The sequence below is a fragment of the Leptolyngbya sp. FACHB-261 genome, from assembly GCF_014696065.1.
GTDB lineage: Bacteria > Cyanobacteriota > Cyanobacteriia > FACHB-261 > FACHB-261 > FACHB-261.
On the sequence record NZ_JACJPL010000030.1, the window covers coordinates 1 to 49,771 of the forward strand.

General features: G+C 49.5%; 39 protein-coding genes and 2 pseudogenes. 19 read left to right on the plus strand and 22 right to left on the minus strand.

What is annotated here, in order from left to right; translation table 11 throughout:
* Positions 1 to 722: SDR family NAD(P)-dependent oxidoreductase (locus H6F94_RS24960; RefSeq protein ID WP_190804998.1), on the minus strand; the 722-nt coding region annotated here is incomplete at its 3' end.
* 111 nt (positions 723 to 833) lie between these two features.
* On the opposite strand from H6F94_RS24960, the gene H6F94_RS24965 reads away from it, so the two are divergent.
* Positions 834 to 1,382 (plus strand): PadR family transcriptional regulator, encoded by a 549-nt coding sequence (locus tag H6F94_RS24965; RefSeq protein ID WP_190804999.1) that lies wholly within the window; start codon positions 834 to 836, stop codon positions 1,380 to 1,382.
* 232 nt (positions 1,383 to 1,614) lie between these two features.
* Here H6F94_RS24965 and H6F94_RS24970 read toward each other — a convergent pair whose 3' ends face one another.
* On the minus strand, positions 1,615 to 1,887 hold the full coding sequence (locus H6F94_RS24970; protein WP_190805000.1) for a hypothetical protein: 273 nt from the start codon (positions 1,885 to 1,887) through the stop codon (positions 1,615 to 1,617).
* A 422-nt stretch (positions 1,888 to 2,309) separates the two neighbouring features.
* Positions 2,310 to 3,158, minus strand: a complete 849-nt coding sequence (locus tag H6F94_RS24975; RefSeq protein ID WP_190805001.1) for a thermonuclease family protein — start codon at positions 3,156 to 3,158, stop codon at positions 2,310 to 2,312.
* 729 nt (positions 3,159 to 3,887) lie between these two features.
* On the opposite strand from H6F94_RS24975, the gene H6F94_RS33650 reads away from it, so the two are divergent.
* Positions 3,888 to 4,073: an IS1 family transposase gene (locus tag H6F94_RS33650; RefSeq protein ID WP_396426458.1), complete on the plus strand. Its 186-nt coding sequence runs from the start codon at positions 3,888 to 3,890 to the stop codon at positions 4,071 to 4,073.
* A 114-nt stretch (positions 4,074 to 4,187) separates the two neighbouring features.
* Here H6F94_RS33650 and H6F94_RS24985 read toward each other — a convergent pair whose 3' ends face one another.
* On the minus strand, positions 4,188 to 6,656 hold the full coding sequence (locus H6F94_RS24985) for a beta strand repeat-containing protein (RefSeq protein WP_190805003.1): 2,469 nt from the start codon (positions 6,654 to 6,656) through the stop codon (positions 4,188 to 4,190).
* A 423-nt stretch (positions 6,657 to 7,079) separates the two neighbouring features.
* Positions 7,080 to 7,520: an ATP-binding protein gene (locus tag H6F94_RS24990; protein WP_190805004.1), complete on the minus strand. Its 441-nt coding sequence runs from the start codon at positions 7,518 to 7,520 to the stop codon at positions 7,080 to 7,082.
* Between the two features lie 44 nt (positions 7,521 to 7,564).
* Between H6F94_RS24990 and H6F94_RS32620 the strand changes: the two are divergent.
* From H6F94_RS32620 to H6F94_RS25025, 7 genes and pseudogenes are all read left to right on the plus strand, one after another.
* Positions 7,565 to 7,792 (plus strand): annotated as a pseudogene (locus H6F94_RS32620) (IS1 family transposase); the annotation flags it as partial.
* Between the two features lie 525 nt (positions 7,793 to 8,317).
* Positions 8,318 to 9,682 carry a trypsin-like serine peptidase gene (locus tag H6F94_RS25000; protein WP_199320655.1) on the plus strand — a complete coding sequence of 455 codons (1,365 nt, stop codon included), beginning with the start codon at positions 8,318 to 8,320 and terminating at the stop codon, positions 9,680 to 9,682.
* 110 nt (positions 9,683 to 9,792) lie between these two features.
* Positions 9,793 to 10,095, plus strand: coding sequence for a carboxypeptidase-like regulatory domain-containing protein (locus tag H6F94_RS25005; protein WP_190805005.1), 303 nt, complete (start codon positions 9,793 to 9,795; stop codon positions 10,093 to 10,095).
* Between the two features lie 237 nt (positions 10,096 to 10,332).
* Positions 10,333 to 10,710 carry a helix-turn-helix domain-containing protein gene (locus H6F94_RS33655; RefSeq protein ID WP_396426459.1) on the plus strand — a complete coding sequence of 126 codons (378 nt, stop codon included), beginning with the start codon at positions 10,333 to 10,335 and terminating at the stop codon, positions 10,708 to 10,710.
* A gap of 541 nt (positions 10,711 to 11,251) precedes the next feature.
* Positions 11,252 to 11,518 carry a helix-turn-helix domain-containing protein gene (locus H6F94_RS25015; RefSeq protein WP_190805007.1) on the plus strand — a complete coding sequence of 89 codons (267 nt, stop codon included), beginning with the start codon at positions 11,252 to 11,254 and terminating at the stop codon, positions 11,516 to 11,518.
* A complete protein-coding gene (locus H6F94_RS25020; protein ID WP_190805008.1) occupies positions 11,515 to 16,869 on the plus strand; it encodes a PAS domain S-box protein in 5,355 nt (1,784 codons plus the stop codon). The genes H6F94_RS25015 and H6F94_RS25020 overlap by 4 nt, the downstream gene beginning before the upstream one ends.
* 65 nt (positions 16,870 to 16,934) lie before the next feature.
* Positions 16,935 to 20,741 carry a GAF domain-containing protein gene (locus H6F94_RS25025; RefSeq protein WP_190805009.1) on the plus strand — a complete coding sequence of 1,269 codons (3,807 nt, stop codon included), beginning with the start codon at positions 16,935 to 16,937 and terminating at the stop codon, positions 20,739 to 20,741.
* Positions 20,742 to 20,979: 238 nt separating this feature from the next.
* Here H6F94_RS25025 and H6F94_RS25030 read toward each other — a convergent pair whose 3' ends face one another.
* The gene (locus H6F94_RS25030; protein ID WP_190805010.1) at positions 20,980 to 21,126 is read right to left on the minus strand and encodes a hypothetical protein; all 147 of its coding nucleotides are present in this window, start codon (positions 21,124 to 21,126) and stop codon (positions 20,980 to 20,982) included.
* A 355-nt stretch (positions 21,127 to 21,481) separates the two neighbouring features.
* On the opposite strand from H6F94_RS25030, the gene H6F94_RS25035 reads away from it, so the two are divergent.
* On the plus strand, positions 21,482 to 21,874 hold the full coding sequence (locus tag H6F94_RS25035; protein ID WP_190805011.1) for a response regulator: 393 nt from the start codon (positions 21,482 to 21,484) through the stop codon (positions 21,872 to 21,874).
* A 559-nt stretch (positions 21,875 to 22,433) separates the two neighbouring features.
* Here H6F94_RS25035 and H6F94_RS25040 read toward each other — a convergent pair.
* The 3 genes from H6F94_RS25040 to H6F94_RS25050 form a co-directional block, all read right to left on the minus strand.
* Positions 22,434 to 22,898: a hypothetical protein gene (locus H6F94_RS25040; protein WP_190805012.1), complete on the minus strand. Its 465-nt coding sequence runs from the start codon at positions 22,896 to 22,898 to the stop codon at positions 22,434 to 22,436.
* A gap of 385 nt (positions 22,899 to 23,283) precedes the next feature.
* Complete coding sequence (locus H6F94_RS25045; protein WP_190805013.1) at positions 23,284 to 23,673, minus strand: nuclear transport factor 2 family protein; 390 nt, start codon at positions 23,671 to 23,673, stop codon at positions 23,284 to 23,286.
* Positions 23,674 to 24,113: 440 nt separating this feature from the next.
* Positions 24,114 to 24,758, minus strand: coding sequence for an NAD(P)H-dependent oxidoreductase (locus H6F94_RS25050; RefSeq protein WP_190805014.1), 645 nt, complete (start codon positions 24,756 to 24,758; stop codon positions 24,114 to 24,116).
* Positions 24,759 to 24,877: 119 nt separating this feature from the next.
* On the opposite strand from H6F94_RS25050, the gene H6F94_RS25055 reads away from it, so the two are divergent.
* On the plus strand, positions 24,878 to 25,309 hold the full coding sequence (locus tag H6F94_RS25055) for a winged helix-turn-helix transcriptional regulator (protein WP_190805015.1): 432 nt from the start codon (positions 24,878 to 24,880) through the stop codon (positions 25,307 to 25,309).
* Between the two features lie 888 nt (positions 25,310 to 26,197).
* On the opposite strand, the gene H6F94_RS25060 is transcribed toward H6F94_RS25055, so the two are convergent.
* Positions 26,198 to 26,944, minus strand: coding sequence for an SDR family oxidoreductase (locus H6F94_RS25060; protein WP_190805016.1), 747 nt, complete (start codon positions 26,942 to 26,944; stop codon positions 26,198 to 26,200).
* Between the two features lie 134 nt (positions 26,945 to 27,078).
* Here H6F94_RS25060 and H6F94_RS25065 point away from each other — a divergent pair, with 134 nt between their 5' ends.
* The gene (locus H6F94_RS25065) at positions 27,079 to 27,477 is read left to right on the plus strand and encodes a winged helix-turn-helix transcriptional regulator (RefSeq protein WP_190805017.1); all 399 of its coding nucleotides are present in this window, start codon (positions 27,079 to 27,081) and stop codon (positions 27,475 to 27,477) included.
* A gap of 574 nt (positions 27,478 to 28,051) precedes the next feature.
* Here the strand turns inward: H6F94_RS25065 and H6F94_RS25070 are convergent.
* Together H6F94_RS25070 and H6F94_RS25075 are read right to left on the minus strand one after the other, a co-directional pair.
* A complete protein-coding gene (locus H6F94_RS25070; RefSeq protein WP_190805018.1) occupies positions 28,052 to 28,486 on the minus strand; it encodes a DUF6713 family protein in 435 nt (144 codons plus the stop codon).
* 642 nt (positions 28,487 to 29,128) lie between these two features.
* Positions 29,129 to 29,820, minus strand: a protein-coding gene (locus H6F94_RS25075; protein ID WP_190805019.1) for an IS1 family transposase whose coding sequence is annotated in 2 segments (ribosomal slippage) — positions 29,129 to 29,490 and positions 29,490 to 29,820 — 693 coding nt in all. Because the reading frame shifts where the segments join, the coding sequence is not laid out codon by codon here.
* 418 nt (positions 29,821 to 30,238) lie between these two features.
* Here H6F94_RS25075 and H6F94_RS25080 point away from each other — a divergent pair.
* Positions 30,239 to 30,376, plus strand: coding sequence for a hypothetical protein (locus H6F94_RS25080; RefSeq protein WP_190805020.1), 138 nt, complete (start codon positions 30,239 to 30,241; stop codon positions 30,374 to 30,376).
* 236 nt (positions 30,377 to 30,612) lie between these two features.
* Positions 30,613 to 31,098 carry a response regulator gene (locus H6F94_RS25085; protein WP_190805021.1) on the plus strand — a complete coding sequence of 162 codons (486 nt, stop codon included), beginning with the start codon at positions 30,613 to 30,615 and terminating at the stop codon, positions 31,096 to 31,098.
* A gap of 250 nt (positions 31,099 to 31,348) precedes the next feature.
* Here the strand turns inward: H6F94_RS25085 and H6F94_RS25090 are convergent, their stop codons facing one another.
* On the minus strand, positions 31,349 to 31,621 hold the full coding sequence (locus tag H6F94_RS25090) for an OmpH/Skp family outer membrane protein (RefSeq protein ID WP_190805022.1): 273 nt from the start codon (positions 31,619 to 31,621) through the stop codon (positions 31,349 to 31,351).
* A gap of 1,899 nt (positions 31,622 to 33,520) precedes the next feature.
* Here H6F94_RS25090 and H6F94_RS25095 point away from each other — a divergent pair.
* Entirely contained in the window at positions 33,521 to 34,252 is a 732-nt protein-coding gene (locus H6F94_RS25095) for a Crp/Fnr family transcriptional regulator (protein ID WP_190805023.1), read from the plus strand.
* A 593-nt stretch (positions 34,253 to 34,845) separates the two neighbouring features.
* Here H6F94_RS25095 and H6F94_RS25100 read toward each other — a convergent pair.
* The 4 genes from H6F94_RS25100 to H6F94_RS25115 all read right to left on the minus strand — a co-directional run bounded on the left by H6F94_RS25100 (position 34,846) and on the right by H6F94_RS25115 (position 38,471).
* Positions 34,846 to 35,049, minus strand: coding sequence for a hypothetical protein (locus H6F94_RS25100; protein WP_190805024.1), 204 nt, complete (start codon positions 35,047 to 35,049; stop codon positions 34,846 to 34,848).
* Between the two features lie 586 nt (positions 35,050 to 35,635).
* Positions 35,636 to 36,994, minus strand: coding sequence for a hypothetical protein (locus H6F94_RS25105; protein WP_190805025.1), 1,359 nt, complete (start codon positions 36,992 to 36,994; stop codon positions 35,636 to 35,638).
* 192 nt (positions 36,995 to 37,186) lie between these two features.
* The gene (locus H6F94_RS25110; RefSeq protein ID WP_190805026.1) at positions 37,187 to 37,744 is read right to left on the minus strand and encodes a hypothetical protein; all 558 of its coding nucleotides are present in this window, start codon (positions 37,742 to 37,744) and stop codon (positions 37,187 to 37,189) included.
* Positions 37,745 to 37,865: 121 nt separating this feature from the next.
* On the minus strand, positions 37,866 to 38,471 hold the full coding sequence (locus H6F94_RS25115; RefSeq protein ID WP_190805027.1) for a hypothetical protein: 606 nt from the start codon (positions 38,469 to 38,471) through the stop codon (positions 37,866 to 37,868).
* Between the two features lie 103 nt (positions 38,472 to 38,574).
* Between H6F94_RS25115 and H6F94_RS25120 the strand changes: the two genes are divergently transcribed.
* Complete coding sequence (locus tag H6F94_RS25120) at positions 38,575 to 39,222, plus strand: hypothetical protein (RefSeq protein ID WP_190805028.1); 648 nt, start codon at positions 38,575 to 38,577, stop codon at positions 39,220 to 39,222.
* A gap of 174 nt (positions 39,223 to 39,396) precedes the next feature.
* Here the strand turns inward: H6F94_RS25120 and H6F94_RS25125 are convergent, their stop codons facing one another.
* The 4 genes from H6F94_RS25125 to H6F94_RS25140 all read right to left on the minus strand — a co-directional run bounded on the left by H6F94_RS25125 (position 39,397) and on the right by H6F94_RS25140 (position 46,053).
* Complete coding sequence (locus tag H6F94_RS25125; protein ID WP_190805029.1) at positions 39,397 to 39,591, minus strand: hypothetical protein; 195 nt, start codon at positions 39,589 to 39,591, stop codon at positions 39,397 to 39,399.
* Positions 39,592 to 39,598: 7 nt separating this feature from the next.
* Positions 39,599 to 43,366, minus strand: a complete 3,768-nt coding sequence (locus H6F94_RS25130; RefSeq protein ID WP_190805030.1) for a hypothetical protein — start codon at positions 43,364 to 43,366, stop codon at positions 39,599 to 39,601.
* Between the two features lie 633 nt (positions 43,367 to 43,999).
* A complete protein-coding gene (locus H6F94_RS25135; protein ID WP_199320656.1) occupies positions 44,000 to 45,664 on the minus strand; it encodes a helix-turn-helix transcriptional regulator in 1,665 nt (554 codons plus the stop codon).
* Positions 45,665 to 45,828: 164 nt separating this feature from the next.
* On the minus strand, positions 45,829 to 46,053 hold the full coding sequence (locus tag H6F94_RS25140; protein WP_190805031.1) for a hypothetical protein: 225 nt from the start codon (positions 46,051 to 46,053) through the stop codon (positions 45,829 to 45,831).
* 276 nt (positions 46,054 to 46,329) lie between these two features.
* Between H6F94_RS25140 and H6F94_RS25145 the strand changes: the two genes are divergently transcribed.
* Genes H6F94_RS25145 through H6F94_RS25155 form a run of 3 tightly spaced genes read left to right on the plus strand, consistent with a single transcriptional unit; the run spans position 46,330 to position 49,431 of the window.
* Complete coding sequence (locus H6F94_RS25145; protein ID WP_190805032.1) at positions 46,330 to 46,770, plus strand: hypothetical protein; 441 nt, start codon at positions 46,330 to 46,332, stop codon at positions 46,768 to 46,770.
* A 3-nt stretch (positions 46,771 to 46,773) separates the two neighbouring features.
* Complete coding sequence (locus tag H6F94_RS25150) at positions 46,774 to 49,203, plus strand: tetratricopeptide repeat protein (protein WP_190805033.1); 2,430 nt, start codon at positions 46,774 to 46,776, stop codon at positions 49,201 to 49,203.
* Between the two features lie 3 nt (positions 49,204 to 49,206).
* Complete coding sequence (locus H6F94_RS25155) at positions 49,207 to 49,431, plus strand: hypothetical protein (protein WP_190805034.1); 225 nt, start codon at positions 49,207 to 49,209, stop codon at positions 49,429 to 49,431.
* Positions 49,432 to 49,665: 234 nt separating this feature from the next.
* Here the strand turns inward: H6F94_RS25155 and H6F94_RS25160 are convergent.
* Positions 49,666 to 49,771: pseudogene (locus H6F94_RS25160) on the minus strand (IS630 family transposase); the annotation flags it as partial.

The window sequence follows — 49,771 nt, forward strand, 5'->3', positions numbered from 1 at the left end:
GAGTAGGTCAGCAGTTTTGATAGAAATCCTGGCAGCACGGTGGGCTTTCGACCCAATGCTTTCAAAGTTCCTTGAGCCACTTCTCCTGCGCTCAAGACCTTGCCCATCTTCATCCCCGCGCGATCGCCGAAACCACTGTTAGTGGGACCTGGTGCAGAGGCAATCACATCAACACCCTTGGATGCAAGTTCTACATGCAGGGCTTCCGCTAAGGTCTGCACATACGCTTTGCTCGCTGCATAGTTGGCAGCAAATGGCATCCCTTGAAACCCCACGAGCGAACTCATCAACACGATGCCGCCCCGCCGCTGCTGGGCAAACCGCTGCGAGAAGTGCCAAGTTAGCCCCAAGAGCGCTCGACAATTAACAGCCAGCATCTCCATCTCTTGTTCCAATCGGGAATTGAGAAACGCTCCTGATGTCCCAAACCCTGCCGCCGCTACCAGTAACCCCACATCCAAATCGTCGGTCTGCGCCACAAGGGTGCCCACGCTCATCTCCACTGCCAAACCCCTGACTACCAGGCGCACCTCAGTCCCATAGCGATCGCGTAAATCCTTCGCCATCTGCTCTAGAACAGCTTGGCTTCGCGCCACTAAGACGAGATTTAACCCTGCCTCAGCCAACCTCACAGCCATCTCACGCCCGATGCCAGATGATGCACCTGTGACGACAGCCCAAGACCCATATCGGGTTTTTAATCGATTTTGCAAATTCCCCATATAAATACTCTGGTCATTTTATTCAAAAAATTGAATACAACGACCAAGGTACACTTAGATCATGGACTCGTCAAGAATTATTCAGTCCTGAATCGCTGAACCCTTACTGTTATGGCTCTCAAGCACACAATCCTGGCTTTTTTATCGCATCAACCTCTGAGTGGCTATGAAGTAGCCAAAGAATTTACCGAAGGATTTGGAGGTTGTTTTTGGAAAGCGAGCCAACAGCAGGTGTACGCTGAACTCGCCAAGCTAGAGCAACAAGGTTGCGTCATCTACGAGGCAATTCCCCAAGCTGGACGTTTGGATAAGAAAATTTATTCCATCACTCCCGAAGGACACCAATCACTGATCGACTGGTTAACCCAACCCACAGAACCCACTGTCATCCGTGAGGATCTAGGTGTGATGGGATTAGCAGGACATCTCGTTCCAAATCAGGTGGTTTATCACGAAATCAAGCGCCGCCAAAAACTCCACAGGGAAATGGCACAACATTTAAAAAAAATGGATGAACATTTTGCCAAACATCTAGATTCGCTCGAACTCAAAGATCTCTATATGCACCTGATCATGCGTCGGGCGATTCGCTATCAAGAAGACTGGGTGGCATGGTGTGATGAATCACTTGCGGCAATCGATCGGGTTGTAAATCGTTAGAGGCTTAGAAAGCAGAACAAAAGGGCGATCGCTTCATCGGAGATCTCGAAAGGCGTTCCTAAAAGAGACTCTCAGGAAACCTGGCTCTGAGGACTGACAGATAAGTTTTCAACTACTGTCTCCGACCCAACTATGAAGTAGCCTAACGACCAAGTTGAGCGGCGACAGACAACACCGAAACAAAGCGAGAAGGTTCTAATTGCCGCTTCAACAACTCGTTAGCTGGCTGGCACTACCAACCGACAACTAACTCTTGAATTCTAGATTGGGCTTGACTAAGTCTCCGTTTCTGCGCGTCATCTCCCATATCTAAACCGTTTGCATGAATGAATTGGACATCAGTAACACCCACGACGACTTGGCAATCTTGGTGACTAACCAGTTCCGTTATGCGTTGCGGCGAATATTCGCCAATGACGTACTTAGCCATTGCATCACCAATGCCAGAGGTTGCATAGGTAATGCAGCCAAACCTGAATGGACAACGCAGAAAGTTTGAATGCATCTTCTTGACTAGCACTTCTCGTACTTAGTTCAATCGATATAACAACTTATTTTACAGAGTTTAGCTGTAGATCTCCGGGGTTCAGGTGGATCAACAAACGCTCTGCTGTAGATTTAACTCCATACTAGCGACTATACAGCAAGGCTGCTGTTAATCTCCCTCAATTCGAGTACATCTACAGCAAGATTTCGCAGATGCGCTCAGGTTATCTCAGTAGAACGCCCTTGTGTGAAAATGTGTTTTATATAAGGGTGCTATGAGTATGTTAATGAGTCGTATACTTAATCACTTCAGATCCATGCTTTTTGCTGACTATCTGCCCTGCCGATTTGAAACCTAACAGTCTTGAGCAGCAATTTCTATAACTTCGCACCGACAAACTAGCCCCTGGCAGAACGCTAGGGGCTGTTGAAAAAAGATGTTTATGCAAAGATAGAGGACGTAGTGATACTAGCAGCCAGACGCTCTAAGCGGACATCCGACTCAAACACCATCTCCTCGGGTCTATACAACATTGTTATCTTGTCTCCATCCACTTCCAGCGTGGTGGAAAACTTAATCGAACGTTGATCAGGAATGGTGAAAAGCCGATCTTTTCCTCTCGATAATTCTCGAATAAATACCTCAATTCCTTTATTGCGGTTAGATCGACGTTGATAAAACGATTGCAGCCGCCGCCAGAGTTTAGGAAAGATAGGTGGTATCTCTGAAAGATCAGGAGGGATATCTACTTGAAATCCATCGGTTGAGCGATCAGCAGACCAGATTTCTCGCTTGGCTGCTCGTGCCTCCTTAGTTGCAAACACCATTTCATCGCGCAACTCCTTATAAAGGGTTTCATAAAACATTGGGTAGACATGCCCCTCTAGAAGCAACCTGTAGTTGACGCTTTGACGCAGAAGGTCGGCTTGAAGTTCATCCCCTTTTCCATTGTTGTCCCAATCTGGTGGATCGCCAGTAAAGACAAAGCAAACAGGACGTCCATTACCGTCAGCATGGCTAGATAGGATATATCCGGGCAAGTTGGGGCGCTTGCCCCCGAGTAATTCAATATTCCGTTCAGTCGCGTTTGAGGAGAATGGTTGAACCGCCGCTTTCTCAAGAGCATCGATGCCTTCGTAGCGAAGCTGAACTTGTCCACCGCTCTTAAATTCAATTCGCCCCTCTAACTTATCAAACAGTTCATCATCCTCTGCCTGAAACCGAACTGAATCTCCATCAGGCTCTCCAGTGATTGGTTCAAAGGTCCCTTGAATCAGCACAAACGGCATAATCTTGTCCTTAATGTTGAAAAGTCCAATAGATCAACCAGCGATACAACTGGAACGCATCTAATCTAGTGCTACATTGACTGAAATACCTTGATTTTTCGTAAAATCTTGGTTAATTTCACGTTAAAGCAGCTACTTCTCAAAGTTTTGGAGTGTAGATGATTCAAGGTTTGGCAGTACTGTTTTGCGTCTATCTTGATTACTTTCCTAATATGTATAAAGGAACCTAATCTCACCAGTACCCTTGTGGGTACTCTTCCTGACCGACAATTCAGTAGATTAACCGCAAAAGCTAGAGGTGGATGGGAACACGAAACGAAGCAGGATGAAACACGCTCTACCTCATCTTTCAGTTTTAGCAAGGCGATGTTATAAGCCAGCTCTCGCACTTTTACCTTGACTTTCTTGACTTTTCCAGAACAATTTCTGACCGTTTTAACTGACCAACCTGTTCAGGGGCTATTGCTATTGACCGGCTGTTACTGGAACGGATTTTCCTGGCTGGCTTCTAAGCAAGTGCAACAATTGGACCCTTTCTTTGCCAGATGCTGTTTTTGGTGTCTCAGCAATTGCTTAAGGTCATCCTCACTCTCTTGAATTTCTAGTTTTTAAACCCCTGTCATACTCCATAGATGAACTCACTACCAGTCTTATAGCATCTGTTGCTTAATTTTGGAGAATTGGTATAAGCCATGACTGCAAACCTACGTCAACCATAGATAGGATCAGGTGGCTCGCCAAGTTCAGCTCACCCCCAAAAAAAGGAAACTAATACTGCAATGTGACGAGTTGTGGTCGTTCGTGGACAACCAGGGCAATCAACAATGGGTCTGGTTAGCTTTCGACGTGCACACCCGCAAGATCGTTGGGGTTTGTATTGGCACAGGCGATGAAAGGGCGGCCCGTCAGTTGTGAAATGCTTTACCTGCGGTCTACCACCAATGTGCTGTTGCCTACGCTGGCTTCTGGACAGTTTACTGCCTGCTTTTGCAAACCACCGACTGACTCAATGGATTCTGCACCGTTGGCTCAGGGGTAGTAGCAACCACCAGTCGGACTCACCTGCCAGCCCGTTGCTTCGGTGATGGGCCTGTCACTAGCTGGGTGTAGGGTCTGAGTGCTGCCATCCAACCTTTGGCTTCTGACTTCTCTAGCCGGATTGGTCTGTTGAGCAACAGTTAGCCTGCGCCGGTCTTGCCACTCGGCATTATCGTCTAACTGTTGCTCAGGGGTGGGAGGTAAGCCACCTCGACCCGTGATGGTGAAAGAGTTGCCCTGGTTGGCAGGACAGCCCTGCGCAACCAGGCGAGATACATCAACCACAGCCGTGGGCAGTTCGACTAAGCCAGAAGTGGGGTTAGTTGCTTCGACGTTGAGTTGGACAGTGCCATTTAAGGCTGAGTTAGCTCCTGTAGCGGTGATGTCGCTCAAAGCAGTGCCTTGGGAGCGAAACTGAATGCCAAACATGCCAGCCACACTAGTAATGACATTGCCGCCACGAGCGTTCACAGAATTGGCACGAATGTCACTATTTTCGTTAGGAATGGCGACAAGTGAGGACGTATTAATCGTGATGTTGCCACCATTTCCACTGCCACTAGCCGAGGCAGTGATTTGACTGTTGTTTCGCAGGAGCAAAAGATCTCGAACGTTGAGGTTGATGTTGCCACCTTCACCAGAGATGGTTTCTGCAGTGATGCTCCCTTGACTTTCTAGAACAATAGAGTTCACATTAACCCTCAGTGTCCCGCCATTGCCCGGTCCATCGTTCCGCACATCAATTACAGCACCATCTGTAACACTCAACCTTCCAGTGTTAATCGTCACGTCTCCAGAGCCTCCAGTTGGAACTGGAGGTAGTCCAAACAACTGCTGAAGGATTACATCTGTAAGCCTGGCAAAGGAGCCTATAGAACTAAGTCTATTCAATGAACCGCGTACTTGACCGCTTACTTCCACGGAAGAGGCATTCACAATCAAATTTCCAGCCCTACCGTCTGCTAAGGTCGCAGTATTAACGCTTCCTCCACTCCTCACTACTAATCTAGACGTGTTGATTGTCAAGCTAGCACCGGCACCAGCGTTCCCAGCGCCAGCACTCAAAATGCTGGGCTGACGAAAGATTGGTTCGACTCCGCTTACTTCTACAATTTCAGAAGCGTTTACCGTCACATTTCCTGAGTTGCCGGTTCCAGAGGGTCCAAAGCTTGTGGACACGAAGACTCCTCCATTCAGAATGGTCAACTGTCTCGTTGACACTGTAACGTTTCCGGCATTTCCAGAATTATAAGTGACAGCTGCGATATTGCTGGTAGCAAGAGGATTGACGGGTGAAACTCCAATTAATCGAACGGATTGAGAAGCATCTAAAGTCAAATCCCCTCCATTCCCGGAACTGAAAGTGTTAGCCATTATCTGTCCTCCATCCCGGACAGCCACCCTTTCAGCTGAAATGGTAATGCCCCCTCCGTTACCATTTCCCAAAGTTTGGCTAATCAAGTTGCTAGTAATCCTTGCATTTGGAGTAGTTCCACTCACTTCCAGAGATTCTGATGCATTCACACGAATCTCTCCCCCTGATTGGCTGCTCTGATTTTGAAGCAAAATGACTGAGCCATCCCGTAATGAGATGTAATTGCCTTGCAAGAAAATAGATCCAGGAGGCATGCCACTAGCATCAACTAAGGACCCTTGGAATAGCTGAATATCCTTGAAAGAGGGTACATTCCTGTAGTCTAGAATCCAACCGAAGGGCGCCGAACTGAGGCTAACGTAACCTTGCTCAACGCTACCTAACTCAATCCTTCCGCCCTCTGCCATTAGAGTACCGCCTTCTAAGGCAACATCACCTCCAACTAAGGCTAGCGTCTTACCAGAAGGTACCTGTAGACCCTGTGTTGTGCCCCTGATCAGGGGTGCGAAGACTGGATCTTGAGCAGTTAAACTGTGACCCTCGCCAACAACACGAATTCCTTTGGAATTCTGTCCAAATTGCAAACCAATAGGAACACTGATGGTTAAGAGTGGTACAGATTGGGGATTGGTGGCGCTGTACTGAAAATTATCAGCAAAATTGATGCTGTTAGCGGTACTGGCCATAAAGGAACCGCCAATGTTGAGCGACGCATTGGGACCAAACAGAATGCCATTCGGGTTGAGCAAAAACAGATTGGCAGTGCCATTTGCCCGAATCAAACCGTCAATATTTGAGATTGCTCTACCTGTGACGCGGCTGAAAATGTTTTGCACATCGGCTGCATTGTTGAAGTAGGCAGAGCCGCCAGTAGAAACAGAAAACTGCTGAAAGCTATGGAACAGATTGCCCCCCCGCCTTGCCCCACCATCAATCTGAAAATTGGGATTGCCTGAAACCTGTGATCGCTCTCTCGCAGACAGCGTGCTATCAGGCACGACTTGTGCAGCGATTGATTGAGCGCAAAGCAACGCACTCAGGGTGCTACCAGTCAAAAACCATGCGCTCAAATACCACTGGTTCATTTTGCTATCTCAGCCCCTGGAGTGATACAGACAGGATAATTCCTTTGGGCTTAGTTAGAAGAGAAACTGCAAGTTAATTCGATTCGCCTTCCTAAAACTTCTATAGACCCAGCGTTAATGTCTAGGTCTATACAGCATCAAAATAATAAACCTTTTACGGAATAGGAGTAAGTGAGTAGACTGAAATCTGAGTAGTCGTGGTAGGTAGAGTGCCTTAACTCCACGACTGGCCTCGACAGAGCTTTGTCATCGAACCGCTTGATGAAGCCCTCAGCGGACTCTCCACTTGCTGCCTCGCTTCGAGAGCTGCCTGCAAGCAGCTAGCCTCTTTCCAGCCATCGGCGTAACGAGCACCAGGGGCAGGATGCAAGCACAACCTCGCTGACGTCAATGGCAAACTCTTCTTCTCCGACAGGCAGCATTCTATTGAGGATTGAGGTCGAACTTTCCTCCTTGTTCGTTAGAAAACTCAGTTTTCAGAGGCAACCAAACTAAGAATGTACTGCCTCGACCCGGCACTGAAGTGAACAAGACACCCCCTCCATGCAGCTCCGCTAATGACCGGGTTAAAGCCAATCCCAAGCCGGTACCACCATACACGCGGCTTATTTCTCCATTAACTTGCTGAAAGGTTTGAAATAGCAAATGGTGTTTTTCAGTAGGGATGCCAATACCTGTATCACTAACTGATAGCACTAGGAAGTAGGGAGTTTGCTTGACCATTGTTTCAGGAATTGCCTGAACTTCCAATTCTTGCAGTGACGCTCGTCGTGAACTTAGTGTAATGGTGCTCCTCTTAGGCGAAAATTTCACCGCGTTGGACAGATAATTTAATAACATCTGTACCACACGCTGTCGGTCCATTTCCAGGGTTTTCTCTTCTGCAACATTGCCCAAAACTAGATGACTACCCTAACTTCTGGGCGGCTTATGCGGCAATTTTTCGAAGCAAGCGACATCGGGTAGTGGGCAAAGAGATCGGCAAGACCCGCTACATTGAGCGATCCAACAACACACTCAGACAACGAGTATCTCATTTAGTGCGGAAAGCCTTATCGTTTTCTAAGTCCCTGGAGAATCACATCAGTGCCATCTGGTATTTCATCCACCACTACAATTCATCGCTACCTCTTTAGCACTACCTCAGTTTTTAACAGAAAAATATCAATTACTAATAGAATTATTTCTCAAGATTCTCATCAAACTAAATGGCTATCCTTAACATCTAAATTCCACTAAACAATTCTAATTCAGGGAATGAAATGCAGAGGGAATTTCTAAGTTTTTGTAATTATAGGCAACCCATTCAGATACCTGTTTTAGGGGAACTGGATTGAGCCGATAGAGCCGCTGCCGTCCCGACTTCTGCCGACTAACGAGCCCTGCGCTGCACAGAATTTGCAGATGCTGAGAAATGGGCAGGCGGCAACATCTCAAAGGGCTCGGCAAGTTGTACTTTGCTTCGAAATGCCAACATAATCCCCAGCGGGGTGGCTGAGCCATCAGTGAGAGATAGAGATTCCTAGGTTCTACTGGCGTTCAATCTCAAGTCATATTCTTTGGAAAGAAGAAGGTACCCGTATAGGGTACTGCCATGGAGTAATGCTTCTTTATAGAGTGAAGGCGGTTCGGTTAAATCCACCTCACAAAGGAGATCAAACGTGGCTACTAAATTTAGAGTCGCCCAACTGGACGATGAATCTAATTTCATGCAGTCCTCATTAGGTAATGGCTTTACGAATCAATCCTCTGAAGTTCGAACTGGTAACGATTCGAGTCCTAACGATGAAGTTGCCGATGAGGTTATCGATGAGGTTATCGGCAGTGGTCTTGCTGAAGCGGAGCCTCTTGGTGCTGGTGAGGAGTTAAGTGAGACAGAATTAGACGATCACAAATCTGTCAGTAATCCCCCCGTCTCCCGTGCCCCTGGTACCAAAGGCAAAGGTGGGGAAGTAGATGAAACTGACGATACCGAGTCCCAGTATGAGTTAGTAGAAGGTTGGGACGAAAGCCAACTCATTGAGACGATAGAGGAAGGCGAACCTCTGATTGAAGCCTTCTATGCTGATACGGAAGCTGAGGAATTCTTTCCAGCTTTTGGGGCAGCTTTAGTGCCGTTGGCGAAGGCCGTTCTGCCAGCCTTGGCAGCTGCTGTAGTCAAACAGGGGGCTGGCAGTCTCAACCCTAGGCTTCGGAAGCTCCTAGCGCAATTCAGCAAATTGGGCATTAAACCCATGAAGCGGATGAAGCGTCAGGAGTCCGACATTGAGTCGGATGACTTAGTAGAACTCGATGAAACTGCACTCACCGTGCTTGAACAGCAACTAGAAGCGCTGGAGGTTGTAATTGGTCGGGACGATCGAATTCGCATCCCCAACACTAAGGCAGCTCCGTGGAACAAAATCTGCCATTTGAAGATTCAAAGCGCTACTGGCAGCTCCTTGCTCGGCACAGGCTTCTTTATTGGTCCGCGCACCATCGTAACGGCTGGGCACTGTGTCTTTATTCACAATCAGGGTGGCTGGGCACGTCAGATCACCGTTACGCCGGGGCGTAATGGCACAGAAGCACCTTTTAAGTCGTACACAGCGACATCCTTCAGCTCCGTGAGAGGTTGGACGGAGAAGAAATCGAGGAACCATGACTACGGAGTGATTCAGCTGCCGAAAAACGCAGCGGTTCCTGTGGAAATCGGTGCTTTCGGCTTTGCCAACTACCCCAACAAAATCTTGCTGAACAAGCGGCTCAACCTGGCAGGGTACCCCGGGGACAAACCGGCTGGGACCCTGTGGTTCCACGGCAGTAAAGCCAAAGCAGTTCGCACTCGCGTGATCGAGTATCTCACCGACACCGTGGGAGGGCAGAGCGGCTCGCCTGTCTGGATTCGGGGTCAGGGAACGAATGGCCAACGGATCGCTGTCGGTATCCACACGAACGGGGCACGGACTGGCAACTCGGCCACTCGGATCACGAAGCCAGTGTTCGATAATCTCAAGCGCTGGCGCGCGGAGGGTAGTAAGCCCTAAGTCTAACGGCTAGCAGTAGAGGGGAGCCGAGGGTACTTGCTGCTCTTCGGCTTCCTTTCCTGGTTAAATGCAAACGTTAGAGCTTGTTACTAATCCTAGGAGTACATCACATGAGTTTTACAGGAGCTATCAAAGGACGGGTTAGGAATGCTAATGATGTTCCGATGGAAGATGTCAACATCGTGATTGTGGCTGGTCCAAACCACCCAGATATTGCTGCAGTTACGGGGTGGGATGGGATCTTTGTTTTCAGCGGGCTTCAACCAGGCAACTACGTGATTAGAGCTTATTCCAGTAATAGGATAAGCGATGACATCCCGGTTCGCATTGTTGCTTGGAAGACTGCTTTTGTTGACATCTGGTTGGAAACAGATATCGTTGACGAAGAGGCTAATGTGGTCGATGAGATATAAGAAAGTAGGACAGGTTGGAGCTGCAAGCACAATAAACCTATTGCGGAATAGGAGTAAGTAAGTAGAGTGAAATCTGAGTAGTCGTGGTAGGATGCCCCAACTCCATGATTGACCTCGACAGAGCCTTGTCCTCGAACCTCTTGATGAAGGCTCTCACTGAACTCTCACCCACCGAGTGCCAACACTTGCTGCCTCGCTTCGAAACCTGCCTATAAGCAGCTCGTCTCTCTCCAGACCATCAGCGTCAACGAGCGCCAGGGGGCAGGATGCAAGCACACCCTCGCTGACGCCAATGGCAAACTCTTCTTCAGCTTGTTCTACCTCAAGGGCTATCTCACCTTCAACTTGGCTGGCTTTTTCTTAGGCGTCAACCGTTCTCAATGCCATCGCTGGCAGCATCAACTGCTGCCCATCCTCGAACAAGCCTTAGGCCAAGAACTGGTACTGCCTCAGCGTAAGATTAGGAGCGTTGCGGAGTTCGTGCAGCTGCTCCCAGAAGTCAAAGATAGGCGGTGGATGGCACAGAATGCCCTATCCAGCACCCCAAGCATCAAGACCGACAACAGGTCAACTATTCAGGCAACAAGAAGTGATACACGAAGAAGAACCTGGTGATCAGGGATGGGCAAAAGGTGCTGATGCTGAGCGCAACAGAAGCGGGAAGCGGCACGACTACCAAGTGTTTAGGTACTCAGGCTTAGGTCATTGTCTTGCGGATGAGGTTTACCTGTGGGTGGGCTTAGGCTTTCAAGGGATATGCGACCACTACCCCCAGTTACAAGTGGTCATTCCTCACAAGAAGTTGATTGCCTGCAGCTTGTGGAACTACCACCTGAAGTTGGCAAGGTAGATCAATTTGAACCAATGCGTTTTAAAGCTCCACTCAACAATTTCCTACTATTTTGCAATCCCTCTATTATTTATCTGTAGTTTTGTAGGCGTATAAGCTATAGCAACCAAACAGCTTTCGCTAGGATTTAGCCAAAGCTGTTTGGTTGCTATAACAGGCAAGAAGTTATCGTAAAACTCGGTAGAAAAGCTTAATCTTGCTCGGCCCACCGCTGTGAATGGATAACGTCTATCTCTAGAGAGATAGACGTCCCGTCATATCTAGCCAAAAGTGGTAGATATAAAGCTCTTTATACCTGTCGTCGCAATGACCCTTAAGGTAAAACGGCTAAATGCAGAACAACCCAAGATCGGCAAGCTTGTTCGAGAACTGAGGCAAGCGATGAACCTATCTCAGGAGAAGTTTGCCGATGCCATCGGAATGACTTTTCCTAGCATTAATCGTTGGGAGAATGGACACGCGATTCCCTCCCCTCTGGCACTTCAGCAGATTGACACCTTACTGAAGCAGTTGGGCGAGCGCGGTGAAGCCCTGCGCACCAAGTATTTTCCAGAAGGTGAGCCAAAATCATGACCTCAGCGCAACCAAGGGCGATCGCTAGAGACTTTTTTGTTGGGGGCGGCGAAATGGCGGCGTTGATGGGTTCGCTGGACTGGTCAAAAACTCCGTTGGGTCTAATTGAAACCTGGTCTCCCAGCCTACGAACTGCCCTCAGCATTTGCCTCAACTCCCGCTTTCCAATGGTGATTTGGTGGGGGAAGGAATTGGTGTTGCTTTACAACGATGCTTGGCGACCGATCCTGGGAAGCAAACACCCTAACTCATTGGGAAAGCCTGGTCAGCAGGTTTGGGCGGAGATCTGGGACATCATTGGTGCACAGCTTAACAGTGTCCTTGAGACAGGCGAAGCAACCTGGTCAGAGGATATGTTGCTGCTGGTGGACCGCTTTGGTTATACAGAAGAAGCATACTTCACCTATTCTTATAGCCCTATCTTCTTAGAAACAGGAGCGATAGGAGGCGCGTTTACGGCAGTTACTGAAACAACCCAGCGAGTCATTGGGGAGCGACAGCTCCGTAGCCTACGAGAACTGGCAGCAAAGACCGCAGAGGTAAAGGCAGTTAAAGAGACCTGTCGCATTGCCTGTGAAACGCTGACCAGTAATCCTTACGACATTCCCTTTGCACTTCTGTACTTGATTGAGGATGAAGGGAAACATGCCCGCCTGGTTGGAACCACGGGTATCAAAGCTGAAACATCCGCCAGTCCTGCACAGGTTGATTTAACTCAGGACACTGATCACTGGGAACTATCTCAAGTCCAGAAAACAGCCGAAGCGGTGTTGATCAACGACTTAACGACCCGATTCGGAGGGTTGCCGGGTGGCACTTGGCAGGAACCCGCCCGCAGCGCGATTGTTCTACCCATTGCTCAATCGGGGCAAAAACAACAGTTAGCCGGATTCCTGGTACTCGGCATTAGCCCTCGACGCGAATTTGATGATAAATATCGAGGCTTTTTTGACTTGGTGACCAGCCATGTGGCAACAGCGATTGCCGATGCCTCTGCTTATGAAGAGGAGCGAAAGCGAGCCGACGCTCTGGCAGAACTGGATCGTGCCAAAACAGTTTTCTTTAGCAATGTCAGCCATGAATTCCGCACCCCACTCACCTTAATGCTGGGGCCGTTAGAAGACTTGTTGAGCCAGCACTTAGAATTTCTGACAACTAATGAGCGAGAACAGCTACAAACGGTGCACCGCAATTCATTGCGTCTACTGAAGCTGGTTAATACCCTGCTTGATTTCTCTCGCATTGAAGCTGGGCGTAGCCAGGCAGTTTACGAGCCGACTGATTTAGGCAGATTTACTGAAGAGCTCGCCAGTGTATTTCGCTCTGCAATCGAGCGGGCAGGTATGCAGCTGGTGGTGAACTGTCCTCCCCTCGCAGAGCCTGTCTATATTGACCGGGAAATGTGGGAGAAGATCGTGTTGAATCTTCTCTCTAATGCCTTCAAATTTACCTTTGAGGGTGAAATCACCGTGGCATTACACTGGGCGGAAGCTCAGGTTGAACTAGTGGTAAAAGATACAGGCACGGGTATTTCAGTAGATGAGATTCCCCATCTATTTAAACGGTTTCACCGAGTACCTGGAGCACGCGGACGCATCTACGAGGGATCTGGTATTGGTCTATCCCTTGTACAGGAATTAGTCAAACTGCACGGCGGTGAGATTAAGGTTACGAGCGTTGTAGGCCAGGGCACCTGCTTTACCGTGTCTATTGCAACCGGAACTGAACATCTTCCGCCGGAGCGCATTAGTGCAACTCCAACCCTTGCTTCTACACCAACTGGCGTGGCTTCTTATCTTGAAGAAGTGCTGCGCTGGTTTCCAGAAGGTAGGAGTGGGGAATTGGAAGTGCAGAGTGAAGCACTAGGACCTGATCCCAAAAACAATTCTCCCCGTTCTTTGCCTTCTGCCCGTATTCTCTTGGCAGACGACAATGTTGACATGCGGGGCTATGTAAAACGTCTGTTGAGCCAACAGTATCAAGTAGAAGCAGTTGGAGATGGTGCTGCGGCTTTAGCAGCAGCTCAACAGCAACGCCCCGACCTCATTCTGACAGACGTGATGATGCCCCAACTGGACGGCTTTGGTTTGTTGCGTGAACTACGCAATCAGCCGTCAACCAGGGACATTCCTATTATTCTGCTTTCTGCTCGTGCAGGTGAGGAAGCTCGGATCGAAGGATTGACAGCTGGAGCCGACGATTATTTGATCAAACCCTTTTCTGCTCGTGAGTTGTTGGCAAGAGTGGAAGCAAGCTTGAAGCTTGCTTCCTTACGACGAGAAACAACCCAACAAGAGCAGGCGCTACGGCTAGAAGCAGAAGTTGCCCAACAGAGTGTAGAAACGATTCTGTCGAGCATTAATGATGGTTTCTTGGTCCTCGATCACAACTGGTGTTACACCTACACCAATGATCGCAACTGCGAAATTATCGGAATGCCACGCAGTGAGGTGCTAGGCAAGAATATTTGGGAGTTATTTCCTGATCTAGTTGGCACTGAAGCTTATGTGAATTTTCAGCAGTCAATGGCAGAACAAACCGCAGTTCAGTTTGAGTATTTCTATCCCACTTGGAATCGTTGGTTTGAGAATCGTGTCTACCCTTCTCCCAATGCACTAACGGTTTTTGTTGCTGATATCACGGATCGTAAGCAAATTGAAGAGAATCTCCAACAAACCAACCAAACTCTAAGAACGCTGATCGAAGCATCGCCTTTAGCGATCGTTGTCATCCAACCTGCCTGTATTGTGCAGCTCTGGAACCCTGCAGCTGAGCAGCTATTTGGCTGGAGTGAAGCGGAGGTTTTAGGTTTGCCCATCCCTATCGTTCCGGAAGAGAAACGAGAGGAGTGTCAACAGGTGCGGGAAGCGGTTGCCAAGGGAGAAACCTTTTTTGGCGTCGAAACCTACCGTAAAAAACGGGATGGCTCAGCTGTCATTGTCAATATTTCAGCAGCACCACTTTATGGTGACGACGGCAGCGTCAACCAAATCCTGCTCATTTTTCAGGACATCACAGAGCAGCAGCAGGCACAGGAAATTGTACGGCAGCAAAGAGAGCAGTTGCAGCTTTTTGTGCAGCATGTTCCAGTAGAAGTTGCCATGTTTGATCAAGATATGCGCTACCTCTACGTCAGCAATCGCTGGCTTACAAGTTATGGTTTCAGCGGGCAGAATATCATCGGTCGATCACACTACGATGTGTTCCCGAATATGCCGCAGCAATGGAAAGACGTTCATCAACGCTGTTTAGCAGGAGCGGTGGAGGAGTGCAGCGAAGCTCCATTCTCCCATGCCAGTGGATTTGACTGGATACATTGGGAGATTCGCCCCTGGTACACAAGCACCAACCAGATCGGTGGCATCATCATCTTTTCCGAGGTGATTACCCAGCGCAAACAGGCAGAAGAAGCCTTGCGCCGGAGTGAAGAGCAGTTCCGCAACATGGCAGATAATGCCCCCTTCATGGTCTGGGTGACAGATCCTACCGGCTGCTGCACCTACCTCAGCCAAAGCTGGTACGACTTTACAGGGCAGACCGAAGAATCAGGTCTAGGCTTTGGGTGGTTAGATCTCACCCATCCAGACGATCGTGAGCATGCTGAGCGTACATTCTTAGCAGCAAATGAGCGTAAGGAGGCTTTCCGTCTAGAGTATCGCTTACGGCGCAAAGACGGCGAGTACATTTGGGCAATCGATGCTGCTAGCCCCTGGTTTGGAGGAGATGGTCAATTCAAAGGCTATGTCGGTTCCGTTGTTGACATTAGCGAGCGCAAATGTGCAGAAGAGGCATTGCGTTATGCTAATGAACGCTTCGAGTATGCGGCAGCAGCTGTTAATTGCCTGATTTATGACTGGGATATTGAGCAGGATTTCGTTGAACGAACTGAAGGTTTAACTCGAATCCTGGGTTATATCTTCGAGGAAGCCGAACCCACTGGAGCTTGGTGGTGTGAGCGAGTGCATCCAGAGGATTTGCCGCGTGTGCAGGCTGAGGCAGCAGTCGTCTTAGCAACCAGAGATCGCTACACCGCCGAGTACCGAGTTCTCAATAAAGACAATCAGTATATCCATGTTGTGGACCACGGAATTGTCGTTTCGCGAGCTGCGAATGGCAGTCCCACTCGTGTCATTGGTAGCACGGTTGATGTCGATGATCGTAAACGAGCAGAAGCCGAACGCGAACAACTTCTTGCTCGTGAACAAGCTGCCCGTGAACAAGCTGAGAGGTCAAACCGCATCAAGGATGAGTTCTTAGCGGTGCTGTCGCATGAGTTGCGTTCGCCCCTGAATCCGATTCTCGGCTGGTCAAAGTTGCTCCAGGACAACAAGCTTGATGAGGCAAAAACAAAGTATGCCTTAAAAACCATTGAGCGAAATGCCAAGCTGCAATCTGAACTGATTGAAGACCTCCTGGATGTTTCTCGCATTCTGCAAGGGAAACTCAACCTGAACGTTAGCTCGGTTAATTTGGCATCGACCATCAAAGCCGCAATCGAAACGGTGCGTTTAGCAGCAGAGGCCAAGTCAATCAAGGTCGAGGCCAACTTTGCGCCGCAAGAAGTACAAGTTTTGGGAGATTCAACCCGCTTACAGCAAGTGATGTGGAATCTACTTTCCAATGCAGTTAAATTCACTCCAGCCAACGGGCAAGTTGCAGTGCGCTTAGAGCAAGTTAGCAACGAGGCTCAGATTACTGTTAGTGACACGGGTAAGGGCATTCACTCTGACTTCCTACCCCATGTGTTTGACTACTTTCAGCAGGAAGATGGGAAGACCACGCGCAAGTTTGGCGGCTTGGGATTAGGACTGGCAATCGTGCGTCACTTGGTCGAATTGCATGGGGGTACAGTTTGGGCAGAGAGCCAAGGGGAAGGGTTGGGAGCGACCTTTACCGTCAGACTGCCACTCATGCCCATTCAGTTAACCGGAAGCCGAGACTACGAATCATCCAAATTACCCCTTGATTTGGCCGGTATTCAAGTTTTAGTGGTGGATGATGAAACGGATTCACGAGAGTTCGTTGCTTTTGTATTGGAGCAGGCTGGGGCAAATGTGGTTACAGCCAGTTCGGCAGGGGAAGCATTTGCAGCATTAACTCGGTTGCAACCAGACATCCTATTAAGCGACATTGGCATGCCGGAAATAGATGGTTACACACTGATGCAGCAGGTCAGAGCCTTGCCATTAGAACAGGGAGGGCAACTCCCAGCGATCGCTCTGACTGCCTACGCGGGAGATTTTAATCAGCAGCAAGCGATTGCATCAGGGTTTCAGATGCATATTGCCAAGCCTGTGGAACCAGACGAACTGGTTAGGGCAGTCACTAATCTGATTCAGGGTACTGGGTAAAGCTTCCATTAACCATCTACCACTCCATTTCCAAGCCCACTGTAGCCACTGCCCTACCAATTGATATGTCTGACGTGCTGCCTCAAAATCCCTTGACCATACCCGTGCCCCTCAACGAAAGCGAACGGTTAGCAGCACTTTATCGCTACAACATTCTCGACACACCACCCGAAGCAGCATTCGACCGCATCACCGCCTTAGCTGCCCGTCTGTTTGGAATGCCAATCGCCCTAGTTTCCCTGATTGATGAGTCGCGCGGTTGGTTCAAATCGGCTTATGGCATTGACCTAAAAGAAGTGCAGCGGGATGCCACCATTTGCAGCTTAGCGCTGTTGTCCAGTGAGGTTTTAGTCATTCCCGATACCCGCCAAGACTATCGCCTCACCTGTAACCCATTTGTGCAAAATGAACCAGGTCTACGATTTTATGCAGGTGCACCATTGCTGACCCGAGATGGCTTTAATCTGGGCACCCTTTGTCTGCTTGATACAAAACCACGCGATGCGCTGACCGATGAGCAACAGGAAGTTTTGTCAGATCTTGCAGCAATGGTGGTGGATGAACTAGAGCTACGATTGGCAGCCCGCAGAGTTGCTCAGATTGATAGAGCTTTACTACAGGTAACCCAAGGTGTTGCTGCAGCAATAGGTGAAGCCTTTTTTTCTGCCCTAGTGCAACACTTCACCCAAACCTTAGGAGTTGACTACACATACATTGGTTTGGTGAGCGGGGACCATCAAGAGTCGATTAGAACGATTGCCGCCTGTGCTAAAGGGCAAATCATCGACAACTTTGAATACCTATTGCAGGATACTCCGTGTCGGGAGATCATCCAAAACCGAAAACTGTGTTCTTATCCCAAGGGAGTCCAGGCGCAATTTCCCAATGCACCACTGCTAGAGCCTCTGAATGTGGAAAGCTATGTAGCGATTCCGTTTTTTGACTCAATAGGTACACCCCTCGGTTTGTTGGGGGTCATGGATGGCAAACCCTTAGAAAATATCCAGCTTGCAGAGTCTTTACTGACCATCTTTGCCCTGCGGATTGCCACCGAACTAGAGCGCCAGCAAACTGAAGCCGCACGGCAACAAGCGCAGCATGAGTTGGAGCGTCTGGTGCAACAACGAACGGCTGAATTATCCCGAGCAAACGAACTCCTTCACTTAGAAATTGCTGAACGCCAGCAAACCGAAGTCACCCTACAAAGAGAACAGGAGACGCTGAAGGTATTGCTAGATAACGTGCAAGCAGGGATTGTCGCCTGTAACGCTGAAGGAACCTTAACTCTATTCAACCAAGCGGCACGAGAATTTCATGGATTACCGGAGCAACCGCCACCCACAGAGCAGTGGGCAACCCACTATGACCTATATCTGCCTGATGGTAAAACACGAATGCCGAAGGAGGAGATCCCCCTGTTTCGAGCATTACAGGGAGAGACGGTTGACAACGTTGAGATGGTGATTGTTCCCAAGCAGGGCACAGCGCAAACTCTGCTCGCAAGTGGACAGACGATCCTTGATGCTCAGGGCAAAAAACAGGGCGCAGTCATCGTGATGCATGACATCACCGAACGCAAACGGGCTGAGGAGGAACGGGCGCAATTGGTGCGCGAGCAAGCTGCTCGGGCCATGGCTGAAGTATCCCAGCAACAGGCAGCCTTTTTGGCAGAGGTCAGTTCTGTGCTGGCTTCTTCACTGGAGTATGAGCAAACCCTGCAAAGCGTTGCCAATTTAGCCGTTCCCTATTTTGCAGACTGGTGCTCTGTAGATTTGCTCAATGATGATTGCAGCATCAGTCGGGTTGCTGTGGGGCATTCGGACCCCGAAAAAGTGAAGCTGGGGTGGGAAGTTGCTCAACGCTATCCCAGGCATCTGAGTGACGGGGATGGGATCTCGAAGGTGATGCAAACCGGGCAGAGTGAAATTGTCCCTGAAATTACCGATGAGCAGTTAGTGGCATCTGTTCCAGATCCTGGATACTTACAAATCCTACGAGGGTTAGGCTTAAAGTCTTGCATTGTGGCTCCTTTAAAGGCACGGGGACGAGTGCTAGGCAGTATCTCCTTTGTCTTTTCGGAATCTAATCGTCACTACAGCTTGGTTAACCTGGATTTGGCTGAGGAGCTGGCACGTTGTGCTGCGGTCGCCATTGACAATGCCCGCCTCTATCACATGGCTCAACAGGCAAAGCAAGCTGCCGAAACAGCCGCTGAGCGCACGGCTCGTTTACAAACAGTGACAGCTGCCCTTTCAGAATCCCTTACCCCTAAGCAAGTTGCAGGTGTAATCGTGGAACAGAGCATGGCAGCTTTAGAGGCTACGGCTGCCCTAGTGGTTTTAGTGAGTGCAGATAGGACGGAACTAGAAATTGTCAAATCGATCGGTTATCAAGCAGACCTAGTAGAGTCTTGGCGCAGGTTTTCGATCAATGTTGATGTCCCACTGGCAGAAGCTGTCCGAACGGGGGAGCCTCAGTGGATGGAAACATTGGCAAACCGAATTGCTTGCTATCCTCATCTCGCTCATATCTACAGCCGATACGATTTCGACTCCTGGATGTCGCTTCCTTTAGTTGTGGAAGGCAAATCTGTGGGCGGCATGCTGCTCAGTTTTAAGGAGTTCAAGCAACTGAGCCAGGATGAGCGCGAGTTTATTCTTGCCCTTAGCCGCCAGTGCGCTCAGGCAATTTCCCGGGCCCAATCCTATGAGGCAGAACGCAATGCAAGAGCCGAGGCAGAACAGGCCAACCGGGTGAAGGATGAATTTTTAGCGGTGCTGTCCCATGAGTTGCGCACGCCGCTCAACCCCATCTTGGGCTGGTCAAAGCTCCTGCAAAACCAGAAGCACGATAATGCTACCTTGACTCGTGGTTTGCAAACGATCGAGCGCAACGCCAAATTGCAAACTCAACTGATTGAAGATTTATTGGATGTCTCCCGAATTCTGCGGGGCAAACTCAGTCTCAATGTGGCTCCCGTAGATCTAAAGCCCACCCTTGAAGCCGCAATGGAAACAGTGCGTCTGGCAGCAGAAGCGAAGGCAATTCAGATTCAAACCCAACTAAACCCAACTGTGGGGTGCGTCTCAGGGGATGCCGATCGCTTACAGCAAGTTGTTTGGAATCTACTCTCCAATGCTGTCAAGTTCACACCACGGGGTGGACAAGTGCAAATTACCTTAGAGCAGATTGATTCTCAAGCGCAGATTCAAGTTAGTGATACCGGAAAGGGCATTACACCAGAATTTCTTCCTTATATCTTTGAGCGCTTTCGCCAAGCCGATAGTAAAACCACCCGTGAGTTTGGTGGCTTAGGGTTAGGATTAGCGATCGTGCGGCAACTGGTTGAACTGCATGGCGGTACAGTTCAGGTCGACAGCGCTGGTGAAGGACAGGGCACAACGTTCACAGTCAGACTACCGCTACTCCCGGGTAAGGTCAAAAACGTGAAGGATGAAAAAGATAATCTTCAGTCTCTCGCCTCCAGGGCGAATCCTTTACAAGGTGTTCGAATTTTGGTTGTGGATGATGAAACGGATGCTCGTGAATTGCTGGTTTTTGTACTGGAACAGGCTGGAGCAATCGTCGCTGAAGTTACCTCTGTAGCCGAAGCACTCCAAACGTTTGAGCAGACAAACTTTGATCTGCTAATCAGTGACATCGGGATGCCAGAGATGGATGGTTACATGCTGATGAAACAGGTGCGGGCTTTAGAAGCAGAAGCTAAGAAAATTCCAGCCATTGCACTGACAGCCTACGCTGGAGACTTCAACCAACAACAAGCCTTGCAAGCAGGATTTCAGAAGCATATTTCTAAACCTGTAGAGCCTTCTGTACTAATTACTAACATTACAGCTCTGATTAATCGGTGACTGTAGCAAGCTAATCTGAGCACTACAAACCTGGTGACTAAAGCCGTGTCGCCCCTGTAGACTCAGAGACCCTGCAGGTGAGTTTAGATCTGGTCTGCGTGAGCAGAATGCTCAGATTCAGGTGCTTGAACTTAGCCGGAGCCACGAGCGCCGTCTGTAAAACCTAGAACAGGACCAAGGCTGATGAAGTTGTAGGCAGAGTGAAAAAGTGGAACGGCAGTGGCTGACGTCTCGACAATCAATTGTGGTGGCTGCGGGAATCGCTCAGTCTCTTCAGCATTTTGCTATATTCTTGCCGAGCTGCCTGAAGTTCCTTACGGGTCTGTTGAAGCTCTAAACGCAGGTCCACCAATTCCTCCCGGGCGTGCAGAAGCTCCTGATGCATGTCTTGGATCTCCTGGCTGACCTCACTGTATTCAGATTGAAGCAGCCTGACCAGTTCTGGTTGCACCCCCTTTTCTTTATAGCTTCTCTCCAACGTTTTTCTGGATCCAACCGCTTCTGTCAATTCCACCTGTAACCAGCCTTTCCACTTGATACCCTCACCTATAAAATGAGAGGCATCTTCGCCTTAAGCATCCACCTCTAGGGCGAGACGCACAGGAAGCAGGCAAACCTCGCTAGGCTTGCAAAAGACCAAAGAATCAGGAACAATCACCCATCAGAGGTTAAGCATTTACCCTTAGGGAGGCAAACCAGGTGATTTCAAGACAGTTCTCCCCTCGCAGGAGTAGCAATTAGTGGAGGAGCGCCCGCTCATATTGTTGGTTGAAGATCAGGAGGACAACCAACAGCTGCTCGCATTCATCTTGGAAAGCTTAGGATTCTCCTACGTTATTGCTGCTAACGGCGCTATAGCCCTAGAGCTAGCTCAGCAGCAGCCACTAGACCTAATTCTGCTTGATATTGCCATTCCGGAAATAGATGGGTTGGAGGTTGTGCGACAGCTCAAGGCGGATTCGAAAACCTCTACTATTCCAGTAGTCGCGGTTACAGCAATGGCAATGGTGGGAGATAGAGACCGTATACTTGCCGCTGGCTTTGACGCCTATGTGAGCAAGCCCTACATACTGGACGACATAGAGGAAATCACCACACGCTATTTGGGTATACCTGATGCCATTAAATACTGACCACTCTCCAGCAAAGCGTTAATTCTTGTAAAGGTGCAATTAAGAACCCCCTAGCTGTGCTGCTAGGGGAAAGACAAAGTTCCTTATAGAGGATACATTAACCCTGGCTCCTTTTGGCAAAATACTAGGAACCATCATAAAGCGCAACTTATGGGTGCTACCTCAGGACTTATCAAGCCCGGCACTCTCGAGGTTTTTAGCTCCCTTTCCAATTTGTGCAAAAATTCGTGAAGCAATTGAACAAACAAAACATTAGGTGCAATAGAAGCACCCTTCAATAGCTTGTAAAAGCCTTGATGAAGCTAGTGGCATAATACTGAAAGACTGCCTATATTACTCCGGAAGAATGTGCATTCTATGCCTTGACCAGCGGAATTCCCAATAAAAAGCTCCCCGCAATGCCTCGGAGAGCCGAAAGGAGCCAACTAAATGTCTCGCTCATCCCAGCGTTCCCCGTTCCTACAAGGAAACCCCTACCGTTGTGGCAGGGGCTTAGATGTCTGAGGAAATCGTCAAGGTCGTGGCAGACGCGGCGATGGCGATTGCCTATCAATGATGCCTAGGCTTGCTGAATCGGACCCGTGTAGTAACCGTTGTCTTCAGGACTTGCTGAAGCCGTCAGCAGGTGGTCTCGGACTTGGGTCGGAATCGCAGCAGTCTCAAACCGTTCCCGTAACTTGTCAGGAATTGCGGCTTGCAGGTTGCGCACGTCGTATTGGCTGTCAGAGGGGCTGATCACACCAGCAGAGGCGGTCAGAAGGCGGTCCCGCAGTTGTTGGGGAATCTCAGCAGTCAGCATGTGGTTCCGCACGTCAGTCGGAATTGCTCCGATTGTGAACTGAAGGCGCTGGTCTTCAATACCAACAGAGCCGTCAGCGGTCAGCAGGTGGTCTCGCACTTGAGTGGAAATGGCGGCGGTCTCGAAGTGCTCGCGAATCTTCTCAGGGATGGCGGCTTGAGCAGTAGAAGCTAGACCAAGGGTGAAGAGGGTGGCTAGAGCAGCGTTGCGAAGAGTGGTTTTCATTTCCTTTACCTCAGACTGTTTGGGCTCGAACTCTCGATGTCTTTAATGTAGACCCTAATTGTTTGAGTGTCAACAGTTTGACTAGAGGATTTTAGACAAGTCCTGACAAACGTTGGAAAAGCAAGCTCGGCAGGGGCTGATTTGCTACTGGTTTCCCAACCCATCTCTGTTCCCTGTTCACTAGTGCTTAGCAGTAAGCAGGCTGTGGGGCGGCTGTAGGCTGAAATGGGGGTCTCATTCCAACACTCCTAAGCATCCTCAAGCAGCAGGCGCACGGGTCTCAATCGAACCGTTGTAGCTCTCATTTATGGGCTTGTGGCTCCGACGAGATTACTCGTCGTCAAAGCCAATCGAAAATTCCAAAGACCCTGCTCTGCTTATATCATCAAGATATTATTGCATCCCAGATTGTTTTTGTGTCCGCATACATGCGAAAGCGACAAATTTTCCCGGCGCGTAAATCGTAAATGTGTGCAGCAGATGCAGACATTAATTTGCTCGAAACACGGTGATGTCCGACATATTGCCCAAGGACAACGATCGAATCACCTGCATCAAGAAACTGTTCGATTTGATAGGCAAACCCTTCCCATTTACTATCGTTAGCTTTAAAGACCCCTTCAATCACCTCAGTAACACCTTTGCGAGTAGTACCATCTGGAAACCCCTTGTTCTGAATCCATTCAAGATCATCGGTGCAAATGTGCAGGAAAGCATCGTAGTCCTTTTCGCGAAAGGCACGGTAAAGTTCTTGAACAGTCTCAAAGTTGCTCATTGTCCCTTGTCATTCCTATCTATAGATCAACACTGTCCGCAGCAACACAATCGATATTGCAAATTTGTCCTGTCTGGGACACTCTCGTAGTAGAACGATTGCTTTAATCTCAACCAAAAGCTCTGGAAATGCTAATCTGGATACTTGCAGCCCAGCGGACGAAGTAGGCAGTGTATGCCCCTGGTAGAACTCTGCCCGTTCGGGCATTACTCAGCTTTAAAACGATCCATATCGGTTGTAAAGATGGATTCTTTGATGACATCAATAAACGTCGTACTGTGCGCTTCCAAAATTCACTATGTTTCCAACTGGGACAGCTTGAGCATAACCAAGGAATTTGGTGAAGTCTCTACCGTGAAAGAAGACTTCTTTCCGAATTGCTTACTTTATAGGTATGTGTTTCTGGATGTATTGATAAGGCTGTTGTATAACAGGAAATCTCAACCTGAAAGCCGCACTGATCCTTGATGGATACATTTACTCGTCCGATCGGGACTGGTAAATGCTCGTCCTAGGTTTTCTGCGGTTTTCAAGTAGAGATGGCGACGCTCTGCATTTGCTTCACCCTCCACATCAAGAAAGTAATGGCTCTCAACATCTGTGAGTCCGCAATAAGCAAAGGTACCCACCTCAAGCTGCGCCTTCATAGCATTGTCGTAGCCATACTTTTCATAGGTTGCTTTCCTTGAGCCACCTGTAGCAAGAATCAGGGTTGGGCGATTTTTCAGCAACCCTCGGCTGGTTGCTTGGGGATCAACAGACCAGGCCCAGCCTCCAGTAAGGACGCGATCAAGCCAACCTTTCATCAGGGCAGGCATCCCCCACCAGTAAACTGGAAAGATGAAGACTAGTGCATCTGATCGATCGACACGAGCGTGTTCTACTGCTATCTCAGTTGGCAGAGGTTCACCCCAAAAGTGAGCGTGATCGGCTTGGGTAAATCGAGGGTCAAACCCCTCTTGATGCAGATCAACAATCTCAGCTGTGGTTCCAGGGTTATCTTCAATGCCCCTGACAAAAGCTTGTAAAACAGCATGAGGAAAGGTTCCCTCAACAGGGTGTGCAAAGATGATCAGAGTATGCATTTCCTTCACTGATTCCTTTTCATGCACAATGGCGTTGATGTACTCCAATTCTTACAGCTATGCAATAAGGTTCACAAGTAGGCAGTTTTCAGACAGATACTTACCAAAGGGATACCTTTATGCAAGCACAGGACTTTCAGCCAACGGCGATCGCCAATCGCGACATAACTGGAATTGATGCCTGGGATACCTGTGACAATCGTCATTCAACGATAGCTTGTCCAACAAGCGAAGTACTTGATTTAATCGCACATAAATGGACGGTGCAGATTATTTACTACCTACACCAGCAAAGAGTGCTTCGCTTCCGTCAACTGCATCGTCTTGTTGCACCGATCACTCAAAAAGAATTGACAAAACGGCTGCGGAAGCTAGAATCTGTGGGACTAATCAACCGTACGGCGTATGCAGAAGTTCCGCCTCGCGTTGAGTATCAATTAACCGAGTTGGGGCTAACTTTAGTGCAACCATTGGCTGTCTTAGCTCAATGGGCTGAGGACAATCTTGATACGATTAAAGCTCACCAATCTCAAAATCAGAATATTGATTAAATGAACTGGACGATCGCCTCCACGAAATCGATTGTGTCGCAAAAACTTTTAGAAATCCTATCCGTGGAGTTGAAGCAGACATATTACAACGCTGCCAATAGTGCTTCAGGAATCTCTTGTGACACTGGCATTATTACTCCTAGCTCGATTGCAGCAGCTAGACATTCTTCTAAAAGCTCTTGCTTATTTTGGGGTTCAGTGACTCGGCTCATGAGCTGATAGTTAACATAACGGTTATAACATTAATGATTAACATAGTCGGATAGAAGAATATAGCTCATATGCTCCAAGAAAAAAGCCGCTCAATTTGTCGTTCGTGATTTTCGGCATCGCGCTTTGGTCTGAAGCATTTCTATCTATTCGGTTTGGCAGAGAGACGTTGTTTGTCAGTGGTAATCCTTGGCTCCTGTTGCTATTTTCGTGATCTTATACTTACAGCATAGGCTTTAGTCAGAGCGAGTTCAGTGATCGGCAAAGTTAGTGGGGAGAATTTGCTGAGTGTTATGGTATTGATGGCTTTGACGGCTCTGTTATTGGATGGTGTTACATTAACTTGGTTTCAGCGTTGGTGTGGTCTTGGGCAAACAGATTTGTTACTCGCAGATGCCTGGCTGCTATTAGGTGTTGTGTTGGGGTGAGTTTGACCGTTGGATATTGGGAATCCCACCGCTATGTTGACTAAAAATTCTGAGCATGCCGCAAGCTAACCAGCCGCTGGAGCAGCGATTTGAATACTTTGCACTTCGTTTTAGTTCTCTCATCACCGCTTAACTTGGCTGCTAGCCTGCTTTGCTCATTGGTTAGCGCGGTAGTCGCAGGGTTATCTGTGAGCGTTCAAGTCTACTGAGTGACGGTTATCTGTGGATAGTTTTGAAGTTGTTGATTAGATTAGAGCTGACTGATACCACCATCAACGGCAATCTCAGTGCCTAAAACATAAGTAGAATCTGAGGTGCTGAGAAACAAGACTGCTTTTGCAATCTCCTCAGATGTGCCAAATCGCTTCATGGGGACTTGATCAACAATGTTTTCTGCCAGTGCTTCAACCGCTTCTTGAGGCATATCCAACTTGCCATAAATAGGTGTTGTGATTGCACCTGGACTGACCGCATTGACTCGAATACCACGGCTCACCAGTTCCGCCGAAAACGTTCTTACCATTGATCGTACCGCTGCTTTACTTGCCGATAAAGCACTCGTGCCAGGAATACCAATCTCGCCTAGAAAAGAGGTATTGAGAACGATTGCAGCATTGTCATTCAAATGGGATGCCGCTTTTTGAACGGTGAAGTATAGTCCCTTTACGTTGATGTTGAACAACTGGTCATACACTGTCTCAGTCATTGCTTCTAGTGTTGCAAATTTTGCAATGCCAGCGTTGGCAAAGAGAACATCAATCTTGCCAAACTCCTTCGTGATCTCAGAGTAAAGCTGCTCAATTTGTCTCAAATCCACAACATCAGCTTGAAGTGCCAACACATCGCCACCGATTGCTAAAGCTGCTTCATTCAAGGTGTTGCGGTCGCGGCCAGAAATAACAACCTTGGCTCCTTCTTGCCTGAACAGCTTAGCTGTTGCTAATCCAATCCCACTGCCACCGCCTGTCACAAGGGCAACTTTTCCAGCTAATTTCACGATATTTGCCCTCTCATTTGGAGTGACTGAATACTTTTTTATAGAAGCACAAGCCACTATCGATCCGGAAGTGTTTACTAAAAAGTGATATACTTACTAACTAGTAAAAATAGCGCTAGAACAAGACTTCGCTGATGAATAATCAAACGAACAAACAGGCAAGAGCATACCTTGCTGAAGCACAGGTGTTTGATACCACCTGTGCTGCTCCTCAAGCGCTCGAACATATTGCAAGCAAATGGGTGATTTTGATCATCTATGCACTCTCTCAAGGCACAAAGCGATATAGTCAACTACAACAGCAAATTAAGGGTGTCTCACCAAAAATGCTGATTCAAAATTTGCGAAAGCTGGAAGCTTGTGGGCTGGTTCATCGGGTCGTGCATCCAGTTGTGCCACCACAGGTAGATTACTCACTCACACCGCTTGGCCAAACACTTGTTGATCCATTAACAGTTCTCTGTGAATGGGCAATAAACCATGTTCACGAATTGAAACCCGGTCAAAAGAATCGAGAACGTAGGTCTTCTTGACAGAATAAAGTCTTTATGATGCCTTTGTAGCATAGATGCCGACGCTCAGTTTAGCCGATTTGGGTAGTGGTTGGCATTTGAAGCGGATCAGTTAGTATCTGAGCCCAAATTGTTTTGAGGCTATTGAGGAGACAAAGTTTTTAGATTATTGGAAAGCAATCCTAGAGTCATTGCTTTCCCACCAGCACTCTACGCTAAGACATTATTCAGTTTCGTTTTCCCAATCAGCCCGACATGGTTTACGGAAGCTTGGTGTGATAACTTCGCGTGAATAACAACCTCATCGTTGTTGGGTCGAGCAAGAGAAATGTTCACTGGGTTGCTCTAAGTGACATGGGCCGTTGGATCTCAAACGTCCTCATGAGGTTCAATACGATCAGCGTCATGACACTAACTGCTCAGGGACGAGACGCTCTGAGCTTGGCTGAGCGAGCACGGCTGAGGCACAACGAGCTTACGTCCTAGACAAAGAACTCAGACAGAGCCAGGTAATGGACTGAAATAGATTAAGCGGGAGTCTAACGTTGCTGTTGAGCAGCTACAAGTAGCTTCTGCATCTGTAGTAATACTTGATTCAGTCCGCTTCAACAGCAACGTTAGGCGGCATCTTAATTACAGGCGTAGCGTAGAATAATACAATCGCTTGCGCTAGCGAAAGGAAAAAGGTGGCAGCAAGTAATCCGAGTGAGACGGGTAGGCGGAAGGACTCGTCGCCATGCAGAAGGAAATACGAGTGAATACTAACTGCAATTACTCCTCCAGCCACGAGCAGCCAAGAAAAAACAATACCAGCGGTACGACCTTGAGTTAAACATCGCTGACCGAAAAGGATCAGCATGACCAGTGGAATGTTAAGTAGCAAGTTTAGTTGAATTCCCCCCGGCATCCCAAACAAATTCCACTCATGCCAATATGCAGCGTCGATTTGGTGCGTAATAAGGATGGTTGCATTCACAAGATAGAGCCAAGAAAGCATAGGCTTGGCTACCACTGTCTCTTTAATCAACATACCGTTTTGTAGAAGAAAGCAGATCTGATCTGAATCTATATCAAATACTTACCATTAGCAATTACTTCATAGGTAATGTAGCCCAGGACCAAGCTCACCGGACACAGTTGACCTCCGCAACTCGCCAATCTCCCTGACAGTTCCGGTGCAGCGACTTGTTAGCTGGCTGGTGCTACTCGTTAAAACTAATTTAACCCAGTTTATCCAAAGCAAAAAATAGGGATGATGTACAATCAGAATCAATCAACTTAGTAGAAATGATTCAATATCATCCAATCTGGGACAGTATCCATCACCCATATCAACTTCAAGTGTAGGAATGGGTAAAAGCGGCGGATCGTATTTCCTAACGGTATTTCGATTCCTTCTTGAGCAGCACGTACTCCCCAGTCCCCATGAAATTTGAGCCGATTTGGAGCAGATAAGCTGCGTTGAACAAAACGTGCTCTCGCTAAATGCGGGTCAACCGTGCAAACGATTATCTTGATTTGTGATGATCGGGAGAGCCATTCCAACAGTGATACCCAGAGATGATGTTGAAATGCCGCTTCAGCGATCAGCGTGATTTGCTTTGTTAGCAGAAAGTCTAAAACTTCAAAAAATATGCTGTAAATACCGGCATTGCTGAATAAGGGTATGAAGCTAGGCTAGAACAGGCAGCTCCCGAAACTTGAGATAGTGCAGTAGCAATCGAATAGAGTGTGCCAGTATTTCTACGGTCTTGGAATAACACAAAGTCTTGCGATGCAAACGAGCCAGGTAGTGCCGCAGTCGTGTGTTTTCATTTTCAACCAGAGGCATGTATGTCTTGCTGACAATTTGGTCACCTGGTGGAATGAAGCAAGGATAGACCTTCCAACCATCTGTGACATAAAAATAACAGTGCCAGGGTTCGACCAGATCCCACAACGTCTTGAAGGTCTTGCCGCTACGGTCACCTAAAACCCAGCCCAGAATCCCTTGCTTGAAATGGTCTACGACTGTCCAGAGCCAGATTTTGTTTTTTTCGAGCCAACAAACGTTTCCAGCTCATCGAGTTCACCGACCTGGGGACCTGTGTCTGGATCATAGACATCGGGCAAGCGAGTAGCCACTTGCTTAACCCAGTGAATGACTGTGGTATGGTCGACGCCTTTGCCCCGTTCAATCGCGCGAAAGCCGGAGCCACTGACGTACATCTTGAGGCATTCGGCTTTGACCTCATCGCTGTAACCACGGGTGCTTTTGTAAGCATCGATAAACTGGCGACCATAGGCAGCGCAGATGTGATTCTGCTTACCTTTCTTCTTGCCGTTCTTACGGATATGAGTATCGCCACACTCGGGACAGTGCATTGTCGTCTGACCTCAACTCATACCTCTATTCTGCAACGCCACTCCGCGCCAGTTTTTGTCGATGACCGATTCGGCTCAGCGTTGTCTGCCACTTGGTAGCTGACGCCTCGGGTTAAACAGAAGGTGCGGCCCTGCGAGATCGGTGTCCAATTCCCCTTTCAGGCAAAGCAAGATATACCCCTTCACACACCAGTGGTTTACAACATAGCCTGCCGTATACTCAACCATTCAGACCTGGAGCCTACCAAAGTGGCGTGTATGCCAATACGCATTTCCGGTTTCGCCAGGATGCTCGGTACACTCAACGTCCTTCCAAGCGGTGCTACCGAACGGGATTTCAGCAATATCCATAGCACCTACCTTTCCGCAGGTGCACGAATGATGGCCTACAGTCGTGGTCGGAAACTGCACAAGGACGGTGGGACTCTACCACGAGCTGGCCGACCTCGATCTGGAGGTGGAGGCGTGTCTGATTGCGAGCAGCGGAGCAGAGACAATTGCCTATCGTCAGCACCTGAGGACAGCCGGAGAGGAAACCGAGTTGCATCACGGCTAGCAGATCGGTACAGGCCTGATTGGGCTGTCGCTAGACGACCTGGTGCAGCGGACGGTTGTTAGTTGCTGGTGCTGAGTTCAGTCTCATTTGCCGCCGACTACAACCGTTGTGCCGCATTGGTGAGCGAAGAGCAGGGCGACTTAGCTTTCAGCGATCGCGAAGATAAATGCCTTATAAAAAGTTAACGTTAGGCTATGAGATCTATGTCAAAAGGCTGATTATTTTCAAGTACTGTTATGATTTCCGTATTGAACGAGGGTACAAGAGTCGAGATGCTAGACATTGACCCTGATCAGTTTGGTCTTGAGCAAAAACTGCTGGTTCTCGTCGTTGAAGATGATGAGGACAACCTGTTTCTAGCGACGCAAATCTTGAGCTATTTAGGCTGTGTTTGTGCAAGCACAAACAACGTTCAGATAGCCGTCGAACTCAGTCAACGTCTAAAACCAGCCCTAATCCTGTTAGATCTAAAATTGTCAGGTGAGGATGGACTCAAAGTAGTTCGTCAACTAAGACTAGACCCAAGCACTGCTGCAATTGCGGTGATAGCAGTGACAGCGCAGGTGATGCCTGGGCACAGAGAGCGAGCCATCGCAGCAGGCTGTGATGACTATCTCAGAAAGCCTTATATGCTTGAGGAACTTGAGGCAGTTGTTCGACAACACCTCAACCTAGCAAGTCCAGCTACCCAAATAAGCGCCGATGTTGAGAGCTTACCGTAGTTTGTGCTTAGGAGATTAGCAACTACTAGCAACAGCTTTTTCATGAGCCAAAAGATTGCAAATTTTCCCTTCTGCAAGGCAGAGTTTCTGTCACTTGTCAAAAGGATTGACAAGAGTACCACTTTCATCTACTCTTTGAGCTATAAAGGTCATGACTAATAAAGCGCCCCAATTCTAATTTAATTAGGGGCGTACTTATATTGCCAAATTTAAGCTTGTCTTTAAGAAGCAGACTTACCTAACTCTGTTTCTACCCAGACTTACCTTCACAAGGTTGGCTAGGAGAACTACCGTTTGAGCCATTTAATTGATCCAGTCTTTTTCTGAAGTCTTGTCGAAATGTCTGCAACTCTTGTCGGGTTTGCTGCAAGTCAGACCGCAGGCTCCCCAGTTCACTTCGCGTTTCCTGAAGCTCCTGTCGCATGCCTTGAAGCTCCTGCCTCACCTCACTGTATTCAGTTTGAGGTAGCTCTATGTCATAACGGCTGCCAAGGCCCTTTTGCTTGTGCGATGCCAGTTGCATGCCCCTTCCTCCAGTTGTTCTCACCCAGCTTCTTCTGAAGCTAAGCAATTGTAGCAATGCTGGTTAAATTAAACTTAGCACTTAAAACATCAACATAAGATAAGCAATATTTATGTGTAAGCCACCCTCCTCAAGGCAGAAACTCTGAAGCTATCAGTGACTCCAGACATTTCGTAAACCAGTTAAAAAACTTACAGTGACACAAAATTTTGAGTCAGTTCTTCAATCGTTTTCACTAGCTGATCAATAAAACGGACGTTTTGCCCTCGACTAAATCTGGGTCCTACAATATAGGGGCTACTCATTAACTCCTCCACGCTAGGCTTGGCTCAGTAGATAGACGAACCTACAGTAGGTCAATCCAACAATCTCAGTTTGAGTGATGAATCTACTTCTTGCAGTTTTAGCGGGAATTGAATTTTGTTTTCCCCATCAGAAGTTGTACTTTCCTTGGGGATCGCGTGGAGCTGTGGGCATAGAATTTTGAAGCGAAGATCGCAATAAACAACACAACGCCTACTGAGGATTTTGGCTTCAGTGCGAGCATACTTTTGCCCGAGGTATTTTACCTAAAGTTTTGAGACCCATCGCCAATTAGCCTCATGATTGTATTGATTATCACAACTCAAGCTCTTTCACCCTAGAAGTAGGAAGGAGAAATTCAAATTTCTCGAATTTATGTAATGTTGTAGCGTTAGAAACACAATCTTTTTACACACCCAAACGCTCTCTCTCTCTTTCTAGGAGTGTTGCATCATGGCCATTGGGATAGAGTACTTCCGGTCGCAGGCTTAGCGTGATCATGGGATGGTAATCGTGGATGAATGGAATAATGATAAGTACCTAGATGACCTGCTAGCGAGGCAAGCGGAAACTCTAAAACGCATTAGGGACCTACTTGAGCAGATGCGCCAATTGTTAGCGCCCATCTTAGAACTGGCATATCAAGAGTTTGAGCAACAAGAACTTGAGCAACATTCAGACGACTCTGAGCTTAGGATGTGTCATTGCTGTGCTCCCAAAAAGCTATGGTCTGAATCAGAGGATGACGACACCTGAGGTTCTGTTGGCTGCTCCTTTAACTTCACTGGCCCTTTGATATGTTGTTTGTAAAAGTTCAACATAAGAGATGTGGTCAGCAGACCATTTTAGATTTCCAGCTAAACCAGAGATCATTGTGTCGGCGAACGTTGCACAAATAGTCAAGGTATTGGAGTATATCTGTCTCTCCTGAGTAAAAAGGCGAATCAGTCCAGGATAAGAAGCCGTTTCTGTGTTTTAACTAGTCATATTGCTTAAGATTAAGACTTCATCTTTACTGGTGCGGCCCAACTCACAAGGTTGGGTTTTTCTTTGGCTAGGGTCGAGAGCTAGAGAAATATAAATATATTCCCCTAGGTGGTTGCTACCGATCTCCACTAAGTCAAAAATCCTATGACGACTGATATGGGAAGAAGTGACTTGGAAAATTGGGTGAACCCACTCCCGTTGGGGAAGTACATAGAGGTTCCTATCACGGTCTACTTCTATACCAGTAGATGGACTCCGGTACTGAAGCTCTCGCTAGCCGAAGGAATTGAGTTGAGCAACCACGCTTTAAAGGAAGGATTCGAAATTCTTGTTTTCCCTCACAAGTTGGATCCCAATAGCTGGTAAAAAGAACTAGCACACAAACAGCACACTTTATCAATCATTCCTGCCTCTGTCTGGTAACGTACAGTGTACGCTCGCGTACTTTGCCATAATTGGAGTAGTTAAATTCGCACATTTAAATCAAACTTGCAATTTACGCTTCAGAAAATTCATCTTTTGACATCGAAACCAGGCTCCATGGCCTTCTATTGATGTTGTCAGTTGTCTTTTCCAGGTCAACTGCATCTAAAAGAAAGGTTTATTTTCATGGTTATAACGACGGAGCCTTATAAGCTTAGTACCCAAAATAGTCTTCAAAACCAGATTCTCTCTGTCCTGCCGAGGGAGGAGTACGAGCGGCTTGCACCTCACTTGCAACTCGTCTCGCTCACCCAAGGTGAGTTTCTCTATGCACCTGGCGAGCCAATCGAATATGTCTATTTTCCGAACCAGGGCGTTATCTCGCTGGTCCTGACCCTAGAAGACGGCTCAATGGGCGAGGTTGGTTTGATTGGGCAAGAGGGAATGGTGGGTCTAGCAGTCATCTGGGGAAACCTGCCTCCTACCAGTCAAGCTCAGGTACAGTTGCCTGGGGACGCCTTCAGTCTGAAGGCGTCAGTAATCAAGACAGAATTCAGTCGCGGCGGGGCTTTACAGGATCTGCTGCTGCGCTACACCAAAGCGCTGTTTGCCCAGGTTTCGCAGTCAGCCGTTTGCAACGCTAAACACACGATCGAAGAGCGGCTGGCTCGTTGGTTGCTGATGAGCCAAGACCGGGTTCAATCCGATGAGTTTCCGCTCACGCAAGAATTCATCTCGCACATGCTGGGAGTGCGCCGCGCTGGGGTGACGGTGGCGGCGGGTGACCTGCAACGGGCAGGGCTAATTCGCTACAGCCGAGGCAAGATCGCAATCCGGGATCGTGAGAGCTTAGAGGCCACTGCCTGCGAGTGCTACCAAGTTGTCAAAACAGAATTTGAGCATTTGTTTGATGACTAGGGAAGCGGACAGCCCGATCTAGGTGCAAGGCGTCGTCTAGAAGACCATTGGGATCTAAACAGGTCTCTCATACCAATTCTCCAAAACTGAACGATAGATGATATAGGACTTGCAGTGGGTTCAGCCATACTTGACCAGTTGCGCCAGCAGTTAAGAGAACAACTGAAAGCACTGACGCCTGAGGTGGTCGCATCTATTACAGGACATCAGTCCATTTTGAATGCTCTATCTATTGCCAGGATCTAGAGAATTGGTATTACACCGGTTCTCAATAAAAAGCTTCCCACGATAGCTAAGGGAGCTGACGGGTCTTTCGAAATGGCTTACTCCAGGGTTCCCATTTGCAGCAAGAAAGACTCTGCTTGCGGGTGCTCCGCTGCACTCGCAGCCTGGACTCGACCTGAATGCCTTGCACCAATTCCCAACAAAAAGCTCCCACAATGCCTTGGAGAGCTGGTCGTTCTTGCGCAATGGCTTACTCTAGCGTTCCTTCTTACAACAAGAAAGCCCCTGCCGAGAGGTGGGGGCTCAGATGTCTGAGAAAATCGTCAAAGTCGTGGGGCAGCGCGGCGCTGGCGATTACCTATTGATGCTTATGCTCTCTGAATCAGACCCGTGTAGTAATTGTTGTCCTCAGGGCTAGTTGAGGCGGTCAGCATGTGGTCCCAGACTTGGGTCGGAATCGCAGCAGTTTCGAAGTGATCCCGAACCTTCTCGGGGATGCCTGCTTGAGCAGCAGAGGCTAAACCGAGGGTGAAGACGGTGGCTAGAGCAGCGTTGCGAAGGGTGGTTTTCATTTCCTTTACCTCAGACTGTTTGGACTCGAACTCTCAATGTCTTTAATGTAGGCCCTAATTGTTTGAGTATTAACAGTCAGATACAAGCTTTTGTCCAAGCCCTGACCAAGGCTCGAAAAGCAAGACCGGCAAGGGACAGGTTTACACTTCCCAACTGCCCTCTCAAGCAGCAGGCGCAAAGTTCTCAATCGAACCGATATAGGTCTCATCTAGAGGCTTGTGGCTTTGGCGCAATTACTACTATCAAAGCCGTAGGCAGCATCCTGGCTGCATACAGGCTACTTTCGGCTGACTCTCGAAGGGTATAGGAGGCCGGGAATACCCGGTAGAGGATGGGAGGACAGTTCGTTTCGCCTCCTAGCAGACTCTTGATCACATGCCGTAGCAGCGCTGTTCTCCGCGTTGACGGCGTAACCGGCTTGCTGAAGAATCTGCTCGCAGCAGAGCCGTCTTCGGCAGGTTTAGACCCTGGTTCAGTGCAAAATGCAAAAAACTGGCAGCCTACTTTGTCAGCTACCGGCTCCCCGAAAGAGGGGCGACCCATATTCAGTTGTGCAATCGGTATCGGACTCATCAATTTTGAGTCTCAGGCAAAAGGTACAAAGAGATTGCCCTGAATAGGAGTCCTATCAAGTTCCAGTTGACCTGCATTCTCTGCTCCTTCAACGGCGGCGAGTAAGACCGTCGGATGCAATGCAGGCTGTCCCAGAGTGGAGCGCAATCTAACAGCGAAACGAGACATATTCTCAGGGGTCACACTGTACCCCTGCCAAGCCAGCCGCTGCTCCCACTCAGAGCGAACCCAAAACAGGGCGGCAACAATCTCCTCAGTCTTATTGAGCGCTTGGAACAGGAGAGAAAGCGTGCCAGGGGCCTCCGCCCAGTACCTGAGTTCCAGAGGCCAGTCAGGCAGGTCGTTGATATAGTCGCTTAGGCTTTCCAGGTCATAGTTGTCGTCGTCGTTGTATTCGTCGCACTCAACTGGCTCAGCCACGAGGAACTGGTCCCGGAGCAAATCTTGGAGGTATTCCCGCTCGGTGGCCACCTCGTGTAGTTGAACCCCCAAGGCACGAGCGAGATAGCGGGCGAGATTATCAACAGCTTCTGCCAGGTCGTCGTCACCAGAACACTCATAGCGGTTGAACTCTTGCTTGAGGCTGTCAGTCGAGAGCACAACGATGTCATTGAGGAGAACCATGACCAGGCATTCACCCTCCTCAAAGTCCTTGATTTCAAGGGAGATGAGTGAAGAGAGGGCAAAAGTCTCAGGGAGGGCTGGATCCAGGTTCGCGTACTTTGCGGCCAGGTTGCCCATCACCCTCACATAGTCCTCAGGAGGACCCATCTGCAACTGGAGGTGATGGGCAACAGCTTCCACATTTGCGTCTGTGAGGGCATAGCCTCTCCAGGGCAGCTGGCCTTGAATCTCTGCTTTGGTCCAAACCAGGCTCTCGAGAAGCTCTGTCTCCTGATCCAGACGGGGCATTAGGAGGTTCGTAAATTGATCGCGGAGTGTTAGGTCCGGTTCGCTAGGACCGACATGGACAGAACTCCAGTCATTCAGCCGACTCGCCAAACTCAGCAGATAGTCAGGCTGAAACTCCTCATCGAACAGAGAGTCTCTATATTCCTTTAGCTTCTCCTCCTGCCATTGGGGCAGCAGATATTCCCGTTCGGCGCGATTGTGCTCCCTTGTTTGACGGCGCTCCTCTCGTTCCGCCTGCTCCTCTTCAGTGAGTTCCTCGTCGTCATCTTCGTCCTCAACAAGGCCGTCGTCATCGTCCTCCTCGTCCTCAGCAAGCTCTGGGTAGTCGTCGTCAAAGTCCAGGCTGTAGTAGTCCTTGATCAAGTCGAGAGTTTCTATATGAGCGGTTCTAAGGGGGATATTAAGCGCCCCTGCAACTTCACGGGCGAAGCTATCCAGAGCATCTGCTGGATCATTCATGAAGTAGAAACAATCAGAGCTAATTACGCTCCAACCAATGCTAAGGACGCTCCCGTTATATTCTGTCTCTACATAAATAACTTCGTCTATAGGATGCATAGTACATCAATTTTTATATTAATGAACGCTAGCTTATCACTAACAGAAAATTATGTAAGCACAAAAAACAGCCCTAAATGGGCTGCTGCTGGCTTAGCGTTTTTTGTTGCCACGGCCACGGTGTTTGTGTTTATTTTTTTTGTTTTTCTGAGCTTTCTCTTTAAGCTGAGCTTGTTCGACCCAAGGATCCAAAGCTTCAACCTCAGAGCCTGCTTCAGCAAACACCTCAGCGTCTTCTGAGATGTAGGGCTTAGATTGAAATTGCTGGAAAACACAGGAGAGCTTGTATTGGTCAAGCAGAACACTAATCGCTTGATGCTCGCTCGGCAGCAGATATAAAAGGCCGGAACCTTCAGGGAGCACGAACTCTCTGTTAATCGCCCAGTCCTGAGACTCAGAACTGTAGGTCACGCTCCCGATAACTTCACCGCTCCACAGAACCGTGGACTGGCTAGCAGTAACCTTACGATAACCTAGCTCGGGATATTGAGTTGCTAGACTGCCCATTGGCGAGTGATCTAGGGCCTGAGCTTTAAGTCTGGGGGAGGCGGGTTGTGCCTCAGTGGATTGAATCGGTTGCTGTTGGGGCTCCGCAATCAGGAGCGCTGGGGCTGAAACAGTAGAAGTAGAGTTGTTGTCACTCCTACTCATTGCTGCCCAGAACGCCGCGATGATCGCAGAGTCTACAACAAGAATGAATAAGAAAAGCATAAACTCTACTATGTTTGTTTATATGTGAATCAGCTATAGGTTTATTGACTGTTAGCTTCTGTTACCAGGCGGACAAGGTCTGCGCCGTTTTAGCAGCGGGCAAGGCAAGTTGGGGAATTACAGAAATCGGCTGCCAGGCATCACTTGCGATTGCTTGATTCATCAGGTTCTCATCGCGCTGGCGCTTGCGTCCTTGCCGGTCCTTCCCTTGGGGATGCTCACGCCATTGCCGAATCAGTTTCTCAACGGCATGGCGGAGCAGGATATAAGGCTCAGCCCCACGACTCCAATAGTTCCAGCCCTGTGTTCCCTTGGCGATGATCTGCCAGCCGCCTTCATTGGCCGCTTGGATCCAGCCAAGTTCTACATCGGGTTGGCCTTCTATTCTCTGAGCCAGACCATACATACCGCTCTCGTAAGGTGTGAGTGCAAACCCCTGCGGCAGGTCAGACTCAGCAAACTCTTGAGCTTCCTCGGTGACATCAGCGAGCTGAGCGTCAGTAGGGTCGGTCTGGTTCTCAGCCTCAGCTCCGTTATAGGGAGCAACGGGGAGAGGCACACGGGCAGTATCAGCACTACCAGAATCAGGAGCACTATTGTTGTTCCGTCTACCTAACAATAGAGATAACAACAGTAAATCAATAAAGATTACAAAAAGAATTACCATACCTCTATTTTAGCTTATATCCACCCACTCTATCTACTTATAAAAATAGTAAAGGCTGAAAATGTTATAATAGAAGCAATACAATTTGATTTTAATAAAATAAATGAAAGTCAAGTACATTTATATTAGGCTTGACCAGTTTGACGCAACTTACTCATTGTTCGCGATTGATGGCCTTGCGATTCTATCCTCTGAGGTGTTTAATCACAGCGCAGATTCTGAGAGTATCATCGAGGCCGCAGCCAGTAACGCAGCCCAGTCATTAGGGGTACCGCTACTGTGCTGCGAGCTGACTTGGCGAGAGTTGGAGAATTACTACGGTCCAGATTGGTTAAGTGTGTTAGTCGGTGACCCCTACAGCAGCAATACAGGCCGCCTGGATGAGGAAGCTTTCCTAACCATGGCTGAGCAAGTTGGCTACACCGACGAAGATCACTATCCAGTCATGCATGATGACGACGACTATGAAAACGTCGATGATGTGCTCGATGAGGTTCGCAACCATCCTGATGTCCTGCTACTAGCCGTGTGGTCACGCCAGGAAGCAGAGGCGATTCTCAAGCAAAGCGGTTATGCCGTCAACCCGTACAATCTCAATCTCCTGCAGCGAATCGTCAAGAATCTACTGGGTGGCGAAAGCAATTATCCAGGGATTCTTTACCGGGTTGCTCTGTCCTCTGACAACTTCCGTGCAGAGGGAGAAAGCGATCTTTATGCAATGAGCGACGCCGCTTACGCGGACTACGAATAAGCCGTTAGCGCCCCCCTTGATCTCAGGATCAAGGGGGGCGCTATTGTCTAAGAACTGTGGATAAAGCTCTTCGCGTGAACGAGAGACGGCCTGATTCTCAAGAACCTGGGGGAACGGCTGGGCTCAACTAAGCGAAGCTTCCTGACCACACTGAACTCTTCTTGGGCCTTTACTCTAATGCCGCCATACCCTTTGGCAAGAATCTCTCAGTCCAGACTCTAGTCCAACGGCTTCCGCTACTGCCTTGTCATGCAAAACGCTGTCACTTTGACATGAACGCTCAGCCGATTGGGGCTCAGCCCCTTCAATCTGGCCTGGAATTCCTGCAGCACCAGGGGTTGGGGCACGACGCCTTCGACGTTTGCTCATGTCCTGCTCACCTCCAGGCAGACACGAGACCGGCCTCGACTGGCTTACCCCTGACACTCAAAGCCAGCAACTCCCCCAACCGCTCCTGATGCTCAGGACTCAACTGCTCTATTGCTTGCTCTAAGCTCTCACTGCTGTAGCTTGAGGCCAGCTCCTGAAGCTGGGCAACGGTTTCACACTGCTGTAAGGCAGCACACAAGTCAGCCAGGGCAGGATTGGCCCAGTCAGGTAGCGACGGTGAAGCAGCTAAGGCTGGTGTCTGTGCAACAGCGTCAGGAGGCACTTTCAGCAAGTCCCAGACTCGCAACACGTCTTGGCTACGACCGACCTGAACCTGGTAACTCGCAGTTTGTGGGTAGAAGCGGAGCACCACGCCTCGCTCTCCCGGTCGCTGGCGTAGCCCTACCACTTCCTGTGGATCAAAGGCGGTTGCTGAAGGCGGCTCTGAGCCGTTTTTGCTCACCTGCTGCACCCAAGTCTGCTGCTCCGGTGTTAGCAGCTCGAAAGCCTGTTTCAAGTGGGGTGTAGGAGTCTTCTGTTGCAGCAGCTCTTGTTCCTGGTGAGTGCGACACTGCAGCAGGCGTTGAGCGAGGTGCAGCCGTAGTTGGGGCGAAAGGGGCTCAACTGCTTGAGCAGCAATGGTTGCGCTAGGTGGTTCAGACTTATTCCTAGTGTCACTACCTAGATCTAAAGCACTAGGAATAGTGTCTGACCACTGCTCCAACCTCTGTAAGTCCATGCTTCTGAGGATCTTGCTGATTGCTCCTTGTGTCAGACCGACCAGTTGAGCAATCACTTGCTGCGTTAGCTTCTCGCCGCGCTCCTTAAGCTGGGCAATGACCTGCACCACTCGCTCTCGGCTCAGCTCGGGCTTGGACTTTGCCTCTAGGCTCAGGTCTCCAGCCTTCAGCAGCTCCACGGGTTGGTTCAGGGGGTAGTCGCTCAACCAGTAGACCGTGAGCCGCTCTCCTGGCCTGCAGTTGGCTCGCAGTCGTCCTATCGCCTGCTCGATTTCGGCCAGGGTGCGCTGCCGGATGAACTGGGCGAGGCCTGGGTCAGCACTCTCCATCAGGTCCGCGACCCACCAGGGACCACCAGAGTCGAGGTTGGTCGCAGTCATGGGATAGGTGCGCAGGCTGCTGCCACTGGCCGGATGCCGCCCCTGCATCAGGGCATACTCGTCGCTTAAGGCACTGACATTGGCAATCGGTGCCCCGACTAGAACCAGGACGGTGCAGTGTTGGTGAGCATTACTGCCACGGCTGTCGCGGTGCCACAACCCATCCCCAGCCCGGCTGAAGTGCTTGCCATCGATCACCCCCACTCGTGCTTTCGGATGACGCGCTCGGATAGCTTCAAGTACAGCCTCAGTGCGGCGCTGTTGTTCGTTGCCCCGGCGTGAGCCCAGTAGACCCAGACCCGTGACGTGCTGGATGGAAACTTGAGCGACCTGAGTAGGTAGGGCCTGCTGCAGGTGAGCTACCGGTGCTCCCAGCCAGGCCTCAAACTCTGCTGCTGGAGCCGTGGCATCAAGCAGAATGCAGGCAGCAACGTTCGGGTGCTGCAGTAGGTTGAGGAAGCGTTGGTTGCGGGCAGTGATTTGCAGACCGTTGGTGTTGAGCTGGAGCCTGCCGTTCCCCTGCACTGCTTGCCAGAACTCGGGCAGCCAGCGCAGGGCGATTTGCTCCTGGGCCTGGGCGCTCAACTGCTGCGCACTGGGACGGAACAGCTGCTGCAGCCGCCCTGGCAGGTCCGAGAGCTCGGTCTCGCCATCGGGGGCCAGGTTCAGGAACTCCAGGCCCTGATGCGATAGCTCCTCAATCTGCTCGAGTGAGAGCTCTGGCAGGGGTGGTAGGTGGGCGAGGACCTGGTCGTGAGCCAGGCCGTGCAGTGGCAGCTCTAGCTGCAGAGCAGCGCGTAGGGCAACAAACAGGGGAGCTAGCAGCGCCGCCTGCTCGGGGTGGGTCTGCAGGAGGTCGGCAACGGTGCGCTCAAGGTCGGGCAGCTGGACTCGGAAGCTGCGCAGCCAGGGGTGCCTGCTCGCCTCATCGACAATCAGCAAGGTCTTGCCCAGGAAGTCATCGGGGCTGAGGCTTTCGGGATGAGCAATGTAACGGGGCTCGACGGTCACCCGGCGCCGCTGCTGCAGGTAGTTGATGGGGCCACTGCCCGTGCGGCAGCTTTTCTGAAACGAGCAGCTTTTGCAAATCTCATCGCCGGTGGCCGGTCGGTTGCGGGCGGGAAGCAGTTCGGCCAGCTGCCAGCGGTCGCAGTTGGGCGGCACTACCAAGTCCTCGTCCCCGGGCTGAGCGCGACGCAGCTGCAGGGTCCCCTCCACCGGCACGCTCACCAGTCCCCCATGCCGTCCCTGCAGCACAGGCCACTCTCGCAGGGTGGGGGTACTGACATTGCGCGGGTCGAGGGTGACATAGATGGCCTGCTCACAGCCGAACAGAGCTGGGTCGAGCAAGCCAGCGTCGTAGGACTTGCCCAGTCCTACCCCTGAGGTGTCGAGCACTAAGCGATGGCTGCGGCTGACAGCTCGCCAGGCAGGCAAGCGTTGGCCCTGCTGGTACTCCAGAGGCGGACGAGCCGCTGCGGCAGGATGAGGTAGTGGCACTGGAAACTCCACCTGCCGCAAGCCGGTGCGGTGGGGGCGAAAGGGCTCTAGTTTCTGCCGAGTGGCCAGCGGGTGTAGCTCGAAGAACGCCTCGGGGCTGATCTCCTCAATCTCCCCACCTCTGCCCGCGACCAGTAGCTCGTCGATATCCAGGTGGGCTTCCTTACGCTCCTGCCCCCACCAAGCAACGCTGACCTCATAGCCCCAGCCCTGCAGATACCGAAATAGCTTGTGGGTATTAGCCGGAATGCTGCCAGTGTTGTTTACTGCACCAGCATCAGGGTAGAAGATAATACGCAACTGTTCAAAGCCTGACCGCTGCTGCAGTTGCTCCAGATAACCTCTGAGGGTTGCTAGGCCAAAGTGTCCTCCCGAGGCACCGATGAAGACTTGGCCTGAGATCTCAGCGGCAATCGCACTCTTGAGTACGCCCTCACACAGCCCGACAACGCCTAGCACTGGCTGAGCTGGAATCTGGCAGGCTAGGGGTAGCTCGCCGTTGGGCAGCTGAGGACCATTGCCTCCCCCTCTCTCGCTGCTCCACCAGAGGTACTTGGGCGAGCCTGAGTCCGTCTTGATTTGGGCTCCTAAGATACGACCGGTCGGGTCGCAGCACCACAAGAGAAGGCCGCGGCTACCGACCAGTCGCTCGCCTCGTTGGTCAATGCCAGCTAGAGCAGCGCTGACACCTGCTATCTTGCGTCCAGGCATCAGGCTGCGGTAGCCCAAGCGTGCAATGACCTCCAGACTCAGGCCCCGTCGCAACAATTCTTGGCAGTGAGGTGTGCTAAGCCCTAACTGAGACTGAAGAGCCTGATACTGCCCATGCCGCTCGTCCTCATCCAGCAGCCTGCTGCGAGCTTCAGCAGCCTGCTGCTCTCGGTCTCGGCGTTGACGCTCGCGGTCGAGCTGGTCCTGCCAGGACAGCTCCCTGTGGCGAGGGGCAACACGTTCCCGGATATCACGGCTTGTGCAACCACCGCTCCAGCACTTGTACTTGCCGCTGGTAGTAGAGCCTTTAAGGGAGTTGCCGCCACAGACGGGACAGGTCGCTTGCCAGGAGCGCCCTCGTAGCTTGAGGTTCTCTAGAGCTTCTAGGTGCCTCCGGATGTCGAAGGCGCTGTAGAACGTACTCTTCTTTCTGGAAGCTTGCATAACTATCGCTCTTCGGGTAGAACTAGCTCCCTTAAAACGGGTTCCTCAGTTGGCTAACTTTGGGGCTCCGTTCTAGTAGCAAGGTGCGTTTGATAGGTGATCTGGTGCTCACCAACTGGCGGTTGCTTGTGCTACTGCACAGCCCCCTGTCAGCTGATAGGGGGAATTATGTCAGAGGTTTATAGGTAAGTATTAATACCTAAAAATAGCAAAGGCTGGAGGAGGTTGTTATATTGCTTGAAACCCGCTCCCAATCTGCTTTTCAGAGATTTTAATAGAAGAGAAATTGGAGTTTGTCCTGGGATCCTAGAATTTTTGTTATATCGGCCATAACTCAAGCAGGACAGGGCTTTGACACGATTTAAGCCTTGTGAAGTCAGGGGGAGTTTGTCCTGGGATCCTAGAGCAAGTTTGTCCTGGGATCCTAGAGGTTTGTCCTGGGATCCTAGAGGTCTTGTTATATCGCTATAAGCCTTGTGTGGTAAGGCTTTAAGGCCGATTTTTGAGGGTAATTTTTTATAACAAGCTAAATAGATCCAAGAGGCCTATGGAGGAGGGGATCTCAGGGCTGTTTGTAAGATGGACGACAGAAGCAGGGTTAGGAGAACCTGCGCACTATTTGGACGAGTGTTGTTAATTGGGTAGGGGTAACAACTGCCTCAATCTGGCTTCTAGCTCCAGTGTCACCGCGCGTCTACCATTCACGAGCTGTGAGATGAATGGCTGACTCACACCCAGAAAGCCCGCGAGCTTCGCCTGATTCCAGCCTTTGGCCTTGAGACCTTGCTTAATCTGCTCACTTGTCAAGGTAACTTCTGAGATAGATGGAAGCTCTTGGGTCTCGAGTACCTCAGCTTGAGTTGTTGTCAACTCTGGAATCGATGATGGCTGTCGGATAGTGACTTCAGCCATCAACAGCTTGTCCAAGTAGCCCCGAGGCTTACGAGCGTCATTACCGGGCCTGAGCAACTCCGGGTAGGTTTGAGGATCAAACTCTATTCGCCAACCTAGCTGTGTAAGTAACTTCAGAGCATTGTCCCAGTTTTGCTTCAAGTCATACGCTCGGCGACGGTCACTGCGAGCCATGTCAACAATAAGCCTAGGTTGTACTACTTCAAGCAGTCCACCAACTTGATATCTACCGCTTGGATGGAAACGGTTATCAGTGGCAAGATGAATTGCAAGTCGTAGAGCTAGCTCGTCATGGTAAGGGTCCATTTTTAGGATTTCTTGAGCTAACCATCCAAATTGATACAAAGCTTCCTTTGCCGTACCACCTGCTTTACTCAGGAAATGCTGAGTCCACAAGCCCGGTTGAACAGTAATGTAAACTTCTCCCGGCTGATTAATCTCTCCTCCAAGAGTCAATTGCCCGTGTAGATCTATCAAAACGTTCCACACTCTACCTACAGGAGTACTGGCATCCGCTGCTTTTTTTCCTTTGCTCTCAATCCAAACTGCTTTTACTACCAGGCAATCCAAGATATAAGCAGCTTTTGCTACTTCATTGAGTTTTTGCGAGAGTAGCAAGTCAGTTCTTCTATCCCAACCCAATTCCTTGACAATATTGCTTGCTTTCAAAGTAAAGCTGCTCTTCCAGGGCTCTCTTTGTTGCATCGTATGAGCAGCAAAAATGAGATGCAATTTTACAGTGTTAAAACCGAACTTATCGATGATTTGTTCAGCTGCCTCCCAAGGAAGCATCGTGATATCACCAGGAGTAGTTATGTAATGTTCGATATAGTTTTGAGAGCTAGTCTTAGTTTGATGGCGAAACTGTGCAATTCCACTGGAGCCCTGGCACCATAGGTCCTTTCTTAGTTGAGCAGCAATGCTGCTGACCATTGGATCTGCCGTGGGGATAGGTACAAATTTCTCGCTCTGAAATAACTGAGATTCTGTTTTTAATATTGGCTGGCTTGGTGTACCGTCAATTAACCAATTAAGCTTCTTCAACTCAATATCAATATTGCTTGAAAGGGTATGAGCAGCCTTGAACCCAAACAAACTGATGAGATAGGATTCTTTCAGATCGACATCTGCGTCGTCTGGTAAGGACGGATTCAGATCAATCTCTGGAACTCCGGGAAGCAGTTCAGGTTTTTTGTTTCTTTGGACCCAGTCATCTAGTTCTCTTTGAAACTGTTGGCTTTGTTGCTTCCAAAAAGCCTCCGAAACTTGCAATAGATCTCCAAGTCTGTTCACTACTTCATCTGTAACAGTAGGTGAAGTAGATTCTTGCCCCTTTTGTTCGGCTACTCTGCGATACAGCTCAGAGGCTAGATGAGATAAGGCCAAGTACCGGATGGCTTGAGTGCAGTCTCGGTTTACCATAACTTGTGAAAATTAGAGAAGTTGACCAAGAAAGGTTTGAACTTTAATTCTGTCCCCTCTGGGGCTCTAACAAAGTAATGAGTCGATTGATGCTTTCAGCCTGCTGTGCTGCAACCTGGGCCTGTTGCTCAGTAGTAGCCTGTACCAATGCGCTGATCGAGAGCGGCATACCTTTGCTCACTACTCTCGTGCAGCCCTTGAACCTCAATTCGAGTTGCTGTTTGCTCCTCTGCAAGGCGGCCTGTCAAGTCAGTCAGTAATTCAAGATTTCGATCTAGGCGTTGCAGGATCTCTAGCAGGCCTTCAGGCTGCTCTGGGTAAGGGTGGCCATTTTCAGGAGTTTGACTAGTCATGGGAGAAATCTGTTTACAGACTTAGAATGTCCTAATCAGTTGTATAGGTCAATACCCACTGAGTTCTAGAGTTGTGAGCAGAAATTTTTGAAGGAGAGATGCATCTATTGAGTGCCTCTCTTATGTAGCCACTCCAGAAGTTTTCTTAATGGTCAATTATAGATCTGAGAATTTACAACAGTTTCAAAGATCGCTGCCAAATTAAGTTTGAAGGTTTCATTAGAATCGGAGATTTCTCTGGTAGAAAAGAGACAGCATGAGTCTAGAGTTGTCGCCATGACCGATCCTGTCTTTTTAACTGCTAGTGCAACCGTTATGCTTGCCTTTCAGAAGTTTATCGAGTCTGGTGCGGGCGAGGTAGCCAAAAAAATTACGACAGATGCGATCGTGGCAATGGAAAGCCTGCTGAAGCGCATCTGGACGAAGCTGCGGGGCAGATCCCGGATCGAGGAAGTGAAAGCTGCCATTGAGCAGACCCAGAAAATCACCCCGGAACAGATCAATCAGATTGTGGCGTATTTGCAAGTGGCAATGGACGACGATCCGCAGTTTGCCAATGAAATTCGAGCGATGGCGCAACCGATTAACGCTGGGAGGATTGAGGACAATAGCTCGATGGTGCAAAACATTTCTGACAACGCCAGAGGCTGGCAGACCAAGGTGAAATGCGGCACGGCATACGTTGGTGAAATTCATATGCATGTTAAGGAGTCGTAAGCGATGGCTGCATTCCCACCCTTGCCAGAGGAGATTCAGCAATTTTTAAATTCGCTATCCAATGCCGACCTTCAGAGATTGGCGATGTGGTTTGTGGCTGGGCAGGCAGAAATACAGCAATGGAATGTGGGCAATGCCAAGGGGTATCAGGTACGGGTGGAAGGGGGAACGGTTTATATTGGTGATCATTACTCGATCGCTGCCGATACGTTAGAGCAAGTCTTAGAAAAACTGCTGCGCGATCGCCAGTTGCCAACGATTGGCATTCCCCAGAACCTACCCTACAGCGGCGTGGCTAAATTTGTGGGGCGGCAAGCTGAGCTAGAACGCTTGCATCAGCAGCTACAGCCAGGAAGCCCCGTGGTGATTTCGGCAGTGTCTGGTATGGGCGGCATTGGCAAGACCGAATTAGCACTGGAATATGCTCGTCAACAGTGTCGAGCGGACGCTTATCCGGGTGGTATCTGTTGGCTGAGGGCACGCGAGGATGTGGGAAGCCAAATCATCAGTTTTGCTCGATCTCTCTTGAACTTAACGCCACCGGACAATCTGGAATTAGCAGAAAAGGTGTCCTGGTGCTGGGGACGTTGGCGGGAGGGAACCGCGCTCGTGATTCTGGATGATGTGCAGGACTATGCAGAGGTGCAATCAGTTCTGCCGCCCACCGAATCACGCTTTAAGGTATTGATGACGACGCGATCGCGTTTCGGATCACCTGTGCAGGAAGTTCAGCTTGATGTCTTGTCGGAAGCAGAAGCACTGGAGTTATTGCGCCTGTTGGTGCAGGACGAGCGGATTGACCAACAGTTAGAGCAAGCCAAACAACTTTGTGACTGGTTGGGCTATTTGCCGTTAGGTGTGGAGCTAGTCGGGCGCTACTTGGCCAGGAAACCGGATTTGTCGATCGCGGAATTGCTGCAACGGTTGCAGAACAAACGGCTGGACGCGATCGCCTTGAAACAAGCCGAACCGGAAATGACCGCATCTTTAGGTGTCGCTGCCGCGTTTGAGTTGAGTTGGCAAGACCTGGAGGAATCGGCACAGCAATTGGCATCCGTCTTGAGCCTGTTTGCCTTGGTCGAGATTCCCTGGACGCTGGTGGAACAGTGTTTGCCAGCGATGGATGCAGAGGAGTTGGAGGAGATCCGCGATCGCGCCCTGTTAAGAGCTAGTCTACTGAAGCGCGTCGATCAGGGAATGTATCAACTGCATCAACTACTGCGAGAATTCTTGGCCGCCAAGCGATTGCAACGGACAGATGACCCGGAATTACAGCGGCAGTTTTATCAGGTGGTGATTGCCGAGGCAAAAAGAGTTGAAGAAAAACCAGAACGATCGCTGATCAAAGAATCAACGATCATGATTGCCCACTTGCAAGCAGCGATCGAACGGTTATCCAACACAGAGCAGGCACTAGATTTAGCCACCTGTTCAAGTTGGATTGCAGTACTATACAACTCGCAAGGACGCTACGCGGAAGCCGAACCGCTGTTTGTGCGATCGCTCTCGATTCGGGAGCAACAGCTAGGAGCGCAGCATCCCGATGTGGCACAAAGTCTCAACAATCTAGCAGAACTGTACTACTGGCAAGGACGCTACGCGGAAGCCGAACCGCTGTTTGTGCGATCGCTCTCGATTCGGGAGCAACAGCTAGGAGCGCAGCATCCCGATATGGCACAAAGTCTCAACAATCTGGCAGGACTGTACTACTCACAAGGACGCTACGCGGAAGCCGAACCGCTGTTTGTGCGGTCGCTCTCGATTTGGGAGCAACAGCTAGGAGCGCAGCATCCCGATATGGCACAAAGTCTCAACAATCTGGCAGGACTGTACTACTCACAAGGACGCTACGCGGAAGCCGAACCGCTGTTTGTGCGATCGCTCTCGATTCGGGAGCAACAGCTAGGAGCGCAGCATCCCGATGTAGCACAAAGTCTCAACAATCTGGCATTCCTGTACGGTTCGCAAGGACGCTACACCGAAGCTGAACCGCTGTTTGTGCGATCGCTCTCGATTTGTGAGCAACAGCTAGGAGCGCAACATCCCAATGTGGCACAAAATCTCAGCAGTCTGGCATCCCTGTACAACTCACAAGGACGCTACGCGGAGGCAGAACCATTATTTCAACGATCGCTCTCCATTCTGCAAAACCAGTTTCCTGCCGGTCATCCTGTAACAGCGAGAGTTGTGAGTAATCTGGCACACCTCTGCGATTTGCAAGGGCGTTACCCTGAAGCAGAATCCCTTTACCTGCAATCCTTACCCATCCTGTTTGCTCGGTTAGAAGAAAACCATTACTGGAGACAGGAAGCGACAAACAACTGGCGATCGTTCCTGCAAGAAGTGATTCAAGAACAGCGCACCGATGAACTCTCAGATGATCCGATGACGCAAGACCTGTTGCGACAGTTGCAGGAGGAGAATGGGGAGTAGTGATTGTCTTTGGAGCCAATTCCTATATCTGCAAGTTTGCTGGATGATTATCGCGCCTGGTCACCAGGTTCCAAAATTGAATTGGTAAACGGGCAATTGATCGTTGAAGACAGTCTCGTTCACAGCCGTCGATTACTGAGCCAAATTCTTCGAGGGTGGGGGATGGAAGCGATCTCTGCCTATTTTTTGGGATGGCGTCTGCGTAATCGTCTTCTAGGAGCTATGTAGTAGCCTGGTCGATTAGGTTTTCGATCGAGTGTTTCGAGTGCAGAACGGGTTTCCCTTAAGTTAAGAGCTAGTAATTGCTCGAAGATTTGTAGACCAATCTCACGGTAGAAAGGTTGACGATGTAATTTGATAGCAATCGTGGTTAAGCTTTCTGCAATCAGGGCAGTTGCTCGTGCTGGATTTGTAAGTTCTGTCGCTATACCGATCAGGCTTTGGCAAATCTCTACTATAGCTCTACGCGCATACGTTAGGACATTGCTTGAACGCAGCATCCACACAATCTCGAAAGTTCTCAAACTCATCCAATCGCTGTCGCATCCAATTCTTCAGCACAAACCAC

Excerpts from the sequence above, each read along its gene's own strand:
- H6F94_RS25065 (WP_190805017.1), top strand. The coding sequence starts at position 27,079 with ATGAATAATCAAACGAACAAACAGGCAAGAGCATACCTTGCTGAAGCA.
- H6F94_RS25070 (WP_190805018.1), bottom strand. The coding sequence starts at position 28,486 with ATGTTGATTAAAGAGACAGTGGTAGCCAAGCCTATGCTTTCTTGGCTC.
- H6F94_RS25040 (WP_190805012.1), bottom strand. The coding sequence starts at position 22,898 with ATGAAAACCACTCTTCGCAACGCTGCTCTAGCCACCCTCTTCACCCTT.
- H6F94_RS24990 (WP_190805004.1), bottom strand. The coding sequence starts at position 7,520 with ATGGACCGACAGCGTGTGGTACAGATGTTATTAAATTATCTGTCCAAC.
- H6F94_RS25050 (WP_190805014.1), bottom strand. The coding sequence starts at position 24,758 with ATGCATACTCTGATCATCTTTGCACACCCTGTTGAGGGAACCTTTCCT.
- H6F94_RS25125 (WP_190805029.1), bottom strand. The coding sequence starts at position 39,591 with ATGAGCAAACGTCGAAGGCGTCGTGCCCCAACCCCTGGTGCTGCAGGA.
- H6F94_RS25005 (WP_190805005.1), top strand. The coding sequence starts at position 9,793 with ATGAGTTTTACAGGAGCTATCAAAGGACGGGTTAGGAATGCTAATGAT.
- H6F94_RS25090 (WP_190805022.1), bottom strand. The coding sequence starts at position 31,621 with ATGCAACTGGCATCGCACAAGCAAAAGGGCCTTGGCAGCCGTTATGAC.
- H6F94_RS25095 (WP_190805023.1), top strand. The coding sequence starts at position 33,521 with ATGGTTATAACGACGGAGCCTTATAAGCTTAGTACCCAAAATAGTCTT.
- H6F94_RS25150 (WP_190805033.1), top strand. The coding sequence starts at position 46,774 with ATGGCTGCATTCCCACCCTTGCCAGAGGAGATTCAGCAATTTTTAAAT.
- H6F94_RS25015 (WP_190805007.1), top strand. The coding sequence starts at position 11,252 with ATGACCCTTAAGGTAAAACGGCTAAATGCAGAACAACCCAAGATCGGC.
- H6F94_RS24985 (WP_190805003.1), bottom strand. The coding sequence starts at position 6,656 with ATGAACCAGTGGTATTTGAGCGCATGGTTTTTGACTGGTAGCACCCTG.
- H6F94_RS25020 (WP_190805008.1), top strand. The coding sequence starts at position 11,515 with ATGACCTCAGCGCAACCAAGGGCGATCGCTAGAGACTTTTTTGTTGGG.
- H6F94_RS25145 (WP_190805032.1), top strand. The coding sequence starts at position 46,330 with ATGACCGATCCTGTCTTTTTAACTGCTAGTGCAACCGTTATGCTTGCC.
- H6F94_RS25105 (WP_190805025.1), bottom strand. The coding sequence starts at position 36,994 with ATGAATGATCCAGCAGATGCTCTGGATAGCTTCGCCCGTGAAGTTGCA.
- H6F94_RS24970 (WP_190805000.1), bottom strand. The coding sequence starts at position 1,887 with ATGCATTCAAACTTTCTGCGTTGTCCATTCAGGTTTGGCTGCATTACC.
- H6F94_RS25085 (WP_190805021.1), top strand. The coding sequence starts at position 30,613 with ATGATTTCCGTATTGAACGAGGGTACAAGAGTCGAGATGCTAGACATT.
- H6F94_RS25030 (WP_190805010.1), bottom strand. The coding sequence starts at position 21,126 with ATGCATCAGGAGCTTCTGCACGCCCGGGAGGAATTGGTGGACCTGCGT.
- H6F94_RS25110 (WP_190805026.1), bottom strand. The coding sequence starts at position 37,744 with ATGAGTAGGAGTGACAACAACTCTACTTCTACTGTTTCAGCCCCAGCG.
- H6F94_RS25120 (WP_190805028.1), top strand. The coding sequence starts at position 38,575 with ATGAAAGTCAAGTACATTTATATTAGGCTTGACCAGTTTGACGCAACT.
- H6F94_RS24965 (WP_190804999.1), top strand. The coding sequence starts at position 834 with ATGGCTCTCAAGCACACAATCCTGGCTTTTTTATCGCATCAACCTCTG.
- H6F94_RS25115 (WP_190805027.1), bottom strand. The coding sequence starts at position 38,471 with ATGGTAATTCTTTTTGTAATCTTTATTGATTTACTGTTGTTATCTCTA.
- H6F94_RS25140 (WP_190805031.1), bottom strand. The coding sequence starts at position 46,053 with ATGACTAGTCAAACTCCTGAAAATGGCCACCCTTACCCAGAGCAGCCT.
- H6F94_RS24975 (WP_190805001.1), bottom strand. The coding sequence starts at position 3,158 with ATGCCGTTTGTGCTGATTCAAGGGACCTTTGAACCAATCACTGGAGAG.
- H6F94_RS25100 (WP_190805024.1), bottom strand. The coding sequence starts at position 35,049 with ATGAAAACCACCCTTCGCAACGCTGCTCTAGCCACCGTCTTCACCCTC.
- H6F94_RS25045 (WP_190805013.1), bottom strand. The coding sequence starts at position 23,673 with ATGAGCAACTTTGAGACTGTTCAAGAACTTTACCGTGCCTTTCGCGAA.
- H6F94_RS25055 (WP_190805015.1), top strand. The coding sequence starts at position 24,878 with ATGCAAGCACAGGACTTTCAGCCAACGGCGATCGCCAATCGCGACATA.
- H6F94_RS25025 (WP_190805009.1), top strand. The coding sequence starts at position 16,935 with ATGTCTGACGTGCTGCCTCAAAATCCCTTGACCATACCCGTGCCCCTC.
- H6F94_RS25130 (WP_190805030.1), bottom strand. The coding sequence starts at position 43,366 with ATGCAAGCTTCCAGAAAGAAGAGTACGTTCTACAGCGCCTTCGACATC.